This is a genomic window from Sphaerisporangium sp. NPDC005288 (genome assembly GCF_040607475.1).
Taxonomy (GTDB): domain Bacteria; phylum Actinomycetota; class Actinomycetes; order Streptosporangiales; family Streptosporangiaceae; genus Sphaerisporangium; species Sphaerisporangium rhizosphaerae.
On record NZ_JBEXGT010000004.1, the window covers coordinates 229,527 to 287,197 of the forward strand.

General features: G+C 68.2%; 48 protein-coding genes and 1 pseudogene (1 of these 49 only partly in view). 24 read left to right on the forward strand and 25 right to left on the reverse strand.

What is annotated here, in order from left to right:
* The 12 genes from ABZU32_RS06110 to ABZU32_RS06165 form a co-directional block, all read left to right on the forward strand.
* A protein-coding gene (locus tag ABZU32_RS06110; protein ID WP_354917780.1) for a hypothetical protein crosses the window boundary here: on the forward strand, positions 1-300 show its final stretch. Its footprint begins 450 nt before the window's first position; only the last 300 of its 750 coding nucleotides appear in the window; its start codon lies off the left edge, out of view; the stop codon is at positions 298-300.
* A gap of 36 nt (positions 301-336) precedes the next feature.
* Positions 337-1,827 (forward strand): hypothetical protein, encoded by a 1,491-nt coding sequence (locus ABZU32_RS06115; protein ID WP_354917783.1) that lies wholly within the window; start codon positions 337-339, stop codon positions 1,825-1,827.
* 3 nt (positions 1,828-1,830) lie between these two features.
* Positions 1,831-3,387, forward strand: a complete 1,557-nt coding sequence (locus tag ABZU32_RS06120) for an SCO6880 family protein (RefSeq protein WP_354917786.1) — start codon at positions 1,831-1,833, stop codon at positions 3,385-3,387.
* A 263-nt stretch (positions 3,388-3,650) separates the two neighbouring features.
* Positions 3,651-4,895, forward strand: coding sequence for a type VI secretion protein (locus ABZU32_RS06125; protein ID WP_354917789.1), 1,245 nt, complete (start codon positions 3,651-3,653; stop codon positions 4,893-4,895).
* Position 4,896: 1 nt separating this feature from the next.
* Positions 4,897-6,756, forward strand: coding sequence for a TraM recognition domain-containing protein (locus ABZU32_RS06130; RefSeq protein ID WP_354917791.1), 1,860 nt, complete (start codon positions 4,897-4,899; stop codon positions 6,754-6,756).
* A gap of 139 nt (positions 6,757-6,895) precedes the next feature.
* On the forward strand, positions 6,896-7,555 hold the full coding sequence (locus ABZU32_RS06135; RefSeq protein WP_354917794.1) for a hypothetical protein: 660 nt from the start codon (positions 6,896-6,898) through the stop codon (positions 7,553-7,555).
* A gap of 105 nt (positions 7,556-7,660) precedes the next feature.
* Positions 7,661-8,674, forward strand: a complete 1,014-nt coding sequence (locus ABZU32_RS06140) for a DnaB-like helicase N-terminal domain-containing protein (protein WP_354917797.1) — start codon at positions 7,661-7,663, stop codon at positions 8,672-8,674.
* A gap of 14 nt (positions 8,675-8,688) precedes the next feature.
* Positions 8,689-9,009 (forward strand): hypothetical protein, encoded by a 321-nt coding sequence (locus tag ABZU32_RS06145; RefSeq protein WP_354917800.1) that lies wholly within the window; start codon positions 8,689-8,691, stop codon positions 9,007-9,009.
* Complete coding sequence (locus tag ABZU32_RS06150) at positions 9,006-10,730, forward strand: sigma-70 family RNA polymerase sigma factor (protein ID WP_354917803.1); 1,725 nt, start codon at positions 9,006-9,008, stop codon at positions 10,728-10,730. Before ABZU32_RS06145 ends, ABZU32_RS06150 begins: the two co-directional genes overlap by 4 nt.
* 16 nt (positions 10,731-10,746) lie before the next feature.
* Positions 10,747-12,459 carry a hypothetical protein gene (locus ABZU32_RS06155; protein WP_354917806.1) on the forward strand — a complete coding sequence of 571 codons (1,713 nt, stop codon included), beginning with the start codon at positions 10,747-10,749 and terminating at the stop codon, positions 12,457-12,459.
* Between the two features lie 1,052 nt (positions 12,460-13,511).
* Positions 13,512-13,640, forward strand: coding sequence for a hypothetical protein (locus ABZU32_RS06160; RefSeq protein WP_354917809.1), 129 nt, complete (start codon positions 13,512-13,514; stop codon positions 13,638-13,640).
* A 37-nt stretch (positions 13,641-13,677) separates the two neighbouring features.
* On the forward strand, positions 13,678-13,848 hold the full coding sequence (locus ABZU32_RS06165) for a hypothetical protein (protein WP_354917812.1): 171 nt from the start codon (positions 13,678-13,680) through the stop codon (positions 13,846-13,848).
* Positions 13,849-14,072: 224 nt separating this feature from the next.
* Here ABZU32_RS06165 and ABZU32_RS06170 read toward each other — a convergent pair whose 3' ends face one another.
* From ABZU32_RS06170 to ABZU32_RS06225, 12 genes are all read right to left on the reverse strand, one after another.
* Positions 14,073-15,227 carry a hypothetical protein gene (locus ABZU32_RS06170; RefSeq protein WP_354917815.1) on the reverse strand — a complete coding sequence of 385 codons (1,155 nt, stop codon included), beginning with the start codon at positions 15,225-15,227 and terminating at the stop codon, positions 14,073-14,075.
* A 424-nt stretch (positions 15,228-15,651) separates the two neighbouring features.
* The gene (locus ABZU32_RS06175; protein WP_354917818.1) at positions 15,652-16,566 is read right to left on the reverse strand and encodes an abortive infection family protein; all 915 of its coding nucleotides are present in this window, start codon (positions 16,564-16,566) and stop codon (positions 15,652-15,654) included.
* A complete protein-coding gene (locus ABZU32_RS06180; protein WP_354917821.1) occupies positions 16,563-17,180 on the reverse strand; it encodes a recombinase family protein in 618 nt (205 codons plus the stop codon). The genes ABZU32_RS06175 and ABZU32_RS06180 overlap by 4 nt, the downstream gene beginning before the upstream one ends.
* Before the next feature lie 173 nt (positions 17,181-17,353).
* Complete coding sequence (locus ABZU32_RS06185) at positions 17,354-18,454, reverse strand: hypothetical protein (RefSeq protein WP_354917823.1); 1,101 nt, start codon at positions 18,452-18,454, stop codon at positions 17,354-17,356.
* Between the two features lie 2 nt (positions 18,455-18,456).
* A complete protein-coding gene (locus ABZU32_RS06190) occupies positions 18,457-19,425 on the reverse strand; it encodes a thiopeptide-type bacteriocin biosynthesis protein (protein WP_354917826.1) in 969 nt (322 codons plus the stop codon).
* Positions 19,407-20,558 carry a lanthionine synthetase C family protein gene (locus ABZU32_RS06195; RefSeq protein ID WP_354917828.1) on the reverse strand — a complete coding sequence of 384 codons (1,152 nt, stop codon included), beginning with the start codon at positions 20,556-20,558 and terminating at the stop codon, positions 19,407-19,409. The genes ABZU32_RS06190 and ABZU32_RS06195 overlap by 19 nt, the downstream gene beginning before the upstream one ends.
* 23 nt (positions 20,559-20,581) lie before the next feature.
* Complete coding sequence (locus ABZU32_RS06200) at positions 20,582-23,635, reverse strand: lantibiotic dehydratase (protein ID WP_354917831.1); 3,054 nt, start codon at positions 23,633-23,635, stop codon at positions 20,582-20,584.
* 80 nt (positions 23,636-23,715) lie between these two features.
* Complete coding sequence (gene fxlA / locus ABZU32_RS06205; RefSeq protein ID WP_354917834.1) at positions 23,716-23,913, reverse strand: FxLD family lanthipeptide; 198 nt, start codon at positions 23,911-23,913, stop codon at positions 23,716-23,718.
* Between the two features lie 56 nt (positions 23,914-23,969).
* Positions 23,970-25,202, reverse strand: a complete 1,233-nt coding sequence (gene fxlM, locus ABZU32_RS06210) for a methyltransferase, FxLD system (protein WP_354917837.1) — start codon at positions 25,200-25,202, stop codon at positions 23,970-23,972.
* Between the two features lie 423 nt (positions 25,203-25,625).
* Entirely contained in the window at positions 25,626-25,763 is a 138-nt protein-coding gene (locus ABZU32_RS06215; protein ID WP_354917840.1) for a hypothetical protein, read from the reverse strand.
* A gap of 406 nt (positions 25,764-26,169) precedes the next feature.
* Entirely contained in the window at positions 26,170-26,700 is a 531-nt protein-coding gene (locus tag ABZU32_RS06220; RefSeq protein ID WP_354917843.1) for a GNAT family N-acetyltransferase, read from the reverse strand.
* On the reverse strand, positions 26,700-28,022 hold the full coding sequence (locus ABZU32_RS06225; RefSeq protein WP_354917846.1) for a helix-turn-helix transcriptional regulator: 1,323 nt from the start codon (positions 28,020-28,022) through the stop codon (positions 26,700-26,702). Before ABZU32_RS06225 ends, ABZU32_RS06220 begins: the two co-directional genes overlap by 1 nt.
* Positions 28,023-28,258: 236 nt before the next feature.
* On the opposite strand from ABZU32_RS06225, the gene ABZU32_RS06230 reads away from it, so the two are divergent.
* The 9 genes from ABZU32_RS06230 (at position 28,259) to ABZU32_RS06270 (ending at position 38,208) form a co-directional block, all read left to right on the forward strand.
* Positions 28,259-29,080 carry an SAM-dependent methyltransferase gene (locus ABZU32_RS06230; RefSeq protein WP_354917849.1) on the forward strand — a complete coding sequence of 274 codons (822 nt, stop codon included), beginning with the start codon at positions 28,259-28,261 and terminating at the stop codon, positions 29,078-29,080.
* Positions 29,081-29,091: 11 nt separating this feature from the next.
* On the forward strand, positions 29,092-29,379 hold the full coding sequence (locus ABZU32_RS06235; protein WP_354917852.1) for a hypothetical protein: 288 nt from the start codon (positions 29,092-29,094) through the stop codon (positions 29,377-29,379).
* A 137-nt stretch (positions 29,380-29,516) separates the two neighbouring features.
* Positions 29,517-30,470: an ABC transporter substrate-binding protein gene (locus ABZU32_RS06240; RefSeq protein ID WP_354917855.1), complete on the forward strand. Its 954-nt coding sequence runs from the start codon at positions 29,517-29,519 to the stop codon at positions 30,468-30,470.
* A 20-nt stretch (positions 30,471-30,490) separates the two neighbouring features.
* The gene (locus ABZU32_RS06245; protein WP_354917857.1) at positions 30,491-31,534 is read left to right on the forward strand and encodes a methyltransferase; all 1,044 of its coding nucleotides are present in this window, start codon (positions 30,491-30,493) and stop codon (positions 31,532-31,534) included.
* Positions 31,531-32,496 (forward strand): hypothetical protein, encoded by a 966-nt coding sequence (locus ABZU32_RS06250; protein ID WP_354917859.1) that lies wholly within the window; start codon positions 31,531-31,533, stop codon positions 32,494-32,496. The genes ABZU32_RS06245 and ABZU32_RS06250 overlap by 4 nt, the downstream gene beginning before the upstream one ends.
* A complete protein-coding gene (locus ABZU32_RS06255; RefSeq protein WP_354917862.1) occupies positions 32,490-32,981 on the forward strand; it encodes a hypothetical protein in 492 nt (163 codons plus the stop codon). Before ABZU32_RS06250 ends, ABZU32_RS06255 begins: the two co-directional genes overlap by 7 nt.
* Positions 32,982-33,179: 198 nt before the next feature.
* On the forward strand, positions 33,180-36,857 hold the full coding sequence (locus ABZU32_RS06260; protein WP_354917865.1) for a CHAT domain-containing protein: 3,678 nt from the start codon (positions 33,180-33,182) through the stop codon (positions 36,855-36,857).
* Between the two features lie 29 nt (positions 36,858-36,886).
* A complete protein-coding gene (locus tag ABZU32_RS06265) occupies positions 36,887-37,258 on the forward strand; it encodes a hypothetical protein (protein WP_354917869.1) in 372 nt (123 codons plus the stop codon).
* Positions 37,258-38,208, forward strand: a complete 951-nt coding sequence (locus tag ABZU32_RS06270; protein ID WP_354917872.1) for a hypothetical protein — start codon at positions 37,258-37,260, stop codon at positions 38,206-38,208. The genes ABZU32_RS06265 and ABZU32_RS06270 overlap by 1 nt, the downstream gene beginning before the upstream one ends.
* Before the next feature lie 312 nt (positions 38,209-38,520).
* On the opposite strand, the gene mobF is transcribed toward ABZU32_RS06270, so the two are convergent.
* The 10 genes from mobF to ABZU32_RS06320 all read right to left on the reverse strand — a co-directional run bounded on the left by mobF (position 38,521) and on the right by ABZU32_RS06320 (position 50,483).
* Positions 38,521-42,693, reverse strand: a complete 4,173-nt coding sequence (mobF, locus tag ABZU32_RS06275; protein ID WP_354917875.1) for a MobF family relaxase — start codon at positions 42,691-42,693, stop codon at positions 38,521-38,523.
* A gap of 1,167 nt (positions 42,694-43,860) precedes the next feature.
* Positions 43,861-44,352 (reverse strand): MazG-like family protein, encoded by a 492-nt coding sequence (locus tag ABZU32_RS06280; RefSeq protein WP_354917878.1) that lies wholly within the window; start codon positions 44,350-44,352, stop codon positions 43,861-43,863.
* A 62-nt stretch (positions 44,353-44,414) separates the two neighbouring features.
* Entirely contained in the window at positions 44,415-44,615 is a 201-nt protein-coding gene (locus tag ABZU32_RS06285; protein ID WP_354917881.1) for a hypothetical protein, read from the reverse strand.
* 479 nt (positions 44,616-45,094) lie between these two features.
* Positions 45,095-46,072, reverse strand: coding sequence for a DUF4192 domain-containing protein (locus tag ABZU32_RS06290; RefSeq protein ID WP_354917883.1), 978 nt, complete (start codon positions 46,070-46,072; stop codon positions 45,095-45,097).
* Between the two features lie 144 nt (positions 46,073-46,216).
* A complete protein-coding gene (locus tag ABZU32_RS06295; protein ID WP_354917886.1) occupies positions 46,217-46,600 on the reverse strand; it encodes a hypothetical protein in 384 nt (127 codons plus the stop codon).
* 479 nt (positions 46,601-47,079) lie between these two features.
* Positions 47,080-47,574, reverse strand: coding sequence for a single-stranded DNA-binding protein (locus ABZU32_RS06300; protein ID WP_354917889.1), 495 nt, complete (start codon positions 47,572-47,574; stop codon positions 47,080-47,082).
* Complete coding sequence (locus ABZU32_RS06305; protein WP_354917892.1) at positions 47,567-47,881, reverse strand: hypothetical protein; 315 nt, start codon at positions 47,879-47,881, stop codon at positions 47,567-47,569. The genes ABZU32_RS06300 and ABZU32_RS06305 overlap by 8 nt, the downstream gene beginning before the upstream one ends.
* Positions 47,882-48,125: 244 nt before the next feature.
* Positions 48,126-48,977 (reverse strand): DUF932 domain-containing protein, encoded by an 852-nt coding sequence (locus tag ABZU32_RS06310; protein ID WP_354917895.1) that lies wholly within the window; start codon positions 48,975-48,977, stop codon positions 48,126-48,128.
* 21 nt (positions 48,978-48,998) lie between these two features.
* The gene (locus ABZU32_RS06315) at positions 48,999-49,274 is read right to left on the reverse strand and encodes a hypothetical protein (protein ID WP_354917897.1); all 276 of its coding nucleotides are present in this window, start codon (positions 49,272-49,274) and stop codon (positions 48,999-49,001) included.
* 537 nt (positions 49,275-49,811) lie between these two features.
* Entirely contained in the window at positions 49,812-50,483 is a 672-nt protein-coding gene (locus ABZU32_RS06320) for a class I SAM-dependent methyltransferase (protein ID WP_354917900.1), read from the reverse strand.
* 229 nt (positions 50,484-50,712) lie between these two features.
* On the opposite strand from ABZU32_RS06320, the pseudogene ABZU32_RS06325 reads away from it, so the two are divergent.
* Positions 50,713-50,979, forward strand: a pseudogene (locus tag ABZU32_RS06325) (transposase); the annotation flags it as partial.
* Between the two features lie 237 nt (positions 50,980-51,216).
* Here the strand turns inward: ABZU32_RS06325 and ABZU32_RS06330 are convergent.
* The 3 genes from ABZU32_RS06330 to ABZU32_RS06340 are packed head-to-tail and all read right to left on the reverse strand — an operon-like array spanning position 51,217 to position 53,963.
* Entirely contained in the window at positions 51,217-51,465 is a 249-nt protein-coding gene (locus tag ABZU32_RS06330) for a phosphopantetheine-binding protein (protein ID WP_354917903.1), read from the reverse strand.
* Entirely contained in the window at positions 51,455-53,032 is a 1,578-nt protein-coding gene (locus tag ABZU32_RS06335) for an amino acid adenylation domain-containing protein (protein ID WP_354917906.1), read from the reverse strand. The genes ABZU32_RS06330 and ABZU32_RS06335 overlap by 11 nt, the downstream gene beginning before the upstream one ends.
* 19 nt (positions 53,033-53,051) lie before the next feature.
* Positions 53,052-53,963, reverse strand: a complete 912-nt coding sequence (locus ABZU32_RS06340) for a transglutaminase domain-containing protein (protein ID WP_354917909.1) — start codon at positions 53,961-53,963, stop codon at positions 53,052-53,054.
* A gap of 274 nt (positions 53,964-54,237) precedes the next feature.
* On the opposite strand from ABZU32_RS06340, the gene ABZU32_RS06345 reads away from it, so the two are divergent.
* Positions 54,238-55,674: a serine hydroxymethyltransferase gene (locus ABZU32_RS06345; RefSeq protein WP_354917912.1), complete on the forward strand. Its 1,437-nt coding sequence runs from the start codon at positions 54,238-54,240 to the stop codon at positions 55,672-55,674.
* Positions 55,675-55,995: 321 nt separating this feature from the next.
* Positions 55,996-57,372 (forward strand): condensation domain-containing protein, encoded by a 1,377-nt coding sequence (locus ABZU32_RS06350; protein ID WP_354917915.1) that lies wholly within the window; start codon positions 55,996-55,998, stop codon positions 57,370-57,372.
* The last annotated feature ends 299 nt before the right edge of the window (positions 57,373-57,671 follow it).

Consider the following 57,671-nt stretch of genomic DNA (forward strand, 5'->3'; position numbering starts at 1 on the left):
CTTCCTACCAGCGGACCGGCTCCGGATGGAGCCTCCGTGCTGCTCACGCCGGTGGCCTACCAGATACAGCAGATCAGGACTGACTCCGTGACGGTACTGCTGCTCGGCTATCTCCAAACAACGACGCCGGGTCAGGAGCCTCAGAACCGCATCGGGGTCTTCCCCTTGCAGATGAAGTGGACCGTCGGTGACTGGAAGGTCCCGGCACCCACGCTCGCAGCGGACTACTCAGGCCTTCAGGCCACACCCGGATCGGAGCAGGCGGCTGCCATGGGCTGGCTGCCACTGGCCTCGCAGTAACTCGCTCTCTGTATCGATCACGGTAGAGGAGGTTCCATGGACTGTCGGTTGCCAGATGTGGTCGGCTGTGCCGGCGACCTCATCGGCGGGGGTGTCGCCAGCCTCGGCAGCAGCGCCTTCACCGCGGTTGTCCAAAGCTTCGTGTTGGCGGCGAACGCCCTGCTGGAGAGCTTCGGCAAAGCGTTCGTCGCGATCCCTCCGGTCGATCTGCTTTCATCAGGAGTCCGGAGCGTCTACCTGATCTCCATGAAGCTCGCCGGAGCGATCGCTGTATTGCTCCTTCTGGGCCAAGTCGTCAGAACAGCGATCACACATGACGGCTCGGCTCTGGTGCAAGGGTTGATCGGTGTGGGCAAGGCAGCGCTGGCATTCCTGCTGACCGTGGTCATCGCAGAGACATCCCTCAAAGCCGCAGACGAGCTGACCAACGTCATCATCGTTGGAAGCTTCGGCAACACCGAGGCCCTGACCGCCAGAATCGCCCATCTGGTCCAGTTGGACACTACGGGAACCTCAGCGGGCGCTCTCGTTCTGCTCCTTGCCGTGGTCGGAATCCTGCTCACGCTGGTGCTGTGGTTCGAGTTGCTGCTGCGAAACGCGGCTGTCGCCGTCTTGGTGGCGACCTCGCCGATCGCGGCGGCCGGTCAGGTGTCGGAGGCCACTAGGTCTTGGTGGACGAAGTTCGCGGTGGCTACCGGGCAGCTGATCGTCCTCAAGCCGATCATTGCGCTGGTCTTCGCCGTGGGATTCGGGCTGACCGGAAAGAGTACCGACATCGAGTCCCTTCTTGCCGGAATGCTCGTGCTGATCTTGGCGGTTTTCGCTTGGCCGGCAATCGCCCGGTTCTTCTCCTTTGCCAGCGTCGAGGTTGGCGGCAGTACGGGACTGGGCGCTCTTCTCGGGTTCGCCGCCAGCAGGGCCGGCTCGGGTGTGGGGAGCGGTGCACCGACCGGCGTCGACCCCGACGAGTTCAGCCAGGCGTCCGAGGCCCGCACGATGGCGTCGTTCGCACATTCAGGCGATGGCGCGTCAGCGGCCGCGGGCGCAGGTACGGCTGCCGCGTCCGGTCCCGCAGCCGTGGCCGTTTCGGCCCTCCAGGCAGCTCAGAGGGCGATCAACAGTCTCAGCGGCGGCATGGACCAGATGGCGGCACATGCAGGAATGGGTGGGAGACCCGCCTCCTACCCGGCAGGAGTACCGCCCTACGCGGGCCGCGGCCGCTATCGGCATCCCTACGGCAGCGGGACCTCCGACCCCGGGAACGGCAGTCCCGGCGGCGCCCCCGCTCCTGTACCTGACCCGAGCGTGGCGGGGGAGGGGTGGATCGTAGCGAACTCATCGCGGGTGGAGCCCTCCTCGCCACAACCGTCCGCAGCGGAACCGTCGGCCGAGACTCCAGCAAGCCAGACTCCGCCCGAAGAGGTCGCGCCCGCTCTGCTGGATCGGTCTGCTGCCGCGGAGGTCCCTCCAGCGCCGCAGCCGCAGCCGGACGCTGCCGACGACAGCCAGGAACCTGAGGGGAGGTGAGGTATGTCCACCGGTAACGGCAGCGGTGCGCCGGCCTCGCGGACGTATTTCGGCTGGCAGGAGGAGAAAGTCGCCTTCATCTTCGGTGTCAGTGGTCAGCGTGCCGCGATGCTGGCCGTAGGGGTGCTTTCCGCCGCGTGGCCGCTGGCCGTCTCCGACATCAGTACAGGCGCGGTGTGCTGGCCGGTCGCGGGTCTGCTGGTCACGCTGGCGTTCGTCCGCATCGCCGGCCGCACCGTCGATGAATGGATCGTGGCCGCCGTCTCTTTCGGACTGCTGCGCTCTCGTGACCAGAACAAGTTCGCCAGCGCCGCGTTCGCGCCACGCTCCAAGGCGCGTCCGAACGCGCCCGCGCGGATGGACCTGCCGGGCATTCTGGCACCGCTGACCATCATGGAAGCCGGCTTCGGTAACGGCGCCACCTTGGCGGTGGCGCACAACAGGTACGAGCGGACCTTCACCGCCGTGGCCAGGGTGCGCTTCCCGGGTATCGGGCTGGTCGACTCGGCGCGCAGGGATCTGCGCGTGGCGGGATGGGGCGGCCTGTTGACTGGTTTGTGCACCGAGGGCAACCCGATCGTGCGAGTGCAGGCACTGCAACGGCTGGTCCCTGAGTCGGGGGCGGCGCTGCGCCGGTGGCATGCCGATCACCTCAGCGCCGAGGCTCCGCCGGTGGCCGCGCAGATCACTCGGACGCTGCTGGAGACCTCGACGCTGGCGACCTCCCAGCGCGAGGCGTTTTTGTCCTTCTCCATGGACCATAGGCGGGCGGCGTCCCAGATCAGGGCTGCGGGCGGCGGCGCGGCGGGTGCAGCGGTCGTCCTGGCCCGCCATCTCAGGGCGCTGACCTCAGCCATCAGCGGTGCCGATCTCCACGTGGAGGGCTGGCTCGATCCTCGCGAGCTCGCCGAGGTGTTGCGGACCGCCTTCGACCCCCATTCGGCTCGTACTCTGGCCGAGCAGCGTGCCGGGGCGCTGGCTGCCGTGGCGGCCGGCGCCGGGGACGGTGATCTGGCGGGCGTCGATCCTGCCTTGGCGGGTCCGGCCGCGGCTGAGGCCCGGCCGGGTTCTTATCTTCACGACGGTGCCCAGACGGTGAGCTATGTGGTCCATGACTGGCCGCGTCATCAGGTGTACTCCACCGCGCTGGCTCCGTTGCTCGGTGAGGGCGACCACCGGCGGGCCTTCTCGTTGCACGTTGAGCCGCTCGGCCCGCGCAAGGCCGAGCAGGAGGTGATGCGTGAGCGCACCGCGCGTGATGTCGCGATCAGGATGCGGCAGCGCACCGGCCAGATCGTGCCCGAGCACGAGCGGGCCGCCCTCGACCGTGCCCGTGCCCAGGATCGGGAACGCGCGGCCGGGCACGGCCTGGTCCGGTTCTCCGCCTACGTCGCGGTCACCGTCACCGATCCCGCAAAGCTGGACGATGCCTGCGCTGCGTTGGAGGCCGACGCCGCCGCGGCGCGTATCTCCATCCGCCGGATGTGGATGGCCCAGGACATCGGTTTCGCGCTCAGCGCGCTGCCGCTGGGCATGGGCCTGCCGCGGAAGAGGTGGTGACCATGCGCCTAGGGAAGAGGAGCCGCGTCACTCTGCCGACGTTCGACCTCGCCGACGTCGTGGGTACTCCGGCCGTTCCGGCCACCGGAGCGGACAGACTTCGCTCAGAAGGAACCAGGCGTCACCGTAACGCCTCGATTCCGCCCCGTCGTGGTGATGCCCGTCCGTTCGGCGGACGTGCTCCTCGCTTCCCGGACATCCCCGTCTTCCGGGGCAGCACCGGCCAGGTACAGGGGCTGTACCCGTGGCTGTACGGGGCGAGCATGCCGCCGGTGGGCGTGTACGTCGGAGTCGACTGCCTGTCCGGCGGCGCTTTCGCCTGCCATCCGATCGAGTGGCTGCGACGGGGGTTCATCAGCAACCCGAACATGCTCATCACCGGAGTCCCGGGCGCCGGCAAGTCGGCCACGATCAAAGCCCTGATCACCCGGCTGAGCGCCTACGGCGTCAAGACGTTCGTACTGGGCGACATCAAGAACGAGTACGCCCCGCTCGCCCGCGCGTTCGGCGTCGCTCCGGTGGAGCTTGGCCCCGGCCTAGGTGCCCGGCTCAACCCGCTGGACGCCGGGCCGCTCGGCGTGCACCTGCCCGGCGACACCGAGCAGTTGCGAGAGCGGCTGGAGGAGATCCACCGCCGCCGGATCACGCTGCTGTCCTCACTACTGGTCATGCGGCTCGGCGGTGATCTCACCCCGACCGAGGAAGCGGCGATCAGTCTGGCGATCAAGTACGCGTCGGGACAGGCCGCCGGGGCGACGGTGCTCAAGGATCCGACCATTCCGCAGGTGTGGCAGCTGATGCGTGACCCGCTGCCGGAGATGGCGGGCGAGCTCCGGGTACGCGGGCAGGACGTCGGGGAGCTGCGGGAGATGATCCGCCGCGCCACCGACGCCCTGGGCAACATGGTGCGCGACTCGCTGTCCGGACTGTTCGACGGGCCGACCAGCGTGCGGCCGGACTTCGACGCGCCGATCCAGACCGTCGACCTGTCGCGGATCGACGGCCGCGGCGATGAGACCGTGGCCATGACGCTCGCCTGCGTCTCCTCCTGGGGGCAGGCGGCCATCGACGAACCCGGCGGCCCTATCCGCCTGGTCGTCCGGGACGAGCTGTGGCGCGCCATGCGCGTACCCGCCATGATCCGAAAAGTCGACTCCGACCTGCGGCTGTCCCGCGCGCAGGGCACCATTCAGATCCTGGCCACCCACCGGCTCGCCGACTTCGAGGCGGTGGGCCCGGAAGGGTCGCAGGAGGTCACGATCGCCAAGAACCTCATCGCCAGCTGCGACGTGCGGATCTGCCTGCGGCAGGACACCGCGCCGCTGGCGATGACCCGGGACGCGATCGGCCTCACCGACACCGAGTGCGCGCACATCGCGGCGTGGTCCGGCGAGCAGCTCGGCCGAGCGGTCTGGAAGATCGGCCGGACCGCCAGCCACGTCGTCCAGGTCGTCCTCACTCCGCTGGAACGGCGGCTGTACTGGACCAACGAGCGCATGGCCGTCTGACATGGCACGCGACCACACCATCGCCAGCCGCGGCGTGCTCGACGGCCCCACCGACTACCTCCTCTTCGGCGCCCTGGCATGCCTGGTGGCCGCACTGGGCTGGGTCTGGCTCACCGGGCAGCTCGCCGGGCTCCTGTTCGCCCTCTCCTGGCCGGACACCGGCCTGGCCGACTGCCTGCCGATTCTGCAGCGCCTTCCGCACCACCTGTCTGATCCCAAGCAAGCCTGGCCCGCCCAAGCGCGCCGCTCCCTGCCGGACTGGCCCGGATTCCTCGCCGCCGCTGTGCTCAGCTTCACCGCCATCGCCACGGCTGCGATACTCCTCCTGCGACGGATGAGCGCGGGACGAGCCGTACGGGGGTTCGCCTCCCGACGCGAACTAGCCCGGTCGATGTCGGAAAAGGCCGTGCTCGCTCGGGGGCCTGTCGTCCGCCCGAGCGTCGCGGGCACCGACTTCACGGTGGAGGACGTCGGGGTACGGCTCGGCCGCTCCAGTTCCGACGGCATACCGTTGGCGATCAGCTCCGAGTCGTCGGTGTTGCTGATGTCCGCGCCCCGCCAGGGCAAGACGAGCATGGTCATCATCCCGTGGCTGCACCGCTGGCCGGGACCCGCTCTGGTCACCTCGGTCCGAAAAGACGTGGTGGAGGCCACCGCGCTGCTGCGCGTCGAAGGTGACCGGCCGGTGCTGGTGATGGCGCCCACGGGCATGATCGGCTGGCCGGACCTGGTGCGCTGGTCGCCCAGCTCGGGGTGCGAAAGCTTCGACAAGGCCCGCTCGCGTGCCGACGTCATGGTCACCGTCGGCAAGAGCGGCGCCCACCAGGATTCGGGCAACGCCGCCTACTTCGGCATGACGGCCACCAACCTGCTCGCCGGCTGGCTGCACGCCGCGGCCCTGTCCGGCGGGTCGATGGACGACGTGCTGCGCTGGGCGCTGGACGAACGCCTGGACCAGCCGGTGAAGATCCTGCGCGACCATCCCGGTGCCGCCCCGGGTACGGCAGCGATGCTGGACGCCGCCTACCGCTCTCCCGAGGGCACCCGCTCCAACCTGTGGACCACCGTGCAGACCGCCGTGGCGCCGCTGCTGTCGCCCACTGCCCGCGCCACCTTCACCCCGCCGGCGGGGGAGGGCATCGACATCGAAGCCTTCCTCCGCGCTCGCGGCACCATCTACCTGCTGGTCTCGGAGAAGCAGGCGAGCGAGCTGGCGCCGTTGATCTCGGCGTTCGTCGACGAGCTCACTGAGACCGCCAAACGGCTCGCCGACGCCTCACTCGGCGGTCGCCTCGACCCGCCGCTCGGGCTCATCTGCGACGAGGTCGCCAACGTCGTCCCGCTGCCGCACCTTCCCGCGCTGATGTCGTACGCGGGCGGTTCGGGCATCTTCGTCGTCGCCGTGCTGCAGAACATGGCCCAGGCGGAGAACCGCTGGGGACGTGAGGGCTCGGCCATGCTGTGGGGCGCCTCCACCGTCAAGATCGCCCTTGGCGGCCTGTCCGGTGACGAGCTGCGCGATCTGTCCACGCTGGCCGGTGAGTACCGCGAGCTGCTCACCACCCATCAGCGTGGCAGCAGCGGTCACACCGTCCAGTCCGCTCTGCACGATCGCAAGACCCTGCCACCTGAGGCGATTCGCACCCTGTCGGAACAGCGGCGGGAGGCCCTGGTCATCCACGCCACCACTCCCGCCGTGCTCGTGCGGATGAGGCGGCACTACGAGGGCGCCGACCGCGACGCCTACATCCGCTCCGTCGCCGCGGCGGCTCAGATGATCGCCCAGGCCGGGGCGTCCGCCGGCGCACCACCCACCATGACCGACCAGACGCAGGGAGCCGACGATGACCCAGCCGCCTGAACAATCCGCCAAGCCCCATGTCCCCGTTCCGGTGAAGTTGTCGCTGGACGTCGGTTACCGCGACCAGCATGTGAGCACCCTGAAGCGTGGACCCCGTAGGCCCCGGCATCGCCGTCCGCGCTTGGTCGAGTGGCACCGGATGGACCCCACTCAGCGCCGGACCAGCTGGAGCGAACTGCTGGCCTGGGTCATCTGGTTGCACGATCGCTACGAGCTCGGCGTGGAGGAACGCCTGCCGCACTGCTGGGCCCAGCACCCCGGTTTGATCGAGGAATTGTGGGCGCTCAAAGCCTGGCGCGAGGAGATATACGACGCCGAACAGCCGTCAGGGCAGGCGGCACGTTACTGGCACGCCGAACTCCGCCAGACCATGCACGCGGCCATCACCTTCTACGCCGCCGGCTGCCGTGCCGGGCACCGTGGCGCCGACGGCATGGCCGCCGAGGATGCCGCCCTGCAACGGCGATGGGCCGGCGCCGACCCTGCCGCCGGCATACCCGCCGACCGCCTCATCGGCGACGCCCCGGCACTCGCGCGTCGTGACGGCTACCTGTTCCTGACCCCCGCCACCATGGCCGCCCACCGCGAGCGTCGTACCGCCGTCCCGTTGAGTACGACCGTCACTGACCTGCTCCGCCACGACGGCTCTTGGTGGGTGCCCGGCCAAGGCGGTTGGCTCCGGGTCACCGACCCCGACCTCGCCCATCGCCTCGACCAACGCCGCGTCGCCCTGGCACTGGCCGATCGCAGCGTCGAGCACCGCCGCGCTGACCGGGCGGCCCGCGGGGGACCGCGATGACGGCCCGGGACCACGCCGCACTCGTATGGGCGCGCGGCGCCACTTCTGTGAACCTGCCGGCCAGGAGGTCCGGCGGGTCGGACAACGACAGAAAGCCCGGCAAGGATGCCTGATCTGGTCCACCGCACCGAAGAAGCACTCATCGGCGCGCTCATCTACGACCCCAGCCTGGTCAACGACGTGCCCTACCTGCTGCCCCGGCACTTCCATCGCCCCGACCACCAGGCCGTCTTCGCCGCGTTCCTCGACGTCCACGCCAATGAGCCGGCCATCTGGGGCGCGGCGATGGCCGATCGGATCATCCAGCACGCCGACGTGCCTGGAATCGATGCCACTCGGCTCGCCGCGCTAGCTCTGTCCAGCCCGGACGTCTCCTCCATCGCCGTGTACGGCCGCATGGTCCAGGAGGCCGCCCTGCATCGGGACCTCCTCGATCACGCCGACCGCTTGGCCGAGGCGGCCGGTCCGACACGCGGTCTGGACGCCGAACGCGACCATATGGCACTGCTGTCGCAGGCGCTGCGCTCCAACGCCGTCCGGTTCGACATCGAGACCGACGCTGCCCTGCCCGCGCAAGCCGTCCGGCAGGATCTGCGGATCCTGCGGGAGGAGGCGCTGCTGGCCGATCTGATCCAGCATCCCGAGCACCTGCGCGGGGTCGCGGCCTGGCTCGACCCAGAGGTGTTCACCAGCACCGACCGCCGCGACATCTACGAGGCGATCGTCGCCGTCGACCGGTACGGGGAACCGGTGGAGGAGCTGACGCTCACCTGGGAGCTGGCCCGTGCGCGATCCGCCGCCCCGCCCTTGACGCAGGAGACATCAACTGGACAGGACGCTCCGCTGGCCGCTTCTGGATATGTCGCCCGCCTGGCCCGCACGGCGGTGGAGTCCGGCATAGCGCTGGAGATCGGACGTGACCTGCTGGCCGACCACACCCGCGCCGAGTTCACCGCCGGCACCGCGCCGCGCACCGCCGACGCCGAGGTGACCAGAAACGAGCAGCTCACGCGCGAGGCACTCCACCGTGAACACCGCCTCACCAGGGCCACCGCAGATCCCCACCTTGCTTCTCCCCACCGAGCGCTCGGCCTCGACGGCCCCGAGTTGCGCCAGTAAAGGAGCAACCCGCCATGTCGCTCCCCGCGCACCCCGCAGACCAGCCGTCCTCTCGCGAACCGGACACCCTGCCCGTGATCATCAGTCACGCCGACATGAACAAGGCGTTCGACCGCGGCCTGGTCTCACCGCTCGGCCAGACCATCGCCTACGCCGTCCGCTACCAGGACACCTGGTGGATCCACTTCGAGAAGGGATGGATCCGCACCGACAAGAAGCTCGCCGACATGCTCGACGCCGAGGCGGCACGCATCACCGCCCAGGACGCCATCGTCGCCCGCAACGCTGCGATCCGTGCCGCCACCCAGATCGATTCGCAGGAACGACAGCAATGAGCAATGCATTTCCCGGCACCGGCGCTCGGCCCAGATCAGCACCCACTCCGGTGCTCGTCGAGGGCCCCGCCACCCTGCCGGACCTCTGCCGCGAGTACGCAGACCGTCTCTACGACTACTGTCGCTCGCTGCTGCCTGACGATGATGCCCAGTCGGCGATGGCCGGCGCCATCCAAGGGGCCATGGCCCAAACGAGACGGTTGCCCGACCCCAGGTCCCAGCGCGCCTGGCTGTACGCGCTGGCCCGCGCAGAGTGCCAGGCCAGGCTCGTCGGCACCTCGCGCACCGGTCAGCACGTCGGCCCCGTGCCGGGCGCGGCTGCCGAGCTGGCGGACGAGGTTCTCGCCTGCCTGGAACCACGCGAACGCGAGATCCTCGACCTGACCCTGCGCCACGGCCTCACCCTGGAGGAAGTCGCCCGCGTACTCGACATCGCGGCGGACTCCGTGACCGCGGCGGCCCTCCAGGGCAGGCGGAAGGCCGAGCAGTGGCTCGTCGCCGTCATGGAGGCCAGACGTCCCGACCCTCGATGCCACCTGCTGGCCGACTTGGTCGCCTCATGGGTGAAGTCCCCGACGCGACTGCTGCGGGCCCACATCAGCCGGCACGTGCGCTCCTGCTCCGACTGCCAAGCCGCTCCGGCCAAGGTGGCCATTTCCACGCTGCTGTCACGCATGCCCATCCCGGCGAGTCCCATCTCACCGGACCGCATTCTTACCGCTCCCGAGTCCGCATTGACCATCGCCCAACCCGCTGACGAAGGCTGGCACCCCGACGGGTTCCCCGTGCAGCCCGACGCGCTGGAGAACCCGCCCCCGCCCGACCAACCGCTGGCCGTGGACGAAGGCTTCACGCCTGAGCGCCCCAGCCGGCCGTCGCCCGCGGACTTCTGGGAACCTGACCTGGACGCCTCGGACCCGGAAAGCCGCATCCGCTGGGGTCGCCTGAGCTTGGTCACCGTGGCCGCCCTGGTCGTGACGGCGGCCACCTGGTCATTGGTCTTCCAACCGGACACCGGCCGATCAGCCGGTGGGACCGCGGTCGGCGGCGGCACGCTCGTCGTGACCCCCGGCGACAGGTTGCCCCCTGTCGTGGACTCGCCGCCTCCGCCACCACCGCCGATGGCCACCGGTACGGAGGTCTCCCACCCCACCACCACGCCGTCCCTCACGCCGCTGGCGGCATCCCGCCCGACCACGCGCCGTCTGCCATCACGATCTCACTCCGCACACCCGACCAAGCCCAGCGGCACACCCCGGCGCAGCAGCTCGCCGCCCGTTGGTACCGGCCCCGACACCCCGCCGCCTCCGCGCAGCTCCACGCCGCCGAAACCATCCGCCACGCCTACTACCCAGCCGCAGATCAGCACCCCACCGCCCCCGCCACCACCTCCACCGTCGTTCTCGGCCTCTACCTCCTCGGTCGACCTGGGCACCAGCCGCCAGGGAAGGGTGACGCTGGCCAGCCGAACCGGGGCGATCACCTGGCGCGCTGGCGGCTCCAACCTCGCGACGACACCCGGCAGCGGCAGCATCGGCGACGGCGACAGCGTCACCGTCGATTTCTCGCTCCAGGTCGGGCCGGGAACCACATCCGACTGCGGCAGACCCCTGAGCACCTACCTGTCCATCTCGTGGTCCGGCGACAACAAGGGCACCAAGGGCTCCGGAACCGTCGGCGTGACCATCACCTACACCAAGACCTGCCCCCAGCCCCTCTGACCAGGAGAAGACGGCCATGCTCCACCTCCGCAAACGCGAATGGATCATTGCGCTCACCGCGGTGCTCCTCACACTGACCATCGGCATTCCCACTGGCATCGCCCTCGCAGCCCCCAGCACCGACGACATCTCCAACAGCGAATGCGACGACATCCTCGGCACCGGTACCCCCGAGTACATGTACTGCTCCTGGATGGCGAAGACCCCGAAAGACGCCCTGGACATTGTTCGGTTCTGGGCCCGCAACGACGGTGAGAAGCTCAAGGAGGCCGTGCCCTATCCGGGGCCGGTGCTGTTCTGCATGGACAAGACCAACAAGGGTCCGGGCATGCAGGACTGCGCCGACAAGGACCAGGTGCTGTGCAAGTACGACCACAGCGCCGGCAAGTACGTCTGCAAGGACACCGACGGCAATGTGACCAAGCCGCCGGCCAAGGCGTGTCAGGGCGGCGAGTTCGACTGTTCCGGCGGCGGCAGTGCTTCGGGCACGCCGACGACGACCTCCGGTGAGACCACCTCGGGCGCGACACCCGGTCCCACGGCTCTGGCCGACCCGGACGGGCAGACGGTGAACGATCCGAACGCCCAGAGACAGACCGACCCGCAGACGCAGACGCAGACGCAGACCGATCCGCAGACCCAGACCCAGACCGACCCGCAGACGCAGAGCGATCCGAACGGGGAGCAGGCGCCGCGAGTGGAGACCTCCAACGGGCCTCAGGATCAGGAGTCGGTGGCGCCGGATCCCACCTCCAGCGTGACCGCGCCGCGTCCCGACCGCTCCACCGCGCCGCAGCCCGACCCGTCCACCGAGGCGCAGCCGACCGCGACGCCGAAGGCGTCCAAGGCGCCGCTGACCGCGCCGAACGACGCGACCGGCAAGGCGGCGGCCACGGCGATCAAGCTGGGCATGCGGGTGTGGATCGAGGGCGAGCTGGCCCCGGCGTGGACGGCCGGCAAGGACCAGTTCGACGCGGCGGTCGCCTCGATGGCGGCGCAGGCCAGCCGGCCGGGCGTGGTGGGCGTGAAGTTCGCCCAGGACCTCGGCTACTGGGGCTTCAAGAACGCCGACGACGTGCGCAGGTTCGTCAAGGAGAGCTCGGCTGCTCTGCGCGCGGCGATCCCCGCAGGCAAGCAGCTCGCGGTGGACGTGGTGGTGCCCGAGATGGGCTGCGGGGCCAACGAGCCGTGCCAGGCGGCGCTGCGCGCCAAGTACCCGCTGATCACCCGGGCCAACGTCGAGAAGTACGTGCTGACCGGCGATGTGGACCACGTGAACGTCTCCAGCGGCCTGTTCGCCAGCGAGTACGCCAAGTACAAGATCACCCCGGACAAGGCGCTGCGCAACCAGTGGATCGGCGTGCGGGCCCGGGGCTGGGACACCCGGATGCACGTCGGCGCGCGTGAGGTGGGCCTGGCGCACAGCGGCGCCGACAAGCTGACCGCCGCGCAGGCCGAAGCCGCCGCCAAGCTGCGCGTCGACCTGCCGTTGCAGGCGGGCGTGCAGACGGTGATGCTGTGGACCCACCGCCAGGAGTGGGACGGCGCCACCTGGCGTCTGCTGGACCAGGGGCTGACGACCAACACCATGTGGAAGGCCCTGCAGGCCCGCAAGGGGCTCGGCCGGCTGTCGATCACCTTCGACGCCAGCGACCCCGAAAAGGGCATCACCCAGGACCTCACCAAGCTCGCCGAGGTCTTCGACGAGGTCTACATCCACTCCCAGTAGGACTCAGGTCCCGTCGGCGAAGATTGCTCCCGGTCGGCTCAGCGTGCACGCTGGTTAACCAGGTGCTCGTCACCAGCCTGCAGGCTCGATGGCCGATTCTCGGTGTCCTGCTTGATGTGCCTCGTACCCCGGTGTACGACACCGACCTGCGGCCCGCCGAGCGATACCACCCGGGAGTCCATTCAGGCTCTGACCTGTGAACTCGTATCGACGCGCCTCGTCCTCCCTGTGGGGAGGACGAGGCGTTTCTCGCGTTGTTATGGCTCGTTCATCCAAGTCAGAAGGTGGCCAGTGACCACGCACGGGCGTCGCTTGTCGAGCCGTCGTGCGGTACGAGCTTGGTGGGTGGGATGCACCCCTGGCCGGGCTCCAGCCGGATCCGCATGCACCGCAGCGGGTGCCCCGCTGCGACGTAACGACGCACGTCGTCGGTGTGCGGCTAGTGCCCGTCCCGCCACGCTGGCGTCGTAGCTCGGCGCGCTTCCCGTCTGCTTGACGCTGCCGACGTCTGTACGTCCTTGGATGTCGCTGACCTGGTCGAACAGCAGTCGAAGCACATGTCCCGGTCTCGCGTGGTTATCGACGTCCTAACCGAAACTGATTTCCAGTTCAGCCGCGAACGCTTCGGCGATGCTCTGGGGCTGTGGCCGGTCGATGATGCGCTTGAGCCCGCTCACTCCGCGGGCCACCCTCTACCGGCGCTTCCTGGCAAGGAGGATCTGGTCCTCGCCTACTTGGGACGAGGTCGACCGGCCATGCGGAGCCAGGCGGCCGAGGCCGTCGCCGCCGGACTCCCGGCCACCGACACCATTCGAGCCCTCAGCACGTTTATCGCCAGGGCATCCAGTCCTCCGACGTCCGGGGGTGCGCCTTCCTCAACGCCGCCGCAGAGTATCCCGACCCCGAGTTCCCGGTGCGCGAGGCCGTGCTCGCATCCCGCCAGTGGTTCCTGGAGACCGTCACGGAACCGGTAGCCAAGATCCGGGAGACAGGCGCCGAGCCCGCCGCCCGCTGCTTCGTGATGATGCGCGACGGCGCTGGCCGCCGGCTGCGTGATCGACCCGGCGCTGATCTGCGAGACGTTCCTGCGCGGCGTCGAGAGTTTTCTTTACGCTCATGCCGCCGCCGACGACCTCAAACCGGCGGGGCCCGAAGACGCCGTCGACGTGTCTGCTCGTTGACCGGCTCTGTCGGTGATCGGCCTCCATCATCATGACCATGAACATTTCGAAGACGAGCCGCAGAGTCCTGGCCCTGATCGCGGCGGCGATGGCCTGCGTGGCGATGGGTGTGTCCGCCCAGGCGGACACCGCGAGAACCACTGACGGCGCCGTCGTCAAGACCGACGCGGGCGTGGTGCGCGGCACCGTCGCCGCCGATCTGCGTTGAACCGGCGCGATGTGTTCGCCTCACCGTCGAACCGCTGGTCGGACCGCCGGCCCGGTTGCTGGACGGAGCGCGATGGGAGGCGGTGCGCGATGACGTGCTGGCCGGCCTGAGCCAGTCTCACAGCAGGATCAGCTGGCTGTTGGTCGGTAACGAAGGTCGGCCGCATGCCTTCGGAGAAGCGGTCGTCAATCCGTTCGTTCCGACGTGACTGGGATCGACCTCTTTTAAGAGGACGCGACCTGTGCTCGCACACGCTCGATCAGTACTGGCAGCTCATCCAGGACAGGGTCCAGCTTGATCACTGCTGCACGCAGACGACCGAACATCTCGTCGCTGGCGTAGGCCCGAAGGAGCGTGATGAGCTGGCGTGTCATGATCACCCATGCTCTGGCTGTAGCACCGCGACTGATGACCTCTGCGTGGTGCAGGCAGTAGTCGATGATCGCGTATTGGGCGCGGAGTTCCATGACACGTGTGACGACGGGGTCATCAGGGAGCACTCGTCGAGCGATACGAAGGGGAAGAGCGGCTTCGGCGAGTACGGCAAGGAGGTCACGGACGATACAGATCCGGGCATAGTCGATCTTTCTGATCGTTTCGATCTGGGCGGAGGTCGAGATGTCCGGGGCGGAGCTCATAACCCGGAGTTCCCCGAGTTCCTGCTTCAGCCCAAGATCAAGAATCGCCTCGAAGAGGGTCTTGTGTGAGCGGAGTGTCTCGTCGGGCTTGTAGTTGATGCGCAGATCTTCGATGGTCCCGCGGATGGCCTCGGTGGCCATGTCAGAACCGAGGGACCCAGGAATTAACGCAGCGACAGCTATGTCCGCTAGGGCGGTAGCGTCGTCCGCATTGCGCACAAAAGTAAGGCGGGGCAACTCGAGGTTTCGTCTGCGAGCAGAGATTTGCTGGCGGAGGAGATTGTGGAAATGCCGGTGCGCCGTGTCGAGCGCTGCTCCGATCTGGTCTCCATCGGTGCCTTCGGCGGCCATCGCCCGCTCCATCTTGACGATCACACTATCTCGGTCGTTGGCGATCGACCACTCTAGGGCTTTGCGCACGCCAGCTTCGGGCAGCGGCAGTCGAGTGGCGATGAAGGGCTCCTCATGCCGTGGGTGGACAAAGAAGATCTGAAGTACCGCCTTATCCAGCCGCTGCTTGCGCCTCGTGGCCAAGGCGAGGGCTTCGGCGACTATGTAGGTGTCCTGGGTGAGCTCCGATGATGCCGAACCGCGGCCATACCCGAGGGCCTGTCGCTGGGGCCACGGCAGTGCCTCATACTCGCGCCAACGTCGGATCTTAGCCAAGCTGACATGCAGGCCACGCTCGCCCAACCAGCTCTGCAATTGGAGTTCTGTTGATGTCGGCGCCTTCCAGACCACAAGGGGCATCGTAGATAGAACCCCGCGGTTGTCGCCGAGGATGGCGAGATCCGGGCCTGGCCTACTGGTCACATGAACACATCCGAGGTTCCCTCCTCACCTGAAAGAGCTCGACCGCCGGATAGATCACGCATCAGCCGTGCCGTACGATTCCGCCTGGTCTCCGCTGCCATCACAGGCGTACTGTCCGGCGCGGCACGCGCGGTAATCGCCTGGCTCCTCAATTAGGAGTACGGCCAAACGCTGGAGAACTGGCTGGTTGGACTTGCACGACTTGCCCGTACGCGCGGCCGCCTACACATGCCACTTCGCAGGTGAGGCGGCCCTGCGTGAAATCGAGAAAGCCTTGGGGCTACGCCGCAAGCGCGGTGGGCCTGCCTCGTGGGTGAAACGTGGGTTCCAGCTACTGGAGTCCAGTGGCGAGTTATACGTCGTTGTGCCACGGCGCTTCGGTGTCGGCGAGGGTGTCGAGCATGAGCTGGCACCATGTCACCGCGGCGTTTACGGCGAGGTGCGCGTGACGGGGGCGCAGGCCGACCCTGGCGGCGGCTGGACCGTGGCCTGTCCCATAGCCGCGGTTGCGCAGTTCAGCGACTCCGATGGCCACGCTGGAGACTGATCCCAGGATCCGTTTCACCGCATCGCTGCCGTCAGGACCAGGGGCCTTCGAGGTCGGGTGCAGTCTGAGGGCGATCTGGGCGTCCTTGACCAGGGCGGGCAGGTCGGCTTTGTCGTCGATCATCAGGCCACGCTCGATAAGCACGACCTTGGCGGTGCTTTCGATCAGCTCTTTCGCACTGCCGACAGCCAGCGCCGGATCGTCCATGATGGCGCGTTGTATACGCCAGAGCTGTTCTTGGATCGCGGCGGGATCTTGCAGATGGGCGAGAGATTGCTCGGGCAGCCGAGAACCTACCGTGGGCCCTTCGAGTCCTGCCAGCTTTGCTCTGGCCGGCTCAAACAGCTTCTCCAGAATGTCTCGCCGTGCCTGCCACGAGTTACGGGCTCCGTTACGGCTCCAGTACGAACGGAAGCTGGTGAAGTCCTGGAACGGCACCTGCAGCCGGATGCCGAGCCGCTGCGTCACGGCTTCGAGCGTTCGGATCGCGAGCCGCATCTGCTCGTCGGTCAGGCGGTGCCCGCCGCTGGTCCCATAAGCCTGGAGTTCATCGTGAACGAGGTCGAGGAGTCCCTGGCATGCGGAGACGTCGTTTTCACCGTTGATAGGGCCGCTTCGTAGAGCAGTGACGAGCTTCTCGTCCAGCTCGATTGTCGAGGAGTCTGTTGAGCCCCATGGGGAACTGGCAGGTGTCTCGATGAAGAAGTCGGCGGACCTCACTGTGGCTCCCAAGAGCCGATATCCGCTGGCGAGGTCGAGACGGCTACGCTGGCGGTAGCCCGCGGTCGGGTGCCGACAGTGTTCTTGTCCAGGTGGCCATAGAGGGTGCCGCGCTTGACCCCGATGATGTCGGCGATCTGCTGGACGGTGTGCTCGCCCTCGTCGTAGAGGCGCGGGGGGGTCCTGACGTGGTTCGGTGTGAGTTTGGGCCGGAGGCCGCCTGTTCTGCCTCGGGCGCGAGCGGCGGCCAGGCCATCGCGAGTGTTGAGCTCGGCGAGCACGGACAGTATCCCGAACATCGCCCGGCCCTCCATGGTGGCGGTATCGATGCCCTGCTCGATCACATGCAGGTCGACGCCCAGCTGACGGACTTCGGCATCGAGGGCGACCAGGTGTAGGACGGAACGGCCTAGCCGGTCCAGCCTGGTGACCTTCAAGGTGTCGCCGTCGCGCAACGGCTTCAGCACCAGATCGAGCTGCGGCCGGGATGCTTTGGCGCCCCCGGCGGTGTCGACGTAGATGTCTTCTTCGGCGACGCCGGCCCGGATGAGCGCGTCGATCTGGGGGTCGAGGTTCTGGTCGGTGGTGGACACCCGCGCGTATCCGATCAGCACATGTCAAAATTAGCGGACCAGGATTCTTCCCGTCGTTGTTTCCCGCCACGAGTTCTCGACCATCTGAAGCCGAAGCTTCCTCTAAGGCCATGCTCTGTAGTCGACCTCGTTGTAGGGGTCGAACCAGCCGGGCCGGCGGCGCAGGTCGAAGTGCTGGGGTGCCCACTAGATGGTCACACGGCCGCGGCCAACGCCTCGCTCGCCGTCTTTGCCGAGTACGTGAGCGAATCGAGCAGCGGCGACGGCAGTGCCCCTGCCCCCAAGCCAGAAGACGCCATCAGGCCGGTCAGCGCCTGGCGGTGCGCATCCGATATCCCGTCCAGGGGGCGGTGCTTGAGCATGTCCCGCGCGGCGTATCCGTCTTCGGACTCGATCACCTCGGCCGCCAGTTGAGCATGAACATGGTTGGCCGCCTTGGTGGTGTCGGCGAGGGTGGCGACGGTCAGCCCAAGTCGGGTCCGGAAGACGACGTAGCCGGGCATCAGCTCGTGCCCGAGGAACTGTTCGACCATCGCCGCCGCGTCCCGGCTGGTCGCTGCCCCGTCCGGCTCGGCGCACATCACGCGCAGGCAGGAGGCGACCTGGTGCTCCCACGGCTCCGTGGGCGTGCTCTCGTTGAGTACGGCCTGTGCCGCTCCCCGCGTTCCGCGCAGGCAGTGGGCGATGATCGCGGCCTGCCGTCCTTCCATGAGGTGCAGGCCGATGCCTCGGTGCGCTCTGGCGTGCGTGACCGCCTCGTCCCAGCGGTCAGCGAGCGCCAGGGCGCGGATGCCGTCCGCGAGGTACTGCAGCCAGATCCATTCGCGCAGCTTGTGGCGCTCCTTCGGGGTGCCGGTGAGGTTGGTCAGCGGCAGGGTGCGGTCCTCGATCACCAGGTCGCTGCCGTTCATGACCGCCTGGTACATCGCGTCCAGCAGCCGTAGCGCGTGCTGCCCGGCGTCGGCGCGGATCTGGAGCCTGGCGAGGTTGAGGGCGGGCTCGAGCATGTATCGGGCCTGGAGCACGGTCAGCTGGTGGCCGGCCTCACGGTAGATGTCAATGTGCTGCCAGCACAGGTCACGGGCCAGGTCCGGTAGGCCGCAGTCACTGGCTAGCAGTGCGGCCTTGTTCAGCGCGTGCGCCCCCTCGTGCAGGGCGTCAGCGCCTTGACGCGCGGCGGTTTCGGCGATGGCGGCGATCTCCTTGACCCGTTCGGGAAGTGGTGGGTGGCCCGGCCGGGCAAGGCCGACGAGGGGGAAGCGGCGGACGGCGGCGCGCAGCGAGGTCGGGTCCATGGTCAGCTCTCGGGCAGGAAGGCGGCGGTGGCCGCACGGGAGAGGATGCCTTGCGTTGCGGCCGACAGGCCAAGCCGGTTCCAGTGGAAGATCACGACATGGGTGAGGAGCGCGCGCAGCCCGCGATCGAGACGGCCTTCGGCGGCGGCCCGGCCGAGCCGTCTGCCGGCGGCCTCCCACGCGGTGAGCCACGGCGTGGCGAAGGCGGCGTGCCCACCTGGGGCGAACGGCTCGCTGTCGGACTGCACGGGTACGGCCAGCAGCGTGCGCACGTTGGCGGTCAGCTTCTCGATGCGGGCGCTGTCGGCCTTGGTGGGGGCGGGTCGTAGCTTGGCCACTCGGGCGAAGACGTCGCCGCGCTCGAACCAGTCCAGGTCTGCCGCCTGTAGCAGGGCGTTGACCAGCAGGATGGACAATTCTCGCCGGCCGAGGTCGGGAGCGTTCTGGCGAGCGTAGTCGAGGACGCCGAGGCTGTCGGCGTAGAACAGGTCATGCGCGGCCTCCACTCCGGCCGGCCCGCCGAACGCGGCGGTTTCCGGTTCGTACACGGTCGGCCACCAGCGGGTCAGTGCCCCGGCTGCGATCAGCTCCTCCAGTACCTGGTCAACGGCCGGGATGTCGGCGTTGCGTAGGCGCAGCCGCCAGCCAGGGGGCTTGCGCAGAAACCACCACCCGGAGATCGCCCCGCCTGCTCGCAGCTGCTCCAGGCGCGGCGCGAGCTGGTCGGCGCCGACCAGCTCGGCGGTGTCCCAGTCGGGGAACTGGACGCGTAGCTGGTACCAGCCGGCCTCGGCGCGCCGTTCGAGCGCGGCGAGCCCGGCGGCCTGGTACACGATGGCGGCTTCGTCGAGGTCGATCGGGTCCACGCCGACGTCGGCGGCGGCGGTGTCCAGGTCTCCCCCTGAATGGAGGGCAAGGACGCCAGCGGCGAGTTGGTGCGGTGCGGCGGTGGTCAGGTGATGAGGAGGCATGCGTCCCATCCAGAGCGTGGGGGCTTGTTGTGCCGTGCGGTTTCCAGGGCGAGGCCCACTCCGGCGGCTCCGGTCAGCAGCCCTTCGGCGTCGTCTTGGCCGGTCGCCGCATGCTGGGTTAGTGCGGCTGCGAGCGTGGGGAGCCGTTGGCCGATCGCCGGGTTCGCGGCGTCGATGGAGGCCCGGTAAGCGGTCTGATACACGCCGGCCATGCCGTGGCACAGCCCCGCGTCGGTGATGTTCTGGAGGTTCTGGTCGGTCAGGCATTCGGCCATGGCGTTCTCGGCGATCGCGCGCCGGGTCGGGTCGTCGGTGGCGAGGGCGGCGAGTTGCTGGGCGCGGGCGATCCCGACTGCGCCGTAGCACCAGGACGGGCGACCCGGGCCGGGTCGGGCGGTGTGGCCGGTGCGGAGGTCATCGCGGGTGAGCCACTGTGGCCACCAGGTTCCGTCTGCCGAGTCTTGCCACCACCGGTCGAACCATCCGATCAAGGTCTCGATCGCGCCGGTCTGGCCGGGCACCTTGCAGCCATGCAGGGACGCGAGGGAGAGCAGGGCGAGCATCCCGGCCGCGCCGTGCGCGAGGCCGAGATTGACGTGTCCGCCGGGAGTCGGCATGAGCGGGTCCGGATCGTGGTCGACCCACCAGCCCGGCACCTCCACGCCGTCGACGCGGCGCGCTTTGGTCAACCGTGTCACGTAGGCGAGGACAGCGCCGAGTAGGTCGCTGCCGGGTGCTCGCAGGAGCAGCAGCGCGCCGAGCCCGGTCAGCCCGCGGAACACGTCGTACTCACCGAATGTGGCGGGCGCCCGTCGCCTCATCCGTTCGGCGGCGGTCGCCAGGCGGCGTTGGGTCAGCCGTGCCACGTGCTTGTCGAGGGTGCGGGCCGCCGCCTGATAGCGGGGGTTCCCTGTGCTGGCGGCGTGCAAGACGAACGCGATGGCCGGTGCCCCGTAGTAGAGCCCGGCGTGCGGTGCGCTGTCGATGTGGCCGGCTGTGGCCTGTCGGATGTACGCGTGGGTGCTCTCCCAGTCTCCGGTGCCGGCCAGGGCTCGCTCGATGTTCAGGAGCGCGGTAGCGACCGTCGGCTTGGTGAGGGATTGGTCCGCCATCTCGTGCTCGCTGAGCTTCACCGGTTCGGGTGCTGGGCGGCCGGTCACAGGGCACCTGCCAGAGCCAGGCAGCGTAGGGCGGCCGCGCGGGCGAGGCGGCCCGTCACCTTCTCGAACTCCGGGTCGACGCCGAGGGCCCGCACGTGGTGGTCATGCAGCAGGCTTCGCAGCACTGTGGCCGGATCGCGCTGCTCGGCAAGGGCACGGTGGTAGGCGGTCAGCGCCGCATCTCGAGTACGCCAGGCGGCGGCGACGGTTTCGCCGCCCTGGATGGCGCGCACGGCCTGGTAGTCGTCGGCGGGGTCGCTCCAGTGCAGCGCATGGTCGCGCAGAGTGCGGTCCAGCGGGCCGGTCTGCTGGTCCACGCAGCGGAGCAGCGCCCGGTAACCGGTAGTGGTATCGGGGGCGAACGTGGCGGCGAGGTGCGCCATGGACGCGGCGGCCAGCGCCTGGTCAGGCAGCCGGGCGGCGTCGGCCACGCTGATCTGCGCGATGGCAGCCTTGGTGTCGGCGGCGAAAGCCTGCTCGGCCGCCGCCAGCGCCGCGTCTTCGCCGTACCGGCCGGGCTGCTCGTGGTGGGTGGCGACGGTGAGCTGCGCGGGCATGCCGAGCGTCTCAAGCCGGGCGGCGAACGCGGCCAGGCGTGCCGCGACCGTCCCGTACTGGGAGAAATCGACCAGACGCAGGTACACGGCGAGATGCTGGTCGGCGTCGAGCCGGATCATGTCGCGGTGGCGGCGCACCCACCAGAAGGTGACCAGGCCGGCAAGCTCCTCGGCGAAGGGCGGCAGGTGCCGGGCAAGGATGTCGTCGAATCGCGCCGGGTTGCCGACCAGGCGGGCGCACACCAACGCGGCACTGCCCGGGGCCGCAGTCGCCGGGAGGCGGCGCTGTGGGGGATTCACCCTGGTCATCGGGATCAGCAGCTCGGCCGGTCGACCGATCCAGTCCAACCCGTTCGGCGGGTGGTCTTCTTGCAGCTCGATCCGCCCAGTCTGCTCCAGCCGTCTCTGGAGCAGGGCGCGGTCCATCGGCTGATCGAGGTCGAGGGGGAGACGTAGGTCCTCCTGGCAGAGCAGGACACGCGCCGGTGTGCGCCATCGCTGTCGCCACACCTGCAGCGTCGCATCCCAGCCCTGTCCGGTGCTGGGTACATCGGTGGTGGTGAGGAGCCAGCGAGCGGCCGCCAGGACGGTGCGCCGGTAGCGGATGCGCGGCAGGTGCGGCAGGGTGCGGGCGGCGCCGTAGTTGAACGGCTTGTAGACGGCGCTGCGGGCGTCGGCGGCCTCGGCGAGGAACCGGGCCAGTGGCGGAATCTGAACGGTGGTGTCCAACGCGTGGGGGATGTGGGCCAGGACGCGCCGGCCGGTGGAGCGCTGCGCGAGGTACATATGGGCGGAGTCAGCAGTGATCGCCAGGTCGTCGACGCCGATCGCGCCCCTGCCGGGAGGCTCGCCCAAGTGCACGATGTCGGGGACGAGCGGTGGGACCCGAGTGAGGTTCTCGTTGCGGGAGCGGCGGGGCGGGAAGGAGAGCTGCACCACCACGGCGTCGTCGCCGGTGTGCCCGGGGCCGGTGCCGTAGGAGACGGCTAGCCGGGCACGGTCGTCCTCGTCCAGCAGGTAGGTGAACCGCCCGATCATGCTGGTGTGGGCGCGCGGGTTGGCGGTGACACGCAGGTCGAACTCTCCGCAGTTGATCGCTTCGGTGGAGGCGGCGGTCAAAGCGACGCCGAGCTCGATGCGGTGTGGCAACACCACGGTGTCGTGGTCGCCCACGGTCAGCGCGGTGATGTCTGCCTCCGTGAGCGTGACCTCGTCGGCTTCGGTCAGGGCGGCCTTCTGGATGAGGGCCAGGAGGACGGAGTCTCGCTCGGTGAGTATGCGCCAGGTGGGCCGGGCGCGGGGTGCGCCGAGGTAGCCGCCGGGGAAGCCGAGTCCGGAGTCGGCCACCAGCTCCTTCACCGGAACCAGGGCGCCGGGGCCGTAGCGAGTGAGGAACCGGGCGTGGTAGTCCATCCATGCCGTGCGGCCGAAAGGCTCCGTGGACAGGCGCAGCAGGACGGTGGCGGCTCGAGCGGCCTCCTCCAGCACGACCTCGGGGACGGCGATCCGGGCGTCGAGGGTCACGTCGGTGACCAGCCCGGCGCCCGGGGCAAGCGCGGCCATCTGCACGCGGGTCGCGGTGCGCAGCGCGGCGGTCCGCTCTGGGGTAGTGGTGTTGTGGCGCGTCAGCAGGTCACGGATGTGCCCGAGGTGGCGTAGCAGCTCTTTGACGTCGGCCAGGTCGCCGCCGCCCGCGTCTCGCAGGACGTCGATCAGGTGTTGCAGCGGGTCGGCGGCCGTCATCGGCGGACGCAGGTTGGTGATCAGAATGCGCTGGTCCACGAGAGCGTGCAGCAGGGCGAAGATCTTCCCTGGCGAGATGCCGGGGAAACGCGTGGTCAGCTCGGCGGCGAGCTGGTCGAACCGGATCGGTGTCGCGGCTGCGGCCAGTGCAATCTGCACCGGACGGGTCAGACGTACGGATACCTCACGCATGGGGCCGGGGCGCCGGGCGTCGCCTTGTGCCCGGGTGGCGACGATGAAGCGGCCGTCGCGGGCGACCCCGAAGCTGTCTGCGATCACTGTCAGGCGCGGCAGCAGGCTGCGCTGCTGTTCGATCTGGTCGGTCAGGCGGGTGACCCAGTCGGAGCTCGCCCGCGCGTATGCGTGGTGCTGGGTGCCGATGTCGGCTCTCGCGGGCCCGATGGAGGCCGTGGCGACGCCGGCGAACAGCCCGAACGGAGTCGATCGGCGCTGCCAACGCAGCAGGTAGGAGATGGTGGCCATGACGGCGCGGCGCACGTCGCTGCCGGACGCCGTGGCAGAGCGGAGCAGCTTGTCCACGCAGGCACCGAGATCGGGACTGGCCATCTGCAGGGCCTCGCGCACCTCACCACGGGCCCACACCTTCGTCAGCCACGCCTGACCTTCCTGCTGGACGGCGGCGGCGGGGTCACGCAGGTTGAGGCGGGTGGGTAGATCGAGGTCGCCTGGGTCAGTGCTCGCTCGCACCATCACCAGGCCGGTGTGCTGGTAGCGCGGAGGAACGCTCATCGTGATCCCTGTCCTGGGTCGGTGGTGAGCCGCGCCGCCGGCGCCCACCGGGATGGTCGGCGTCGGCGGCTGGGAGTGGTTCAGGAAGGGTCGTTGGAACTGGTGGTGCACGCGCTGGTGCTGCACGAGGTGCCGCACCCGTCGCTGGTCTCGCACATCATGGTCACCAGTGGCGTGGTGGACTCCACGACACGCATGTCCAGCTCGAACTCCTCGTCGGTCACGACGTCCCCGGAATTCAGGACGTCGGTGGCATCGAGGGTCAGCGTTGGAGCCATCGGATCACACTCCTCACAGGTTGGGTGTGGGGCACCTGGCCCGTCCGAACCGCCGATCAGGCGGTGGGCCAGGAGATCGTGACAAGACCGTGGGTCTTGCTGAAAACCGCCGTACCTCTGGGCAGGTCGGCGGGAGTGGTGCCGGTCGGCCAGTAGGCGAAGGTGGGCTCTGGCCGGTGCCTGGCCTGCTCGTCCCACGCCTGGATCTGTTCCACCATCGCGGCCGCCGCCCCCTGGCCGTGCGGCCCATAGGCGCGAGCCCCGAACTCAGAGCCCTCGCCTTCTGATGCGGGCCGCACCGACAGGTAGGCGAAGGAGTCGCCGCGCACCACGGCGAACGGGAACCACGCCTTGCGCTCCTGGGCGAGGTGGGTTCCCTCCTCGACGGCCATCCTGCAGAAGCCGGGCAGAAAGCTCGCGAACCACAGGTGCAGGTCGGCGAACGACACGCCGTTCTCGATCGTGACGCCGGACCACACCTCGGCGCGGTCGCTCGCCAGAACGCCGTCCAGCAGTGCGGGGTCGTCGGGCGCCCCGTCGTCGAACCGGAGCGTGACGGCGTGCCCATGGGCGTCGGGCAGCCGGAACTCTCTGTCCACGTGCTCGCCGGCCCCCTGCATGGGGACGAACCCGCACAGCACTACCGACGTGCTGACGAGATGGTCGCTCTCGCGGCGGAACCCGATCGAGCGGCTGACGCCGTTCATCCGCAACGGCACCACGAGCGTGCCGTCGGGGGCCAACTGGCGCCGCCACGCCGGGGCCAGGTCCCAGGCGCCGACCGTCACGATCGTCGCGTCGAACGGCCTGAACCCGGCAATCTCGTGCTCGGCATCGGCCGTGATCACCTTCACCCGGTCGCCGTACCCGGCCGCATCCAGCAGTTCGGTGGCGCGGTCGGTCACCTCCGGGTCGATGTCCACGCTGATCACCTGGCCGTCCGGTCCTACGATCTCGGCCAGCACCGCCGCGTTCACGCCGCCTGAGCCGATCTCCAGCACGCTCATGCCCGGCGCCAGCTCGGCCTGCTCGATCATCGCGACCTGGATGTACGCGGCACTGACGGAGGAGATGGCCATGCCGTGCTCATCCCTCTTGGTCACCACCGCGCTGTCGGCCTGGTAAGTGACCTCCAGTGGAGTGTCGGCCGGCACGAACGCGTGCCGGTCGACCGTCCGGAACGCCCGGTCGACCTGAGCCGACCTGATGTACCCCGCCATGGCGAGCTCGTCCGCGAGCTTGTCCCTGAGCTCGCGGGCCTGCGCCTGGTCGATGGTCTCGTCATTCACTGAATGGTCTCCTGTGGTGTGTCTTCTGGTCACTGGTCCTGCGGAGGGCACTGGTACGGCGCGGGTTCACCGTGGCGAGGTCGGTCACTCCTGTCCACCGCACACGCCGGGGCCGGCAGACGCCATCCCCTGCGGGTAGAAGCGCCTTCGCCGGCGCCTTCCGCCGGGCACGGGACCGAAGGCTCGGCCCGGGAATCAAAGCGCGACGGTCTGCGCGTGCACTGCACCCGCGCTGGGTCTCCTACTGTCGAGCACCAGTAGCAAGGTCAGACCGACAACAATGAATGGGCGTGCGAGCCCAGGGCGGAGGGCGGCCTTCGCCGGCAGGTCGGGTGACGACTACACCGGGTCGCCGCGCTCTGCGTGTCAGTACAGCGCGCCGCACGCCGCGTCTCCGCGGCTCGGTGGGTGCTATGCCCCTGCTCAGGCGCTCTGTGGGATGTCCGTCAGGTCGATGAGGAACCGCGGCACGTCCGGGTCGGAAGGCCGTGGCATCTCGTCAGCGCGGTAGTCGATGGTGTGGATGGCGGAGGAGGCGGCCGTACGGAGAACTCCACGCACGAACGGCAGCCGTGCGCTGATCGCGTACAGCTGTTTCCGCCGCCGAACGGCGACGTAGCTCCCGCCCAGGTAGTGCGCAGTGGGCAGGGCCCCTCCTTAGAGGTTGGACATGAGATGGACATGGATCAGCCACTCGGGTGCCGGACGGGCTGGGTGGTAGGTCCGCAGCTCCTCGTAGTTGGTCTCCGGCAGGAGAAACCCGTCCTCGCGGCCGGTCCGCGGAAACAGGTGTTCCTACAGGGAACAGGCTGGCTATCAGGGCATGCACGGAGGCCTCCGGTCCAGGTCGCCTGATCGTGTCGTGAACACGACCGTCCGTGCATCATGTTGAGCGGCTATCGAGGCGGTGCCTAGAGAATCGATTTGTACAATCGCCGAGGGCGGTCCGATAAAACCCGCTTCCCGACTATTTGCGTAGTTTGATGGCCATCACGTCGGCTATCTGGGCGTCGGGAGCGGGTTGCATGGTCCCCACGACGCTCCATCCCAGATGCTCATACATGGCGTGAGCAGGTGCGGCAGGCAGCGAAAGCAGGATCGCCCACTTCTCGGGCCGATCTGTCAGCAGCTCGTCTAGGAGTCGCCTGCCGTAGCCGCGGCCGCGGTACTCCTGGCGGAGGTTGAGCTCGACGACGGCGAACTTGTCGGCGTTGACGAGTTCCTCGGATGGGCCGGGGCCTCCTCCCCACCAGCGGCCGGCCGGGACGCGGAACCCGAAGGCGAAGCCGGCCAGCGTGCCGCCGGATCTGGCTGACACCAGGGCGAACCCCTCGTTCTCCATCTGCTTGCGGGTTCGCTCGAGAAACCGGTCTCGTTGGTAGAGCGGGCCGGAGTTGTACGGCGGCTCTGCGCGGATGTCCAGGTAGACGGCAACGTACTCGTCGTCAAGTTCCTTGGCTGCGCCCTGGCCGTCGTGGTGGGCGTAGGTGATGCTCATCAGATCCTCTCGGCCGCCGGCAACTCGAATGACTTGCGGTATTCGATCACGGTGGGCCGGGTCGCCTCCACTGCTGGAACCGCCGCAGCGATGGCCGTCGCGTTGTGCAACACGAACCTGTTGACGTGATCGGGCGGCATCCGTTCGAGCACGGTCCGGGCATGCTCCAAGCCTGAGTCGATGTGCCCGCGTTGCACCTCGGAGTAGGCGCAGTGCAGCTGGACCTGCGCGCGCTGCCTGCTCGTCTTGGAGGGATAGGCGTCCATCGCCTGCTGCTGTGCGGCGTCAACCTCGGGATGTCCTGTGAGGGTGTACACCAACGATCGCGAATACAGGACGCGGGTCTCAGGCCAGCCATCGACCGACAACCTGTCGGAGGTGATCCTGGCCGGGAGCTGCTCGAAGATGCGGGCCTGCTCGTCGAGGTCAGCGGAGGCGCTGGCCGTATCTCCCATGAGCGCATACGCGTGAGCGCGAGCGCCGAGAGCCGAGGCGGTTGCGACGCAGACGCGACCTTGGGTGAGGTCCAAGGCGCGGGTTGTGCGGGACAGCACCAGCGGCAGGGGGCGCCGCTCGTGCAGTGCTTGGACCGCTTCCCGGGCATACACCAGCGCGAGCAGGTTCTGATCGCCGGTCTGTGCGGCGGCACGCTGCGCTGACCCCCACCAATGGTGGGACTCGCGGGCGTGGCCGGCGCAGCCGAGTGCGTAGGCCATCAGCATCGTCATCTGGGTGTTCACGCGGAGCCACTTGCTGATCTCGGCAGGCGGCACTGAGGTCATGCTGTGCTGGAGGGCAAGTATGTCGACGGAAAGATCACGTATTACGTCGGCGATGGCTGGTGAGAACACCGCATGCGCGTACTCCCATGCCGTCTCTTCCCACTCCGCGATCCCCGGGCGGCCGACGGAGTAGTCGACAACTGACCGGAGGCGTTCCACCTCCTCGATGGGCGGTAGGGCAGCCGAAGCGCCGGCAGCGGCGATGCCGCCGAGAAGCCGACGACGCAGACGATCCATGCCGTCAGCATCCCACTGCCTTGCGGGCGCTTGACTGGAGGGCGTCGCGCTCCCCGTGGTTGCGGCATACAGGGCTACCAGGAAGCCGCCGGCCTGCAGGACCTCGTCAAGCCGCTCCACGACGTCGCTGGACGCGTTGCGTTCACCTCGCTCGATCTTGGACAACCCGGAGGTGGTGGTCAGCACCAGGGGCGCGAGCGTGGGCAAGGTCAGACCACGGTGAATCCGCCAATGCCGCAGCGCGGCACCAAGTAGATGCCCTGGAGAGAGGGAGGCGTCCACGGGATCGGGCTCGCGCGCCACGGCACCTCCTGCATTTTCTCGCATTTGGACAGTCGATGTTGTCCAAATGGAACGCCTTGGAATCGCACCTGATCGACATCAGCATGGCACACGGCTCTACACGCCGCGCTGCGGCGAGAGCACATCGTCACCTGTTCACAGCGGAGCCCGCCAAGGTGAGGCGATCACCCGGCGGGCCCCTTGATCGCATCGGAGGTGTGACCCGTGAGGCACCGTACAACGGCTGGTGAAGCCCCGTGAAGGACACCTGGCAGATCCATCCTCTCAGCGACCAAGAGCGTGCTGACCTGGCAAATCGACCAACGGAGGCTGGGGTCTACCAGGTCCTCCTCGGGAACGATAAGGACGGCACACCCGCCGAGCGCAAGCTCGCCGAGCAGTTGGTGGCCGCCAACGCGAACATCAAGGCGATGGCTCGTGAGAACCGGGCGTTCTTGCGGCGAGCCGTCGGTTATGTGGCCGGCGAGGGCGTCCGACAGTTCCTCGACATCGGCAGTGGACTTCCGACGTCGGACAACGTCCACCAGGTGGCGCAGCGCGTCGACTCGGCAGTGACCACGGTGTACGTGGACAGGAATCCCCGCGTGGCCGTGCACGGGCGCGCGTTGCTGGCCACCGACGACCGGACGCATTTCCTCGACCATGACCTGCGCCACTCCGGCGAGCTGCTGCACATCTTGCAGACGGGGCAGCTCATCGACTTCACCCGGCCGGTCGCCCTCGTTCTGGTGGCCATCCTCCACTTCATCCAGAATGAGGAGGAACCCGAGGAGATCGTGCAGACGCTCATGGCCGCGCTCCCGTCAGGGTCGTTCCTGGTGTTGTCGCACGCGGTGGACGTGGCTGAGCTGCGTCCGGCCGCCGCGGCCTATCAGGCGGCCGGTGTGCCGTCCAAGCCCGCGCTGCGCAGCGCCGAGCAGATCGAGCGGTTCTTCGCCGGACTAGAGCCGGTGGAGCCCGGGCTGGTCACGGTGACCGACTGGCGGCCGGACATCCCGGAGCTGGGAGCGCTGGTCGGGCCGCTGCCCGTGCTCGCCGGCGTGTACCGCAAGCCGTGATGTCGTCCTCCATGTCCGGCGGCACCCGGCCACAGAACCGGGAGAGCGCGGTGCGGGACACCGCGGCCCGTGCCAGCGAAGCGGTGCATCACCTCGTGCTGGAGAAGCGTGAGCGTGACACCGCCCTCGATCTCATCCTGCGCTGGGACCTCACCCGCCAGGAGATGGACGCGGCAGCCGTGCGAGCCGGGATCGCGCCGCTGAGCGATGAGGAATGGCTGTTCATCAAGCGGGACCTGAGAACGCTGTGCCCGCCCCCCAGTCCCCCTGGCCAGGGCGCCCTGCCCACCCGCAGTTGAGCTCTGGTCAGGGCAGCGGCCCCGAGGTTTGAGCTCCTGGCCCTGGAGCCGCTTCCACGTTCACATCATCTGCCCCCACTTCGGATACCCACATGAGATTACGTAGAGCAACATCACTGGTACTTATCGTCGTTTCGGTGGTCGCTGTGGCCTGCGGAGGCCAGACGCTCTCCGCGTCCCCGTCCGCGCAGGCGCTGGAGAAGCCGGTCGTCGCGGTCGGGGCGATGCCCATCCCCGACTGCGCGACCTTACAGATCGCCACCGAGCGCGGGTTCTTCCGCAACGAGGGCCTGACGGTGGAGGTCAAAGAGATCCAGAGCGGCGCCTACGCGCTGACTAACCTGGTGGGCGGCAGCCTGGACTTCGCCATCGGCAACTACGTCTCGACCATCACCGCCCAGGCCAAATCAGGCGACGCGCAACCGTGGCGGTTCCTGGAAGACGCCTACGAAGCCACGCCCGGCACGTTCCTGCTCATGGTGCCGGGGTCTTCCAAGGCCAAGGACCTGCCCGATCTACGGGGCGCGCGCATCGCGGTCGCCGCGCCTTTCAGCATCATCACCCTGGCGGTGGAGAACGCGCTGAAGACGGCCGGCATGTCGCCCGCGGACGTGCACATGGTGCCGATGGCGTTGCCGCAGATGATCCCCGCGATGCAGAACCATCAGGTCGACGCCGCTGTGCTCACCGAGCCGTTCATCACGCTGTTCTCCGCCAAGTTCGGTGGCCGGGAGGTGAGCGACCTGATGAGCGGGGCCATGGCGAACTTCCCCATCGCCGGGTGGATGACCACCGCGAAGTTCACCGGCAAGTACCCCAAGACGGCGGCGGCGTTCCAGCGGGCGATGTTCCGCGCCCAGGCCGTCGCGGCCGGCGATCGCACCGCGGTCGTCAGGGCCATTCCGAAGTATACCAAGATCGCCCCGGACGTCGCCTCTGCGATCACGCTGGGGAACTATCCGCTGCACCTGGACCTCACGCGCGTCCAGCGGGTCGTGGACCTGCTGGAGGAGCACCACTACATCGACAGCCGGCCCGACATCAACGACATGCTCGCCCCTGCTCCCACCGCCACGGCGAGTACGTCATGACTCTTCCGCGCAGAGGACAGATGCTCCCGCAACGGATGACTCACCGCCGCAGCTCTCCGGCCGACGCGATCCACGACCTGCTCGCCGCCGGGTGGCGCGCGCAGGCGCTGCGGACCTTCGTCGCGTTCGGCTGCCCGCAACAGCTGACCATCTACGGTCCGATGATGGCGGATGAGCTCGCGGTGCGGGTCGGCGCGGTCGCCGCCGCCTTGGAACCCGTCCTGGTCGCGTTGGAGCCCTTCGGCGTGGTGGCACAGACCGAAGGACACTACGAGCTGGGCCCGATCGGGCGCGTGCTCCTCGACGGCGAACCCGACTCGATGGCCACCGCGGTCGCCGTCGACGCCCACCCGCTGTGGCAGGAGGCCATGCAGAGCCTGCACACCACCATCCGGACCGGACGACCCCCTCACGGCGGCCTGTACGGCTACCTGGACCAACACCCCGACGTCGCCGAGCTGTTCGACCTGTACATGGCGCGGCGCACGCTGCGGACCGCGCCGGCCGTGGCCACGCACGAGTTCGGGGACCGCGTGGTGGACCTCGGCGGCGGCACGGGCATCATGCTCGCCCACATCCTGCGCGCCCACCCGCGCACCACAGGCTGGGTCGTCGAACGGGAACCCGTGGCCAAACGCGCCACCGCACACCTGGCCGAGCAGGCCGACATTCAGGGCCGCTGGGAGGTGATCGTCGGGGACATCTTCGCCGCCGGCGACATCCCGTCCGACGCTACCGACTACCTGGCGGCCAGCGTGCTGCACAACCTCAGCGACGAGGCCACCGGCGTGCTGCTGGCAACCATCCGTGAGGTGATGCCACCTGGCAGCCGGTTGCGGCTGGTGGACATGGTCGTGCCGCCCGGCGCCGCGCCCGACCCCTCCCGAGACCTGGGACTGCGGATGGCGGCCATGTTCGGCGCGGGTGAACGCAGACTCGGGCAGTACGCGGCGCTGCTGCAAAAGGCGGGCTTCCGCATCGCCGAGGTGGCGCACCCGCTGCCCTGGGGGCTGACCCTCATCACCTGCATCTCAGACGAGTCAGACGAAATCGAGGCGATGTGAGCACCACCGGGTTGAAGCCGTTCGAAGAGGTCATCGGCCGGTCGTACGGGAAGGCCGCCGGGTTGGCCGACCCATCGGCGCAATCCCCCAAGGCGCAGCGCAGCACGACGATCAGACGGATCCTGCACGGGCTCGTCCCGCCCGCCGCGTTCGCAGGACTCGGGGCGGCCCTGGCGGCAGTCTTCGGATCGGCCGGTCTGCTGGTGGCCATCGGCATCACGATCGCGATGTTCCTGCTGCAGGTGATGGCCAGCGGCGCACGTTTCGCCGAGGTGGACTGGGACACCGCAGCTCCCTACTGGCGTCGCACCTGCCTGGAGCTGCCGGATGCGTTCACCAGCACCGTCCAGCACGTGGTGAGCTCCACGCTGGCGCGGCGGCCACGCATCACCGCAATCCACCCTTACCTGCAGCCGTGCTCGTATGGCTTACCAATCAGCTCCTGCGGGCATCCTGAATGCCGCCACGCGGGGTCGGTCGTAGCTGGTCGCCGCCGCGTGTTCGTCATCGGCGCGGGCTATGTATCCAGCCCGGCCACCGAGCTGGAGGCGACGCTGCGCCACGAGATGGGACACGCCGCCGGAATCATGGCGCGGTACGCGGCCATGCTGCAGACGGCGGCCTCGGTCGGCTGGATGATCGCCGGCAGCATGCACAGCTGGATCGCGATCGGAGCGTGGTGGGCGGCCACCGCCGCCGTGGGATGGACCAACGAGCTCATCTGCGACGCCATCGCTCTGCGTGCCACCAGCGCAGCAGCATGCATCGACGGCCTGAATGCGACGAAGAGGGCGACGCGCATCCCATGGAAGCACCGGCCCCTCAACTGGCTGTACCGACTCGTGTGGTACACCATGCCTCCGCTGCCGGTCCGAATAGCGGCCCTGCGCGTGGGTGCTCTGTTCAAGCCGCGTGATCGCCGCCCCGTGACGGCCGGTTCCTCCCAGGATCCGAGGTGCTGATCGCCTCGTGGCATCTGCAGGACGGCGGGATCGATGAGGGGGACACCAGCCGTCTGGGCCGCCAGCTTGGTCTCCTTGCTGACATCGGTGCCGATGTGGTGCTCATCCAGGATGTCAAGCACTGGCCAGAACACGGCCGCCAAGGCGTGCACATGGCCGAACAGGTGCTCAGAGCGCGGGCGTATCTGGTGACCGCCCGCCGGCATGGATGTCACCTGGCGGTGTTCGTCCGCAACGGCAGCGATATCAAGGTGCTGCGGTCACGGCACGAACGTAGCGCGCCGTTCTGGCACGCTCAGGCACGGATATTCTGCAAGGTCGCCAGCATGAAGATGATCTTTGCCAGCGCGCATTTCAGCCCTTTCAGCCCCGACCTTCGGGTGCAGGAAGCACAGGCGGCCGGGGAATGGGGCAGCTTGGGCGTGGCGGAGAGCGTCTGCGGGGAGGAGTTTCTCATGCAGAGGACTTCAGGCGCGAAACACTAGTCACCGACCCAACTGCGGTCCTGGACGTTCCGTAGTGTCCTGCTCCACCCGGACGGGCCACGACTCCTGGCTCGGTGACCAGTCCGGGCTGGACCTCTGGTTGGGCGGGTCGTGACGGCGCGGGCCGCTCTACTATCGCTGGCGGCACGTCCGGCTACTCTGGCCCGAGCTGCGTTCCACACTGCCGAAAGGACGCCGATGAGCGAGCTCGAGCGCTTGGGCAGCTCCGTCGGCGAAGCCCTCGACCGCGCGGAGTCCACCGGCGACTTCGAGCCTCTCCTATCCCCTGGCCTGCTCCGCGCCGCCCGCGCCCTGGCTGCGTTGCTCGGCCCCGACGACCGCGAGTACGGCGAGCTGCTCGGCTGGTTGTACTGGTACCGATTCCAGCTGCTGCAAGACGCGCCGTCCGCTGTCGAGGAGCTTCAGACCGCGCTGGAGCTATTCGGCCAGTGCTTCCTCAAAGGCGCGGTCCTCGACACCATCCCCGAACCGCTGCTGGAGGGCATCGCTGACCTGATCGTCGCGGAGGCAGCCGACCGGCTCGCGGCCGCCTCCTCCTTCGACGAGATCTTCGGTGCCGTCTACCTGTGGCGGCGGATCGTCGACGTCACCCCGGACGGCCATCCGGAGAAGGCCGCTCGGCTCACTACCCTCGCGAGCGCGCTCCTGCTCCAGCACTCCGTCTTCGCCCAGCACCGGTTCCTAGACGAGGCAGCCGACAGCGCGGCGGAGGCCGTCCGGCGCGCCTCCGGCGACAGCCCCTCGCTGCGGCCGAGCCTGCTGGTGCTCCGGAACGTCATGCTGCTCCGGTTTGAGCGGCTGCACGACACCGCCGACCTGGACCAGGCCATCGCGGCCTGCGAACGGCTGCGCGCCCGGCCGCCCGCCGACTGCGGCGACCTGATCGACGACGAGATGCGGTTCGGCATCGCCCTTTCCGAGAGGTTCCGGCTCAGCCGCCGCACCGCCGACCTTGACGAGGCGATCGCGCTGTACCGGAGCGCGCTGGATCACGCCGGTGAACGGCATCCGGAGCTGGCGTCGATGCTTGACTGCCTGGCGGGCGACCTGTTCCGGCGGCACGAGCAGACCGGCGAGGTCGCGGATCTCGACGAGGCAGTGGCCGTCGGACGGCGTGCCGTCGGGGCAGCGGACGAGGCCATCGGCTCGCAGCTGGTCAGCAACTTCGCGCACTTGCTGCACCACCGCTTCGCGCTGTACCAGCGGGCCGAGGACTTGCGAGAGGCCGAGGCCTTGACCGAGCGCCTCACCGACGGAGACGCGGACCCGTCGATCCTCAACACCAGGGCCATGATCCTTAGGACCCGCTACGACTGGTCCGGGTCGCGCGCCGACCTCGACGCCGCGATCGGCCTGGCCCGCCGGGCGGTCGAGGCGACGTCCGAAAGCGATCCTGGCCGCTGTCCCCGGCTGCACACCCTCGGCACGGCGCTCGGCGAGGTGTTCCGGCTGACGGGCAGCATCGCGGCGTACCGCGACGCGCTTGACGCCCATGAGGAGGCCCTGGAGCTTCTGCCCTCCGGGCACGCCGACCGCGCCGTCCACCTCAACGCGCTCGCCGTCCTGCGGTTCACCAACCACGAGCGGACGGGGTCACCGGCCGACCTCGACGCGGCGATCACCGTGAGCAGGGAGGCCGCCGACGCGCCGCCGCTTGACCGGCCAAGCAGGGCCGGTCATCTCGGCAACGCCGCCCTGTACCTGACGGCGAGGTTCGAGCTGCTCGGCTCCTCGGAAGACCTAGATGATGCGCTCTCCCTGGCCCGCGCGGCGATGGCGGCGCGGCGTGAGGGGACCGTGAACAGCCCTCTGATCGACGGGATACTCGCCTCCGCCCTGGTCTCCCTCCACGACACGACCGGCGATCCAGCGCTGCTGGACGAGGCGATCGGCAGGTACCGCGCCCTTCTTGAGGTGATGATGCCGGGTCATCCCCACCGGGCACGCATCCTCGGGAACATCGCGCACGCGGTGCTGAAGCGGGCGAGGGAGACCGGTGATGCCGCGGACGAGGCCGTCACGATCTGCCGCGAGGCGGTCGCCGCGGCCAGTGACGACGGGGAGCGCGCGCGTTTGCTCAACCTCCTCGGCATCGCGCTGAGCAAGGGGAGCGACCCCGATCCGGCGGAGGCCGTCGCGGCCGCGTCCGAGGCCGTCCGGCTGACTCCGCCGGAGGTCCCCGAGGCCACCATCCGCGGGACCAATCTCGCGCTGGCCCTCAGCGAGCGGTACCGCCGTACGAGAGACCCCGCGGACAGGGACGCCGCCGCGCGGTCGTTCGCCGCAGCGGCGCGGGCGGTCGCGGGACGGCCGTCGTCCCGCATCCTGGCGGCGCGGTCGGCCGCGGACCTTCTGCACGACGGCGATCCGGCCACCGCAGCCGAACTACTCGGACTCGCGGTCGGGCTGCTGCCGGAGACTGTCCCGCACCAGATCGGCCGGGGCTCCCGGCAACGGAACGTCCAGCGGTTCGCGGGCCTGGCTGGAGACGCCGCAGCGCTCGCTCTGGCAGACCCGTCATCGCCTCCGGAGGCCCGCGGCGAACGCGCGCTCCAGTTGCTGGAGGCGGGCCGGTCGGTCCTGCTCAGCCAGACCCTCGGCACCCGCGACGACCTCGCCGCGCTGCGGGAGCTCGACCCTGAGCTCGCCGGGCGCTTCGTGGCGCTCCGGGCGATCCTCGACCGTCCGGCGGCTCCCACTGGCGCGTCGGGCCCGGATGTCACACGGTCGGCGGCCACCACCGCGATGGCGGGGCTGCTCGGCCGGATCCGGGCACTGGACGGCCTCGAGCGCTTCGGTCTCCCTCCCCGCCTGCCCGACCTGCTGGCCGAGGCCGCGCACGGCCCGGTCATCGTCTGCAACGTCAGCCGGTACCGCAGCGACGCGCTGATCGTGCACCCCGGCGGGGTGACGGTCCTGGAACTGCCGGACCTGACGCCGGGGACGCTCATCGACCACGTCAACGCCTTCTACGCCGCGGTCCGCGACACCGGCTCCGACCGTATCGCTGTCCGGCTGCGCGCGCAGACGCGGCTCCGCGAGATCCTCGGCTGGCTGTGGGAGACGGTGACCGGTCCCGTCCTGCGGACGCTGGAGGCCGGAACACGCGTCTGGTGGGTGCCCGGCGGGGTGCTGGGGCTGCTCCCGCTTCACGCGGCCGGGCCCGCCGACGCTCCCGGCGTGCTGGATCTGGTCGTCTCGTCCTACAGCCCGACCGTTGCCGCGCTGAGCCGGGCCCGCCGCAGGGCCGCGCGGGCGGGCTCGGGCCGGGCGCTTGTTGTGGCGATGCCAGTCACGCCCGGGTTCGCGGACGGCAGCCTGCCCCACGCGGGCACCGAGGCGGCCGAGGTGGCGGCGGCGATGCCGGGCACGGTCCTGCTCGGAACCGTCGCCACTCGCGAGGCCGTCCTGGCGCTTCTCGACGGCTGTTCGGTCGCGCACTTCGCCTGCCACGCCGTGAACGATCTCGCTGACCCGTCCCGGAGCAAGCTGCTGCTCCAGGATCACGCCACCGCGCCGTTGGACGTGGCGGCGCTCAACGACCTCGACCTCGCCCACGCGCGGCTGGCATACCTGTCGGCCTGCACAACGGCCGTCACCCGCACCGACCAACTGCACGACGAGGCGATCCATCTCGCGTCCGCGTTCCTGCTGGCCGGGTTTCCGCAGGTCGTGGGGACGCTCTGGCCGATCGCCGACGAGACGGCGCTGGCGGTGGCCCGCGGGTTCTACGGGCGGGCGGCGGGCACCGGCGAGGACGCGGCGCGGTCGCTGCACGAGGCGATGCTGGCCGTCCGTGACCGGGCGCCGGCGGCGCCGTCGCTATGGGCGGCCTTCCTGCACATCGGGGCCTGAACCCGGGAGCGCGGCCTTAGAGTGGCCGCGTGGAGAAGGACGCGATCGCCTACGTCTGCGAGCATTCCGATGATCTGCGGGTGATCCTGGCGGATCCGACCCCGTTGGATACCGTCCTCGACGCCGTCCGCGCCGGTGACGACCCGGCCGAGGCACGGCCCCTCCTCGACGCTCTGCACGCGGCCGTCCAGCGGGCCGGCGACGCGTTCGGAATCTTCCCCCACGATCACCGGGGCCCCGAGATGGCCACGGGCGCAGGGCTGGGGTCCGCGCGTCGACTCGAGATCTTCTTCTACTGCCCACGCGGCCGGTGCTCGCGGATCTGGGAGCCGGACCGGGATAACGTCACCGTCCCGAGCTGCGTGGTGTTCGGTGAGGAGCTCGCCCGGAGAAGATCCTGATGGGCCTGCTCGAGGAGGTCGGCAAGAAGTTCGCCGAGCGCTGGCTGACGCTGCTGGTGCTGCCCGGTGCGTTGTTCCTGTGCGCGCTGTACGCGGCCGTCCGTCTGGACGGCTTCGACTTCGCGGCGCTGGCGCGGGAGGCGGACCGGTTCGACGTCAAGAACCGTGGCGACGGGTTCGCGCTCCTGTTCCTCGTCGTGTTCGGGCTGCTGTCGGCGGCGGCCGGGCTGACCGTGTCGGCGCTTGGGACGCTGGTGGAGCGGCTGTGGCTGGCCGAGCGGTGGACGGCCTGGCCCGTGCCGCTGTACCGGGCGGCGCTGTGGCGGGTGACGGCGAGGGCGCGCGCGTGGGACGCGGCGTTCGCCGCGCAGGAGGAGTTGCGCCGCCGGTATCTGCGGGGGCTGATTCCGGGCGCGGAGCCGTCCGGGGTCACCGAACGCGATGTGCTGCGGGCACGCGCGAGAGTCACCGGGAAGTGCCCGGAACGTCCGGGACGTCCCACGTGGATGGGCAGCCGAATCCAGGCGGTCACTGACCGGTTCTGGGCAGAATGCTCCCTCGATCTGCCCAGCGTCTGGCCGTCCCTGTGGCTGTTCCTGCCGGACACCGCGCGCACCGAGCTCCGGCAGGCGCGGGAGGCGGTGACCAGAGCGGCGGCCCTGGCCGCGTGGGCGGTTCCGTATCTGGCGGTGGCGGCGTTGTGGTGGTGGCCCGCGCTGTTGCTGCCACCCGCGCTGGCGGCCGCCGGGTGGCGGCGGGGCCGCCGCGCGGCCGAAGCATACGCACTGTTGACGGAGGCGACGGTCCGGCTGCACGGGCCTGGCCTGGCCGCGAGCCTGGGACTCGTCAAGGTGGGCCCGCTGGACACGACGCTCGGCGAGCGCCTCACCCTGGTCACGCAGGGGCGCGCGTATCTGCTGCCCTTGACGGAGAGCCGTCCCGGGGAATGATCGTCGGGCGCCCGCATGGACGTGCGAGGCCCAGGGACGGCGTCACCGGACGGACTTCGCGTACCGCGCCGGGGCCTGTGCCGGTGAGCTCCCGTAATCGTTGAGCGCGCGTTCATCCGAGGCTGACCAATTGTTACTGGGTGTAGTTGAGCTGGGGGACTGCGGCCTGCCATGGCAACGCGCTTGGCCGGGGGAGAGAACGTTGCCGGTCTGCGCTGTGAGGACCACCAGGTCCTCCAGGGAGAATCCCGGCTGGCGGATTCAAGGAGCCAGCGCAGTAGCACCGCGGTGTCTCGCTCACTGCCATGGCGTTCACCGGCCGAGGCGGCGTTCCTGGCGTTGGTCGTGCTGCTGGGCCGGTGGTAGGAGTGGTTGGGATGGCTGGGCGCTTTGGACGTGGTGGCGACGGCGTTGCTCGGCGCGCTGCTGTTGCTGTCTGCGACGGGCTTGTGCTGCCTGGCTGGACAGGTGAGCCCGCTCTTTGCGGGCCTCGCGTTCAGCTTCCCTTTGCGTGCGGCGGATGGCCGATTGCGCTTCCACCGGCTGTGGCTCGGTCGAAGGTGCGCGTTGAGGGCGCTTGGCTGTGCGCTCGGTGACGGTTGTCGCAGGGTCGGTGAGGTGGCCGCGTTCGAGGAGGATCTGTCGTAGGTCCTGGGTGTAGACCGGTCGGGTGACGGCGTGGTCGTCGATGCTGTGCCGGTCACCGAACCAGAGTTCTCCTCGTCGGCGGGCGAGGTCGGCTTGGATGGCGGCCCGGTTGTCGTCGGGGAGTGCGAGGTAGGCCTCGGCCGCCTCCTGGAGCTGCGTGGAATCGGGGACGGCGGGTTGTGGTGGTTCAAGGCCGGCGATGGTGCGGGCTGCGGTGATGGAGTCGACGGCGTGCCAGTACGCGGAGTGCTCGGGGCTGCCGGGCCCGGGGTAGGGGCCGAGGATCTGGTGGGGATCGTCGGTGGTCACCTGGTGCTGGTCGCGGTAGGCGGCGACGATCCCGACGTGACGTTCCCATTGATCGCGTTGGTGCGGATCCGCGGGCGCGGGTCCGAGCGGGGTCGACCATGCTGGCCGGGTGCTGATGGTGGTGCCGGTGAGGTGCTGGACACGTGCGGAGATCAGCTCGTCTGCGTCGGCGACGTAGCGGACGAGCTGGGGGTCGCCTTCACCGGTGCGGTGACCGGTGATGAGCCAGGGCAGGGGAGTGGGCTCCGGGGCGGCACGGGACGGAGCCGGGTGCGCGGGCGCCGGGTGGTTCTGGACATGGTCGCGGATGCGCCACGCGAGGAGACGTCCCGGCGTCTCGGCGGTCAGCAGGTCGTCGTTTCGTGCGGTGACGGCGAGGAGGTGTCGGGCCGGCCAGCCGAGGGCTTCGGCCTGGGCGAGGGCGACAATGACGGACGGCCATCCGTCGTAGCCGGTGATGGCCTGCGCGAGTGGGCGGGGTAGCGTCTGGTGGGCGAGCTGGGTGTAGGCGTGCTGCGCGAGCAGTGTGGCGGCGTGCTGGCGGCGGGGGACGAGCGTGGCGAGGGAGCGGGCGTCGTCGGCGGCTCGCTGAATGCTTTCGGTCGCGGAGATCTCGTTGCCCTCGCGGCGGAGGATGTTGTGCAGGATCTCGCGGGCGGCGTATTGGCGGGCGTCGTGCCGAACCCGGTCGAGGCGGTCGTCGGGGTCGTAGGCGAGCAGTTCATGGGTGACGACGTGCAGGACGGTGCGTTGCCGGGCGCGGGAGAGCACGACGTAGAGGTTCTCCCTGGTCATCTCGGAGGTGACCAGCGGGTGGGCGGTGTCGACGGTGGAGCCTTGCGCGCGGTTGGTCGTCGTGGCGTACAGCAGCTCGACATTGGCGGCGGCGTAGTCGGCGGGCAGGTGCACGGTTCCGCGGTGCTCCAGGTGCTGTACGGTCAGCGATCCGTCGGGGTGACGGGCTTGGACGGACCAGGCGTCGCCGTTTTTCACCCAGTCCTTGCCGCGGTGGACGCGCAGCGTGCGTTCGTTGCGCCGGGTGACGATCCAGTCGCCGACGCCGGCCCGGTTGCCGTCGTGGAGCAGGACTCCATCGGTCTCGACTTGCCCGGCTTCGATGCGGTCCAGCCGGGCCTGGGCGGCCAGTGCGGTGACGTTCACACCGGTCGCGGCGGCCATAAGTGTGGTGCGTCCGGCGAGCATGTCGGCCTTCCAGCTCGCGTAGGCCTCCTCGATCATGGCCTGCCGGGAGCCTGATCTGATCCGATTCTGGGTGAGGTAGAAGTCCAGGCCGGCGGAGTCGCCGAGGCGGATTCGCAGAGTCGCCTCGGCTTCGGCGGGGTCGTTGAACCGGTAGAGGGTGGTCAGCTCGACCGCTCCGGCCTCGGCGGCGATCAGGCGCAATGCGCCGCCGGACTCGACCGCGCCGAGCTGGCGGTAGTCGCCGAGCAGACGCACGACGGCGCCGCGGTGCGCGGCGATCTGGACGAGCTTGTCCAGTGTGAGTGTGCCTGCCATTCCGGCCTCGTCCAGCAGCACCACATCGCCCGGATTGAGGGCGAACATGCGCGCTTCCTCAGGCACCGGTTGCCCTGCTTGAAGGTGGGCGGCGTAGCGTCCAACGGTGTGCTCATGGACGAACTTGTGCAGGTTTTCGGCCCGCACGCCCAGCTCTTTGCCCAGGACGTCCGAGGCGGCTGAGGAGGTGGCGAGCGCGACGAGGCGTTGCCCGGTTTGTGCGGCGACATAGGCGTAGGCGCGCATCGCGGTGGTCTTCCCGGCGCCGGCCGGGCCGAGCCCTGCCACCATCAGCCGGTCGTCGGTGGCGAACGTGGTCACGAGGCGGCGTTGCCCGGTGTCCAGCGTGACGCCGTGGGCGTCGAACTCCCGCAGCGCTGCGGCGACCTGGGTACTGGTGACTCCCACCCCGGTCGGGGTCTTGGCGGCGGCGACCAGGCGCTGCTCGGCGTCCAGGATGAGGCGGCTGGTGAAGCGGGTGGCGGCGTGTTCCTTGAACACCGAGGAGCCGTCCGAGCGCCGCAGAAGCTCCGGTTCTGTGAGCGGTGTTGTCCCGTCGACGCGTACGCACAGCGCCGGGGACAGGCATGATTCGATGACCCGGGTGACCAGTGTCCGGTGCTGTTCGGGAGAGTCCAGAGGGACCTCGGCGCGGAGGTGTCGTTCGGTTTCGGCGCGCAGGTTCCACACTGTCCAGGTGGAGCGCATCTGCGAGACACCGGTCACGATCCTGCCGGCCAGATCCGTGATGTCGACATTTGATGCGGCTGGAGATGCGGGCGTCGGGCCGTCCGGGACGGCGCTCATGAGGCGGCCGATGGCGCCAGGTCCGAACCGCTCGGTGAACGATTGTGCCCAGTCGGCGCGCATCTCCTGAAGTGAGCGCGCGGTCTTCTTGGCGTCGCGGGTTTCGAGGTTGGCTTGGCGGGCGAGGCGGTGCGCGATCTGCCTGTTGGGGTCGTGGCCGTGCTCGCGGCGGAACCGGCGCAGGAGCTGCTCGTAGCGGGCCTCGATGTCGGTGCGCCGCGAGGAGAAGAACTCGATGAACTCCAGCGGGATACCGCTGATCTCCCGGATCGGTTCCCGCTGGTCGCGGGTGTCGGATCGTGCGGTGAAGGTGACCGGGATCCGCCGGCGCAGCTCGGTCTCGAAGGCGGTGTTGTAGAACTCGCTGGCCGCCACGGTGATGCGGTACAGCGCGCGGGCGTCCAGGCTGCGCCACTTGCCGTCGACGCCTTGGACCTTGCTGGAGATGGCGACGTGGGTGTGCAGGTTGGGGTCACCGGCCCGGCTGTCGTAGTGGTCGAACATGGCGGCGATCAGGCCGTGCGTCTCGATCTGCGCGAGGCCGCCCTTGCCGGTCCGGGTGAACGCCGCGTGCTGCTCCAGCATCTCCAGCGCCGCGTCGCGGGCGGCCTCATGGGCGTGGCGGACGGCCTGCCGTACGTGCGGGCGCGTATCCAGCGCCCACAGCAGGGCGGCCGACTTGACTGGCGCGAACACCACATCGAAACCGGCCACGGCGGCCCGCGCCCGCCGCGATTCCTCGGCCTGGACGCGGCTCAACTCGGCCTGGGTGGCCGCCCGGCCGGTCTGCTGCTCGATGACCTCCAGCCGCGTGCCGACCCGGCGGGTGAACTGCTCCAGCGGCTGGTACACCGGGAACCGCGCCCCCAACGTGGCCGCGCGGACCGCCGCGTCCTGGAGCACGTCGAGCTGCCGCTCGGTCATCTCGGCCCTGAGGTGCTCAGCGAGGTAGCGCTGAATGATGGCGTCGGCACGCGGGTGCATGCCGGCTCCGTACAGGGCCTGCATCTGATCCTCGCTGACCTGCTGACCGTCCAGGCCCAGCAGAGCCGCACCCCGCCCCGTCCACCGGCCTGGGGGGTTGCCTTTGGCCGTGTAGTAGTCGGCCGCGGACTGCCCTCGTTCCCACTGCACGTCCCCGCCCGCGACCTGCCGGGTGAGGTAGGTATAGCCGTCGCCGGCCGTCAGTTTGTGGATGGTCATCAACGCGACCACCCCGATGAACCTGAACCTCGCCAGACGCGCCACCACCGGTTACAGCCATCGGACGGACGTGCCACGGCCGGCTTGCGAACCGGCCCGAATGCACGCGGCGAACGCTCCAGGGTGCCAAGGGGGAAGGCCGCCGAAGACTGTTCGACGGGCGTGCGCTTGGCGCGGCCGCGGGGCTGGTCCGCACTCGCGGCGGGTTGATGCCGCTGGAGGTGCAAGAGGTGTCTTGTTGCCTTCGCTGTGGAGGTGGGCGTCTTCGCCGTACGGGCGGACGAGTGGTGGGGGAGCCGGGGCGGGTGCGCGGGCCGGTGCGGGCAGGACGAGAGCGCGCACGCTGCGGCGGCGGAGGGCCGGCGTGCGTGTGCGTGTGGTCTGGGGCGGATGCCACAGCGGGGTCCTGCCTTGACAAGGCTCATATACATCAGTTTAAGCTTATATGATTGGTTAAGCCACTGTGTAAATGATGGTGAGGTGGGTGATTGGGGCAACGGACGACTTCTCGGCGTGCGGCCGCGCTGAGGAAGGCCAGGGAGGCCAAGGCCGCGAGGGACGCCGAACGACTGCTACGCGAGCGCCGGATCGAAGCGGCCCTCGCGGACTTCTTCGAGTCATCAAGTCTGGCGGAGCGGATCAGGCAGGACGCAGGCCGCAGAGCGGAGAGGATTCTGGCCGATGCCGAGCGCGAGGCGTGTCACGCCGATGCCGCGGCTGGCGCGGCGATTCGGGTGTTGCGTGAGCTGGGCCAGACCAATGCCGATATCGCCGGCCTGTGTGGAGTGAGCGTTCCCGTCGTCAGGAGTATGGCCAACAGCACATCCGGCGAGGTGTCCGACGATCACGACAGTCGGCGATCACAGGATGAGGTGGAGAGCCACGACGGACGCGGTCACGTTGAGGTGGCGCGCGGGCAAGTGAGCGCGGACGGTGGGCCTGCCCCCGGTCATTCAGCGGGATCCTTCGCCGCTGGTGGGGGACGCGCTGGTGATATGGGTTCCTCGTATGGCGAGAGGTGGGGAAGCTAGCGTCCGGGGGCGGAGGCGCGTGCCTCCGTCCCCGACCGTTCACCGCGAGATGGCAGAGGTACGCCATGGCGCTGTGCGTGGGCTGACCGAGGCGGTCGGCCTGACCACTGGCGCCTGGGCCGAACGGTAGTCCTCGTCACCCGGAGCTGTTCGCTGATCGGCCGCTGGTGGCGGTGCTGGTCAGGTCTTTGAGGCGTATGCCAGCGAGCGGGCAATCACCGTCGTCATGTGTGCGGAGCAACTGCGAGGATTCGGGATTGCGGGAGCGGAGCGCGACCATGGCGGTGAGGAAGACGTCGCACAGCTCGGCGTCGACGTCTTGCCAGGTATGGGGGAAGCCTTTGCGGGGGTTCTGGCCGAAGGCGCCGACCACAGCCGCGGCCTCCTCGGAGACCTTGAGGATTCGCAGAAGCAACTCGGTGTCCGACGGCTGTTTGCTTTCACCGTCGAGCCCGGCCAGGATCTGTTCGACGTTCTGCCAGATGTGGCGTCCATGACCGCGAGAGTAGCGGGCCCCATCCTGACCAAGGAGACGGAACAGAACAGGAGCGCCTGGTCCGTTCGCCGGCCGCTCCGGGGTGGCGCTCCAGCGCGGGCGGCCGGCTTCGCAGCGGTTCGCGGTGAGCAAGGTGATAGCACAGCTCCGGTGGGATGCCGGGCGGAGGCCGCGCCTGCGCCCGGCGCCCATGTTCACCAGCGGGCGGCCGTCTCCTCGGGCAGCTCCGTGGCGGAGGTCTTGGCGTTGGCGATCCACGTCGCGATCTCCGCGCGCCACGGGTCCTGCTCACCGCAGTCCGCTGCCTGGGCGGCGAGGGCGCGGAGGTCGGCGGGAGCGGGGAGCCACGCGGGACGCTCGGCGGTGGTGAAGGTCTGGAGGGTGGGGTGGTTCATGGTCGGGCTCCGTTCCGGGGCGGGAGGGGGAGGGCTCCCGTGCGGTGTTCCTGTGCCTCGATCCCCAAGCGGGCACGGCCGTGTCGCGCAACTTCCACGCCAGGGGTTCCAAGATGTTTCGGACGAAGGAGAAAGATCTTGGAACCCCGGAGCCGACGTCGGCGCAGCGCTTGCTTCGCGGAGCTCGCGGCAGGTTGCGCGACGCGGACGGGTCTGCTGCGCTCGTGGCATTGGAATGCCGTGGGGGAGCCCGCCCGGCGACCATGCGGTGCCCGGCACCCGCCCAGCCGACCGGTGCAGTAGCGACGGCCACCATTTCCTGCTTATACCGTCGGTGCCGTTGAGACAGTGGGCGTGCTGGATGTGGCGGAACCACGGCCCGGCGAAGAACGACGCCCGAGCATCGTGGTGAAACGGCAGGCGCGTCTAGGGAGGTGTTGAGGATCTCGCCTCCCCGGACGCGTCTCCGTGTCCTGTCCTCAGGCGTCGGGGAGCATTTCCAGCATGCCGCCGAAGCGCTTACGCACGGTCTGCGGGGGGAGGCCGTAGCGCAGGCAGTCCTCGATCAGGGCGGCCATCCGGTAGGACGGGGCGACCTCGGCGCATCGCTCAAGAGCGATCTTGGCCAGTGTGCCGTTCCCGTTGACGTAGGCGAGGAAGGCCAGCAGTGCCGCCGGCGCGGCGGCGTACTCGCCGATCGCGCGGCGAGTGGTGTCCTGCCACAACCGCAACTGCTGCTGGGGGTCCAGGGTGAGCAGCCGGGCCCAGGCCTCGTCGCGTACGCGAAGGTGGGTGAGGACGATCGACAGTCGCGCCGTCTCCTCGTCGGTGAGCCTGCGGTCCTCACCGATGAGGAGACGGACCAGCCGCAGCCCTTCGTCGAGCAGCAGCCGGGAGGCCGGTCCGTCGCTCAGGAACTCCTGCTGGGCGCGCTCGGTCTCGGCCGCCATCCACACCCGGTCCTCGCCCTCGACCGGCGCCACCATCACGGCCATCTCCTCGCGGCTGCGGTAGGCGACCAGCCCGGCGAAGGTGGCCTGGGCGGCCAGGTGAGAGGCGTTGATGTCGTAGGGCCGTCCTTCTGAGGGACAGCACTGCGCATCAGTGCACATCAAAGACCGCCAGCGGCCGCCGTCCACACGGACGACGTCCTTGATGGCGAGGGCGTCGGCCAGCGTGTCCCACGCCTGCGCCAGCAGCGGGACCGTCATGTCCTCGCTGCCGTAGCCGAGCAGGACCGCGGCCTCGGCGTCGTTACGAACCATGAGGTCACGCATGTGCGCCAGCAGGGCGCTGTAGTGTTCGCGCTCCACCAGATCGAAGCGCAACGTGAAACTGCTACCCGGTCCCAAGCCGATGACGACCAGCGAGTCGGTCGGGTGGAAGCCGAGCAGGTACGGCGTGATCGCGATGGCGTCGGACGGGCTGGTGATAACGAGCTTGCGGGGAAGATCCACGGCGAAGTCCTTTACATACCTCGACAGGCAACAGGAGAAGCGAGAGCGGCGGGAATCCGGCGGCCACGCGCGGCCGGAACCGTGCAGGGCAGATGGGGGCCGGTGCGCCCCGGGCGACCTCGGCCGCCCGGGGCGAATGACCGGTCAAGCCGCAGAGACCCCCGCAAGGACGGGGTCGGTCTGCGGGGTCTGGACCGAGACGTGGCGGATCTTCTCCAGGGTGAAGACGGCGCTGCCGGAGATCCACTCGCCCTTCTTGTTCTGCCAGGGCTTCTCCACCCGGACGTTGTCGGCGACGATCTCGACGAAGGCGCCGATGGCGAAGTCGCGCACCAGGCGCTCGGACATCACCGTGTCGTAGGTGACGACCTTGACGCGGGTCTCGGCGGTGGTGGGGATGCCCGCGGAGTTGTAGAAGCGGCGGGTGACCAGGACCCGCAGCTCGCAGCCGACGCCCTCGCGCAGGGAGAAGGTGCGGGGCGCGGTGATGAGGTGGCCGACGATGTGGGCGGACAGCTGGCTGTTCATGGGGGTTCCTCCCGGTCTGCTGCCGGGCGGGCCGGCCGCCCTGGGTGGCGGCCTGGGGTTGTCTGCCCCGTCCCGGCAGCAGGCGCCTGCGACGCACGCCCGCCGGGGACGCAACGGGGTGGTCCCGGCCGCCAAGACGTTTTCCGACGAAGGAGGAAAAGATCTGTGGCAGGCCGGGGATGAGCGCAGCGAAAGCCCGGTTGCCGGCCACGGCCAGTGCGGCGCAGACTGCAAAGCCGGGTCAGGGAGCAGACAGGCCACCGGCAGCGGCGGCTGAGCGCCGTTCACAACCGGACCCGACCCCGTGAGCAGCCCTGGCCTCGTCCTTACGGACGTCTCTCCTCGTCCCGTCGTCCTCGTCCGCGCAGCGGGCGACGGAGGTGCGTCTCGGAGGGGACCGTTCACTCGGAAGCATGCGGACGCGCCGCGATTTGCGCCTTCCGTGGTCAATAGGGGCTAGGTGTCTGATCGGCTACGACTCAGAACGACGGCGATCCGTCCTGTCCGACGCCGGCGGGGACCGGTGCGCTCGCCCACGGGTCGGCGGGAGCGGCGTTCCAGGAGGTGGGGGACGGCTGAGGCAGGTCCGCTGCGAGGGCTGTGGTGGCGCGCTGGGTCTTGGTCATCCTGGCGGTGGCGGTGGCCAGGCTGGGGCCGATGTCTTCGGCATCCAGCTCCACGACCGTCCGGCGCTCACCGTCCGGGGTCTCGTAGGAACGCTGCTTCAGCCGCCCGCGCACGATGACCTTGTGGCCCCGCTGGAGACTCTCGGCGACGTTCTCGCCTTGCTGTCCCCAGACATTGCAGGTGATGAACAGGGTGTCGGCGTCCTTCCACTCGCCAGTGCTTCGATCGAGGAAACGGGGGGTCGAGGCCAGGCGAACGGTGGCGACGGCTCGCCCCGAGGGGACGAACCGCAGATCGGGGTCGGCCACCAGGTTGCCGACAACGGTGATGATGGTGTCGTTACTCATGCAGATGCCTTTCGGTGTGCTGGGCTGTAGGTAGAGCAAGGTCGCCGCGCTCCGACGATGCGGAACCGAAGATGCAGGAGCCGGCAAGGGGAAATGGCGCAACCGGTATGCCGTCGAGCAGGACACGAAGGCGCCTGTCGCCTGCTTCGGTGCGCCGATGGACGTCGACCACGATCGCGTCGCGGTCTTCCCCGGCCTGCGCGCCCGAATCGGTGGGCTGGCCGGCGTAGAGGTAGACGACGATGTCACCTGCGTCGACATAGATGACCAGTACGCCATCGCGGCGCTCCAGGTGGTGTACCGACATCTCTGCGGCACCGGGCTCAGTCCCTGACGGGACCTTCGGCACGCCGTTGTCGCGAAAGCTCGGTACCTGGTCATTGCCTGGGAAACCAGCCTGGCAATCCGGTGGTAGGGAGCTTCGAACACCGAACGCTGGACCGGTATGAGGGTGAGGCATCAATATGCGACTTCCTATGCAGGGGAAGAAACGCCTCCGCCTCCGCCTGGCGGCATGCCAGGCAGAGGCGGCGACACAAGGGAAGAAGGGATCAGCTGCGGGCGGCGAGCTGGAGGACCTGCAGGGCGCGTGACTCCATCTCATGCGCGACGTCGGCGTCGGTGAGGCTCTGGGCCACCGAGGTGACCGCGTGCATCACACCCCCGGCGGTCAGATCACCGCCCTTGATGAAATGCCCCAGGATCGCGTCCTGCTGCTCCTCGGAGAAGCGCAGCTGCTGAGAGACGACCTGGATCGTCTCCGCGGGGCGCACGATGGGGACGCCGGCCTTGGCCTCCATCGTTGTGACGATCTTCCGCACGTAGGCGGGGGTGAGGAAGCGGCGGACGGCATCGGTGGTCTTGGCGGTGATGAGCTCCAGGTTCTTGCGGTGGGTTCGCCCGCTCCAGTCGATGACGCCTTCGTCGAGCTTGCCGCCCAGGTGCACCGCTCGGTGAGAGTCGGCGGTGATGGTGTACCCGTTGTCGCAGACTCGGACGACCAGGCGTGGAATGATCGCCGCGGCTCCGCATCCGGTCTCGGAGTTGGTGATGACGAACCCGCCCCAGATCACCGGGTTGGCCGCGCCTTCGGCACCGGTGAACGGGCTGCGATAGCCCTCCAGCAGCCTCGGCGCCACCACCTCGACGGCCGGGGAGAAGACCCGCACGTACATCCGCTGCTCGGTCAGATCGCACCCCTGAACCTGAATCGGGACCCCCGCTTGCTCCACGCCGTCCAGGGCCGCGGTGAGCACGTCCAGGTGGTCGACCCGCTTGTAGGAGTCCGACAGCAGCGCCCGCGCGACACCGGCCCCACCGCCCGACCCGCGGAAGGCCCGGACTAGAAACTTTTGATCACGCGGAAGCCGGTCCAGCCAGCCGTTGACGTTGGTGTCCCACAAGTCGACGGCCTCACTGCGGCATCACCGCAGGTACGAAAGATTGATCTTCAGCTTCTCCGCGATGCCCTTCTCGCACGTGACCGTCGGCCGATAGGCGCCGTCGGTGCTGGTCACACCGGTCGAGCTCAGGATGGGCTCGGCGCCGGAGATGATCAGGCGGCCGCGGTCGGCTCGCAGCGCTGTCGGCGGGGTGACGATGTCGAGTTTGCGGCCCTGCTGGTCACGCAGCAGCGCCACCAGGTCTTGCAGGTCGGCATGCCGAGTGGTGAGTTCCTCGGCTGGGGCGGGCGTGGTCATTGGTTGTGGTTCCTTCCGGTCCGGGGGAGGAGCGGAGGGCCCGCCCTCCCGGCGGAAGAACCCCTGCGGCGGCCGCCCGCGCAGGGCAATCCCGCGGTCCGGGCGGACAAGATGTTCTCCGACGCAGGAGGAAAAGATCTCTGCCCGTCCGGAACGAGCGCAGCAAGAGCGAGGATTGCCCTGCGCCAGGCCGGCGCCACACCACCACCGCCCGGGGAGGGCGCGGACCGACGCCCGAGACGACGGATGCATTAGCCTGATGGCTCCATCCGCCAGCACCATCGGAGTAGCTACTAGCTCCCCGCCTACGCCCCGGACCTCAACGCCGTCGAGGGCGTCTGGTCACTACTGCGACCAGGCTGGCTGTCCAATTTCGCCTTCTCCGCCCCGGAACCCTCATGAGCCGCATCAGACGCGGCCTACGCCACATCCAGTACCGCAGCCACCTGATCGACGACTGCCTCACCGAGACCCGCCTGACCATAGGACCTGGATGAACCATGTGACATCACGAAATCAATCTCAGTGACTTTTGCATCAGCCCTGTCTTCCTAGACCCCAGCGCGCCACCACCGGATGGACAGCTCTCACCGGGATCGCGTTCTTGGAATGCCCCTCGGCCAACTGCTGCACTGCGGCATCATCACTTTTCCGGCCAGTGAAGAAGACCAGATTCTGTGCATACCAGGGAGCTACGGAGCGGTCGTCCCACACCAGGGTCCTGATCGGGTCGAAGATTCGGTAATCGTGTTCGGCGAATGCTTCGATCCAGTAGTCTAGCCACTGTTCGTTGATGTGGCCCGGACCCCCCTGACCAGGCACCGCTGCCGAGAAGGCTACGAATTCAGCCGAACCTGCCAGGAATGTTACCAATTTCCGCCCGGCTGCATCGTCAAGATGCTCAGCCACTTCCAGGCAGAGCGCCAGGTCGTATCTCCTGCTCGGCTCGCCAAGGTTCGAAAGGTCAGCCGCACGGAACTTTTGCTTCGGGATTCTCAGCAAGGCTGGATCGACCCATTCTCCGTCCATTCCTAAAACATCGGTGATGCCCTGCCTTAGGAATTCTTCCAACCAGCCGCCGATACCACATCCGACATCGATCACCGACCTGGGATGCACCAGGTCGATGATCACCGGAACGATGACCCTTGCCGAGCTTTGCACAAGGGGAAGCCATTTTTCATAGAAGTCGTTGTCATATTTTTCCATTTGATCCCTTACTGTCGGGTATGAATGTGGCAGAGCGGGCGCCGCCGCAACGAGCGCGGCGGCTGTGCAAGGGCTGTTGAGTCCTCCGTCGGTTCATGGTCAGAGAGTCCTTCAGATATGGACACAAACTCTAGCAACTGCCAGGCCTTGGCGCTGATAGTCTGCATGCGGCTCCATCGGCGCAAGATTGATTTCCCTAACTCGCGTCGTCCACAACACGTCGCGTTGCAGCTTCGCCGACCTCCTCACCCCGGCCGAAGGCAACGACGCCAGGCTCACCGTCTGGATCACCGCCACCCGAGCCGCTGACCTGCCCCACCTGCACGGCTTCGCCAACGGCCTCGAACTCGACCGCGACGCCGTGAACGCCGGTCTCACCCTCCCGCACCACAACGGCCGAACCGAAGGCGTCAACACCCGCACGAAGAGGATCACGCGACAGATGCACGGCCGTGCCGGGTTCGGCCTCCTGCGCCACCGCATCTTGCTGCAATGAAGATCACTCAGCGCCACCACCGATTACGGGACAGAGCCGTTGGTCTTACAGTCCCTCGAGCATCGAGGCTCCCGGTGTTCAGGGCGACTTGCGAAGTCACCCCAACAACTGGAGCTTCGTTCTTTCGTGACGGTCTCCCGTCAAACCGACCCACGCCCATGACCTGCAACGACTCGTGATCACCGAGAGAACGAATCAGCCCTGGTCATCCGTTCGGTCTGAGCTCACGGAGCGGCGCTACGACAGCTTTCGCACAGCTTGCCACAGATAAGTGACCCCGGAGAACAGCTGCAGATCCAGTACTTCGTCGTCGAACTGTATGTCGAAGTGGTCTTCCAGCTCTGTCAAGAGTGTTACGGCACCCACCGAGTCCAGGCCCAGTTCGAAGAGTGACTGATCCGGAGGTATCGGATTGTCCGCAGGTATGGCCGAAAGATGTTGGCGGAGTAACGTTTCGAAGTCGCCAGGCCAGGAATTATTTGTCATGGAACCGCCTCGTCGTGACCCCGGACAGGGACTTGATAACCTTTTCTACCGCTTGGTTGTCGGTCTTGCCGTTGGCGCTCTTAGGTATGTCGTCCAGGAAGTACCATCCGGTCGGCACCATGTACTCGGGAAGGCGTTTCAGTAGTGCAGCACGCAATGCTGTCGGGTCCTCCTTGACGCCTGGACGTACTGCGCATGCCGCATACAGCCGGCTTCCCTCCATTCCCGCCACCGGGAGGGAGATGACAGCGGCCTCGGCCACTTCGGGCAATGCATTGACGGCGACCGCAACTTCGTCGAGTTCTATGCGATAGCCCCGCGACTTGACCTGGCGATCGGTACGGCCTTGAAAATGAAAGGTGCCCGACTCGTCGACGTACCCGCGGTCGCCGGTGACGTACCAGCGCTTCTGTCCGTCCGGCGAGGGAAAGTGTTTGAAGGCCTGTGCTGTTTTCTCCGGGTCCGCCCAGTAGCCCGGGCTCAGTCCGGGGCCGGCGATGCAGAGATTGCCGGGTTCTCGCACGGCGGCCCGGCTGCCGTCGGCATGCAGCACTGCCAGTTCCTCACCGGGAACGGCCTTGCCGATGGGGATCGGGTCCTGTAGGTCGGACGGCGCCTCCCGCAGCTCGTGGAAGCTGCTGGCGACAGATGTCTCGGTGGCGCCCCAGGTGTTGACGATGGTGATGTGGGGTGCGCGCTGCAGCCAGTAGGCGACCACGGATGTCGGCAGCACGTCGCCGGAACAAATGATCCTGCGCAGTTCGGGGAAGTCGCCGGGGTGCACGACTTTACGGCGCTCCATTCCGGTCAGTACGGAGGGAACGGACGTCCATTGGGTGATCCGATGCTCACGGATGAAATTCGCGGTGCGATGGGGGAGAACGTTCGCCTCGTCCGGTACGAGATGCAGCTGGGCGCCAGCCGCCAAGGTGCCGAAGATGTCGAGGACGGACAGGTCGAAATGGAAGGGAGGGTGTCCCGATAGCCTCTCGTCGGGACCGATGCGGAAGTGGTCGACCAGCCATTGGATGTAGTGAACGGCGCCGCTGTGTGTGATCTGTACCCCTTTGGGGCTGCCGGTCGAGCCCGAGGTGAAGATGATGTATGCAAGCCCGCTGAGCCCCCGCAGTTCGGGGAGCGGGGTGCTGTCCACGGCCGCCAGCTCGCTGCGGAGCAGCGGGAAGATCTGCCCCGGGGTCTCGTCGCCGAGCAGGGTTGTGCATTCCGTGATCAGATCCTCGTACGCGGGGTGCACCACCGTCCAATGCGGGGCGCTGGTCTTGAGGATTTGGGAGGTTCGTAGTGCGGGGTTCTTTCCATCCAGGGGGATGTAGACCCCGCCGGCCTTCAGTACACCCAGGATGGCGGAAACCGCCAGTGTCGATTTGGGAATGAGCAAGCATACCCGGTCGTCCGGCCGCATCCCTCGGGCACACAAGGCCCGGGCGATCCGGGTGCTCTCGGCGTCGAGCTCCCCGTAGGTCAGGGCGCCCGCTTCGTCAACGACTGCCGTCGAGTCCGGAGACTTCCGTACCCATTCCGACATCAGTGTGTGCAGACTCTCCATGGCCGCCCTTTCGTGGTTGCTAGCGGGTGATGTATGAGGAGTCGCACCCTCCCCGGTGAGTCACCAATGCGTCGTCGGGGTGGTCGAATTCGAGTCGCCACAGGGCGCCCAGCAGGGCGCGGTTCGGCGGCCAGTCGGTCTCGTCCAAAACTCCCCAGCGAGACAGCACTTTGAGGTAGAATGGATCGATGGGTACCCACTTGTCGCCATGCTTGAGTTCCGTCCAGAAGTGCCGGTTGGAAAATGGCCTGGACAGGGCGAGACCGGATGATCCGCGTACCTCGATGCCCAGTTCCCGGGCTCGGTGCTCGGCAAAATGTGCCGCCAGTCGACAATCCGCAATCTGGGCTTCGGCGAGGAATTCGAGGTCGGTTTGCAAACTGAATGGAATATGGTGATACGCTATCCTGTATAATTCGTCCACAAGCTTCTGATGGGCGGCGGAAAAATCCAGATACTCCACCCCGACGGCCGCCAGCACAAGGTCGATCTCGAAGTGGTGGGGCGCGCGTTCCCTGACTGCCGTGACCTGGTGGTTGTTCCGCACCGCGGCGGCTAGTTCGAACTCGCATGATCCGTCGTGGCCGGGATCCGGGCACTTTCCCTGAACGTTCACGGTGCGCTGTATCTTTTGTGCATGTGATCCCTCGATCAACGCGCGGGACATGGCTTTGAGCGCGGTCTTCTGGGGGGAGGGGACCCCCAAGATCAGCACGATGTTGCGAAGGTCCATGCTGTCGAAGAGGAAAGCCTCGCCGCCGGGTCCGGGTCGATGCGGGAGTCCCAGTTCCAGGAACTTGTCGAAGACCTCGTCGGGTATTCGATAAAAGCGCCTGACTCGTTCCGTGGACTCGGTGAAGTTTCGGAGACTGTCCGGGATGCGATGGATGCGGTCCATCAGGGTTGTCATGTCAACCATCGACAGTTCCATACCGCCATGATGCGTATCGGAAGAAGCGCGGGCAACGGTCAATGTGGGCATAGCCGTTCGCCTAGGTCCCATGTGCGATCGCGCAGAGAGTGTTGATGCGCGGGCGGATGGTGGAATGTTTCCAGCGAAACGTAAGATATCTTTCTTGGATGTCCCGGAACTTGACGGAGACAGTGCTTTGCGCGCAATCATCCTTGCCGGCGGGCGTGGGTCGAGGCTTCGGCTCGCTCACCGCGCACCGCGGACCTGGCAGTGAAGGACTGGGCCGTGGCGGATGTCCCATTTTGACGAGTATGCAGTAGGCAATGAAATCCAGGGAGTGAGTGACATCGGCAGCGTGAAGACTGATCTCTCGCAGCAAGGTTCAGGTATCGGGGCACACGCTGCCTTCCTGGCGGAAGGCAACCGCCTGCTGCGCTGTCAGGACCCCGTGCTCGCTGAACTGCTGGACCAGGAGATCGCTGACCAGTGCGATAGGCTGGCCATGGTCGCCCACGCGAGTCTGGCCCATGCGTCCGTCCTGTCGGCGGCTGGCTCAGCGCTCGGCAACGTGACGGTCGAAGGATATGCGAAGTCCCGTTATCACCCCGGCAGCCGAGCCTTCGATGGCGTCGAGGAGTTGGCCGTGGAACGGGCGAAGACGGTCTTCAAGGCGTCGTACGCGAACGTGCAGCCCCACTCGTGTTCGTCGGCCAACCTCAGCGTGCTGTTCAGCCTGCTCTCCCCTGGCGACACATTCCTGGGCCTGGACTTGGACGCCGGGGGACACCTGACCCATGGCGCTCCGGCGTCGGTGACCGGCCGTCACTTTCAGGCGCTGAGCTATGGGCTGGACGCACAGGGTTTCATCGATTACGACCAGGTCGCCAAGCTTGCCCGCAAGCATCGTCCGAAGGTGATCATCGCCGGAGCCAGCGCGTACCCACGGACCATCGACTACTCACGCTTCCGTTCGGTGGCCGACGAGGTGGGCGCCTATCTCTTGGCCGATATCTCGCACATCGCGGGGCTAGTGGCGGCTGGGCTGCACCCCAGCCCCATCGACGTCGCACACATCACGACCACCAGCACGTACAAGCAACTTGGTGGTCCGCGCGGCGGGCTCATTCTGATGGGCCGCGAACGGGACACGGTAGGCCCGGACGGCAGGACGAAGCTGACAGCGCTGATGCAGAAAGGGGTCTTCCCCCGCTCGCAGGGTACACCCAATCCTGCGGCCATCGCGGCGAAGGCTCGGGCCCTTGCGCTGGTGGCGAGGCCGGAGTTCAAGAAGCTCGCGGTTCTCATCGTGGACAACGCGCGCTCCCTGGCGGCGAATCTGATCACCATGGGACATAATGTCCTTACCGGCGGAACCGATAACCACATGGTCCTTCTGGACCTCTCGGGGCAGAACCTCACTGGCGTCGTGGCCGAGCAGTCCCTGGAGTCCTGCCGGATCCTCGCCAACCGGAACCGGATCCCCGGAGACACCAAACCTCCGCTCGTTGCCAGCGGGCTGCGCTTTGGCAGCAACATTGTTTCCCAACGCGGCATGGGGACGCCTGAGATGAAGGTGTGCGCAGACCTCGTCACATCGATTCTGTCCAATGTGACCTTGCTCGATGACACGAAGTACGTGCTCAACCCCGCAGTCCGATCGGCAGCGAGGGACGCCGTGGAGGATCTGTGCAGTCAGTATCCGGTGGATGTGTACCGGACACTTCTCTAACTACTGAACTTGGATTGGGCGATGTCCAGGGCTTGATCAAGTCCCCGAGCGCGGCGATCACCCGTCGTTGGCGCGAGAAGGTGCCCGCGGCGATCCGTCCGCGGTTACGGATCCCAGGGACAGCCGTCCGAAGGATCCAGGGAGCAATCGCGAAGGCCGGAGAAGACTCCGTCCTCGAACATCAACCGACCTGGTCCCGAACTTGGCCAGGGGGGTCATGCGTCCACAACAATCCGGTCGCGAAATCGAGGAGGCTTCATGAGCGAATGTAGTCACGTCTGTGTGAGGTTCCATGGGCCATATGGCCGACGTGGTCCCCTGATGCGGGCGCAGACGATGTTCTGGAACTGGCTGCAGACGCGTCCGCCGATGAGCGACACGCTGAACCTTGTTGGGACCTGCGAGGCGCCTGCGAACTGCGGCCTGAGCGAGGTTCTGGACGCGATCCGCGCCCTCGTGGAACGACATGACGCGCTTCGCACCCACTTCTTCGAGGAGGACGGGCTCCCCGTCCAGGAAGTGGTGCGATCCGGTGAATTGCGCATCGCCGTCCACACCATCCGGCCGGGCGAGGCCGACACGGTCGTCGACCGGATCAAGCGCGCCTTCGAAGCTCAGCCCTTCGACATGACCGGCCAGCTTCCGGTTCGGGCGGCGGTAGTAACCGATCAAGACGGAACCCCCTTGACCGTGGTCTTGGCCGCGAGCCACATGGCCGTCGACGGGTGGAGTTTCCAGATCGTGAGCGACGATCTCACGGCCCTCCTCGAACCTGGGCGGACCCTTCCCCCACGCGCCCAGCAACCCCTCGAGCGGGCCGCCTACGAGGCCACAGCGGGTGCGTTGCGCCGCGAGGAGAGGGCGCTGCGGCACTGGACCCGCAGTCTGCGGGAGCTACCGCGGACCTGGCTTGAGGATCTCCCCCCCGGAGCCGGTGAACCGCTCTGCGCGGACATGACGTCGCCGGCTCTGGCAGCGGCGCTGAGCCTGCTCAGATCGCGCACCCGGATGTCGTCGGCCATGATCTTGCAGGCGGCGACGGCACTGCTCTTGGGGCTCTATCGCGACGAGAACGAGGTCGGCGTGCAGTTGCAGGTGGCCCCCCGCTTCCGGCCGGAGACCAGGGAACTCGTCGGGGCCTTCAACCTCCCTGGAATGTTCCGGGTCCGTCTGCGCGACGAACCCTTCTCCATATTCCTGGCCCATGCCGCCGCCGCTAGCATGAAGGCTTACGCCAACTGCGAATGCGATCCCCAGAAGGTGGCCGCGCTTTATGTCCGGGCCAAGACTGAGCGCGGGATCACCACAACCGGGCGCTGCATGGTCAACGCTCTCGCGAGCGGCTTCGAGACGGATGTTTCGGCCGATCCACCCCATTCGCTCGACTCGATCGAGAAAGCTCTGTCCCAGACGAGAGTCACCGACCGGAGTCTTGACCTCGCGCTCGGAGCGAAATTCTATCTCTATATCTTGGACGTGTCCGACGAGGTGCTGCTCAGACTCTCCGCCGACCGGAAATTTCTCCCGCCTCGCCAATTCCTGCTCGATCTGGAATGGCTGGTTCTGGAAGGGCTGAAAAGCGATGCCGGACCGGCTGATCTGGCGACGGCACTGGCGGCCCGGCGACAGCGCTCAGGCTCAGCCAGTTGCGATCCTGTACCGCTTCAGGCTCCATCGAACAGACTCGATCTTGCGTGACGGCCCGCCGACGGAGCAGGGCTTGCGCAAGTTCCCGGGATCGCCCAACGTGCCTGAGGCCGGGGCGGGTTGGGGTCAACACCAGGGACTTTAGGTGTTTCTGTCTCCGTGAGCCCTGATCGGCTATTTGGGTAGTTTTAGCTTTCGTGACTGGATTTCTGAGCTGGGGCAGGACTTTCGGGCATGGCGTTAGCCCGCATGTCGCTGCGGGCGGGCGCGGTTCCATGGCCGGGATGGTTGGCCGACCCTCCCTCGGTATCGTTGGTGCAGGTCATCGCTCAGTCCGGGGGCGGTTCGAC

What these genes read in the sequence shown, in the direction of transcription:
- ABZU32_RS06200 (WP_354917831.1), bottom strand. Translation starts at nt 23,635, where the DNA reads ATGAGCGTTCCTCCGCGCTACCAGCACACCGGCCTGGTGATGGTGCGA.
- ABZU32_RS06285 (WP_354917881.1), bottom strand. Translation starts at nt 44,615, where the DNA reads ATGAACCACCCCACCCTCCAGACCTTCACCACCGCCGAGCGTCCCGCG.
- ABZU32_RS06190 (WP_354917826.1), bottom strand. Translation starts at nt 19,425, where the DNA reads ATGCCTCCTCATCACCTGACCACCGCCGCACCGCACCAACTCGCCGCT.
- ABZU32_RS06245 (WP_354917857.1), top strand. Translation starts at nt 30,491, where the DNA reads ATGCTCCCGCAACGGATGACTCACCGCCGCAGCTCTCCGGCCGACGCG.
- ABZU32_RS06125 (WP_354917789.1), top strand. Translation starts at nt 3,651, where the DNA reads ATGCCGCCGGTGGGCGTGTACGTCGGAGTCGACTGCCTGTCCGGCGGC.
- fxlA (WP_354917834.1), bottom strand. Translation starts at nt 23,913, where the DNA reads ATGGCTCCAACGCTGACCCTCGATGCCACCGACGTCCTGAATTCCGGG.
- ABZU32_RS06320 (WP_354917900.1), bottom strand. Translation starts at nt 50,483, where the DNA reads ATGGAAAAATATGACAACGACTTCTATGAAAAATGGCTTCCCCTTGTG.
- ABZU32_RS06165 (WP_354917812.1), top strand. Translation starts at nt 13,678, where the DNA reads ATGAACATTTCGAAGACGAGCCGCAGAGTCCTGGCCCTGATCGCGGCG.
- ABZU32_RS06330 (WP_354917903.1), bottom strand. Translation starts at nt 51,465, where the DNA reads ATGACAAATAATTCCTGGCCTGGCGACTTCGAAACGTTACTCCGCCAA.
- ABZU32_RS06300 (WP_354917889.1), bottom strand. Translation starts at nt 47,574, where the DNA reads ATGAGTAACGACACCATCATCACCGTTGTCGGCAACCTGGTGGCCGAC.
- ABZU32_RS06270 (WP_354917872.1), top strand. Translation starts at nt 37,258, where the DNA reads ATGGGCCTGCTCGAGGAGGTCGGCAAGAAGTTCGCCGAGCGCTGGCTG.
- ABZU32_RS06130 (WP_354917791.1), top strand. Translation starts at nt 4,897, where the DNA reads ATGGCACGCGACCACACCATCGCCAGCCGCGGCGTGCTCGACGGCCCC.
- ABZU32_RS06295 (WP_354917886.1), bottom strand. Translation starts at nt 46,600, where the DNA reads ATGAACAGCCAGCTGTCCGCCCACATCGTCGGCCACCTCATCACCGCG.
- ABZU32_RS06120 (WP_354917786.1), top strand. Translation starts at nt 1,831, where the DNA reads ATGTCCACCGGTAACGGCAGCGGTGCGCCGGCCTCGCGGACGTATTTC.
- ABZU32_RS06220 (WP_354917843.1), bottom strand. Translation starts at nt 26,700, where the DNA reads ATGAGCATCACCTACGCCCACCACGACGGCCAGGGCGCAGCCAAGGAA.
- ABZU32_RS06350 (WP_354917915.1), top strand. Translation starts at nt 55,996, where the DNA reads ATGCGGGCGCAGACGATGTTCTGGAACTGGCTGCAGACGCGTCCGCCG.
- ABZU32_RS06345 (WP_354917912.1), top strand. Translation starts at nt 54,238, where the DNA reads ATGTCCCATTTTGACGAGTATGCAGTAGGCAATGAAATCCAGGGAGTG.
- ABZU32_RS06340 (WP_354917909.1), bottom strand. Translation starts at nt 53,963, where the DNA reads ATGGAACTGTCGATGGTTGACATGACAACCCTGATGGACCGCATCCAT.
- ABZU32_RS06150 (WP_354917803.1), top strand. Translation starts at nt 9,006, where the DNA reads ATGAGCAATGCATTTCCCGGCACCGGCGCTCGGCCCAGATCAGCACCC.
- ABZU32_RS06140 (WP_354917797.1), top strand. Translation starts at nt 7,661, where the DNA reads ATGCCTGATCTGGTCCACCGCACCGAAGAAGCACTCATCGGCGCGCTC.
- ABZU32_RS06260 (WP_354917865.1), top strand. Translation starts at nt 33,180, where the DNA reads ATGAGCGAGCTCGAGCGCTTGGGCAGCTCCGTCGGCGAAGCCCTCGAC.
- ABZU32_RS06185 (WP_354917823.1), bottom strand. Translation starts at nt 18,454, where the DNA reads ATGGACCCGACCTCGCTGCGCGCCGCCGTCCGCCGCTTCCCCCTCGTC.
- ABZU32_RS06135 (WP_354917794.1), top strand. Translation starts at nt 6,896, where the DNA reads ATGGACCCCACTCAGCGCCGGACCAGCTGGAGCGAACTGCTGGCCTGG.
- ABZU32_RS06235 (WP_354917852.1), top strand. Translation starts at nt 29,092, where the DNA reads ATGTCCGGCGGCACCCGGCCACAGAACCGGGAGAGCGCGGTGCGGGAC.
- mobF (WP_354917875.1), bottom strand. Translation starts at nt 42,693, where the DNA reads ATGACCATCCACAAACTGACGGCCGGCGACGGCTATACCTACCTCACC.
- ABZU32_RS06305 (WP_354917892.1), bottom strand. Translation starts at nt 47,881, where the DNA reads ATGTCGGTACACCACCTGGAGCGCCGCGATGGCGTACTGGTCATCTAT.
- ABZU32_RS06115 (WP_354917783.1), top strand. Translation starts at nt 337, where the DNA reads ATGGACTGTCGGTTGCCAGATGTGGTCGGCTGTGCCGGCGACCTCATC.
- ABZU32_RS06335 (WP_354917906.1), bottom strand. Translation starts at nt 53,032, where the DNA reads ATGGAGAGTCTGCACACACTGATGTCGGAATGGGTACGGAAGTCTCCG.
- ABZU32_RS06315 (WP_354917897.1), bottom strand. Translation starts at nt 49,274, where the DNA reads ATGACCACGCCCGCCCCAGCCGAGGAACTCACCACTCGGCATGCCGAC.
- ABZU32_RS06155 (WP_354917806.1), top strand. Translation starts at nt 10,747, where the DNA reads ATGCTCCACCTCCGCAAACGCGAATGGATCATTGCGCTCACCGCGGTG.
- ABZU32_RS06145 (WP_354917800.1), top strand. Translation starts at nt 8,689, where the DNA reads ATGTCGCTCCCCGCGCACCCCGCAGACCAGCCGTCCTCTCGCGAACCG.